This window comes from Brachybacterium sp. NPDC056505 (genome assembly GCF_042794925.1).
GTDB lineage: Bacteria > Actinomycetota > Actinomycetes > Actinomycetales > Dermabacteraceae > Brachybacterium > Brachybacterium kimchii.
The window spans coordinates 1-54,646 of sequence record NZ_JBHTSV010000023.1 but is presented as its reverse complement, the minus strand read 5'-3'; the positions used below and the strand labels follow the sequence as shown (position 1 = coordinate 54,646).

General features: G+C 72.5%; 48 protein-coding genes. 12 read left to right on the top strand and 36 right to left on the bottom strand.

What is annotated here, in order from left to right:
- The first annotated feature begins 314 nt into the window (after positions 1–314).
- Complete coding sequence (locus ACFQ53_RS12085; protein ID WP_377859956.1) at positions 315–1,790, top strand: solute carrier family 23 protein; 1,476 nt, start codon at positions 315–317, stop codon at positions 1,788–1,790.
- 188 nt (positions 1,791–1,978) lie between these two features.
- Here the strand turns inward: ACFQ53_RS12085 and ACFQ53_RS12080 are convergent, their stop codons facing one another.
- Entirely contained in the window at positions 1,979–3,340 is a 1,362-nt protein-coding gene (locus ACFQ53_RS12080; protein WP_377859954.1) for an MFS transporter, read from the bottom strand.
- Between the two features lie 179 nt (positions 3,341–3,519).
- On the opposite strand from ACFQ53_RS12080, the gene ACFQ53_RS12075 reads away from it, so the two are divergent.
- Positions 3,520–4,056 carry a GNAT family N-acetyltransferase gene (locus ACFQ53_RS12075; protein WP_377859952.1) on the top strand — a complete coding sequence of 179 codons (537 nt, stop codon included), beginning with the start codon at positions 3,520–3,522 and terminating at the stop codon, positions 4,054–4,056.
- 46 nt (positions 4,057–4,102) lie between these two features.
- Here the strand turns inward: ACFQ53_RS12075 and ACFQ53_RS12070 are convergent, their stop codons facing one another.
- The 26 genes from ACFQ53_RS12070 to ACFQ53_RS11945 form a co-directional block, all read right to left on the bottom strand.
- On the bottom strand, positions 4,103–5,299 hold the full coding sequence (locus ACFQ53_RS12070) for an acyl-CoA dehydrogenase family protein (protein WP_377859950.1): 1,197 nt from the start codon (positions 5,297–5,299) through the stop codon (positions 4,103–4,105).
- Between the two features lie 29 nt (positions 5,300–5,328).
- Positions 5,329–6,447 (bottom strand): endonuclease/exonuclease/phosphatase family protein, encoded by a 1,119-nt coding sequence (locus ACFQ53_RS12065; protein WP_377859948.1) that lies wholly within the window; start codon positions 6,445–6,447, stop codon positions 5,329–5,331.
- Positions 6,447–10,010 (bottom strand): DNA polymerase III subunit alpha, encoded by a 3,564-nt coding sequence (gene dnaE / locus ACFQ53_RS12060; protein WP_377859946.1) that lies wholly within the window; start codon positions 10,008–10,010, stop codon positions 6,447–6,449. Before dnaE ends, ACFQ53_RS12065 begins: the two co-directional genes overlap by 1 nt.
- A 340-nt stretch (positions 10,011–10,350) precedes the next feature.
- Positions 10,351–11,160, bottom strand: a complete 810-nt coding sequence (locus ACFQ53_RS12055; RefSeq protein WP_377859944.1) for a hypothetical protein — start codon at positions 11,158–11,160, stop codon at positions 10,351–10,353.
- A 118-nt stretch (positions 11,161–11,278) separates the two neighbouring features.
- Positions 11,279–12,208: an RluA family pseudouridine synthase gene (locus tag ACFQ53_RS12050; protein WP_377859942.1), complete on the bottom strand. Its 930-nt coding sequence runs from the start codon at positions 12,206–12,208 to the stop codon at positions 11,279–11,281.
- Positions 12,205–12,768 carry a signal peptidase II gene (gene lspA / locus ACFQ53_RS12045; protein ID WP_377859940.1) on the bottom strand — a complete coding sequence of 188 codons (564 nt, stop codon included), beginning with the start codon at positions 12,766–12,768 and terminating at the stop codon, positions 12,205–12,207. Before lspA ends, ACFQ53_RS12050 begins: the two co-directional genes overlap by 4 nt.
- A gap of 37 nt (positions 12,769–12,805) precedes the next feature.
- Positions 12,806–13,513, bottom strand: coding sequence for a DivIVA domain-containing protein (locus ACFQ53_RS12040; RefSeq protein ID WP_377859938.1), 708 nt, complete (start codon positions 13,511–13,513; stop codon positions 12,806–12,808).
- 172 nt (positions 13,514–13,685) lie between these two features.
- Complete coding sequence (locus tag ACFQ53_RS12035; protein ID WP_200501114.1) at positions 13,686–13,976, bottom strand: YggT family protein; 291 nt, start codon at positions 13,974–13,976, stop codon at positions 13,686–13,688.
- A 7-nt stretch (positions 13,977–13,983) separates the two neighbouring features.
- Entirely contained in the window at positions 13,984–14,472 is a 489-nt protein-coding gene (locus ACFQ53_RS12030) for a cell division protein SepF (protein WP_200501115.1), read from the bottom strand.
- Positions 14,473–14,730: 258 nt separating this feature from the next.
- Positions 14,731–15,519 carry a peptidoglycan editing factor PgeF gene (gene pgeF / locus ACFQ53_RS12025; RefSeq protein WP_377859936.1) on the bottom strand — a complete coding sequence of 263 codons (789 nt, stop codon included), beginning with the start codon at positions 15,517–15,519 and terminating at the stop codon, positions 14,731–14,733.
- Between the two features lie 13 nt (positions 15,520–15,532).
- Positions 15,533–16,915, bottom strand: coding sequence for a cell division protein FtsZ (gene ftsZ / locus ACFQ53_RS12020; RefSeq protein ID WP_377859935.1), 1,383 nt, complete (start codon positions 16,913–16,915; stop codon positions 15,533–15,535).
- 278 nt (positions 16,916–17,193) lie between these two features.
- The gene (locus ACFQ53_RS12015; RefSeq protein ID WP_377859934.1) at positions 17,194–18,321 is read right to left on the bottom strand and encodes an FtsQ-type POTRA domain-containing protein; all 1,128 of its coding nucleotides are present in this window, start codon (positions 18,319–18,321) and stop codon (positions 17,194–17,196) included.
- On the bottom strand, positions 18,321–19,919 hold the full coding sequence (gene murC, locus ACFQ53_RS12010; RefSeq protein WP_377859933.1) for a UDP-N-acetylmuramate--L-alanine ligase: 1,599 nt from the start codon (positions 19,917–19,919) through the stop codon (positions 18,321–18,323). Before murC ends, ACFQ53_RS12015 begins: the two co-directional genes overlap by 1 nt.
- A 154-nt stretch (positions 19,920–20,073) precedes the next feature.
- Entirely contained in the window at positions 20,074–21,165 is a 1,092-nt protein-coding gene (murG, locus tag ACFQ53_RS12005) for an undecaprenyldiphospho-muramoylpentapeptide beta-N-acetylglucosaminyltransferase (RefSeq protein ID WP_377859932.1), read from the bottom strand.
- Positions 21,165–22,760, bottom strand: a complete 1,596-nt coding sequence (ftsW, locus tag ACFQ53_RS12000) for a putative lipid II flippase FtsW (protein WP_377859931.1) — start codon at positions 22,758–22,760, stop codon at positions 21,165–21,167. The genes murG and ftsW overlap by 1 nt, the downstream gene beginning before the upstream one ends.
- Positions 22,757–24,304 carry a UDP-N-acetylmuramoyl-L-alanine--D-glutamate ligase gene (gene murD, locus ACFQ53_RS11995; protein WP_377859929.1) on the bottom strand — a complete coding sequence of 516 codons (1,548 nt, stop codon included), beginning with the start codon at positions 24,302–24,304 and terminating at the stop codon, positions 22,757–22,759. The genes ftsW and murD overlap by 4 nt, the downstream gene beginning before the upstream one ends.
- On the bottom strand, positions 24,301–25,401 hold the full coding sequence (gene mraY / locus ACFQ53_RS11990) for a phospho-N-acetylmuramoyl-pentapeptide-transferase (RefSeq protein WP_200501122.1): 1,101 nt from the start codon (positions 25,399–25,401) through the stop codon (positions 24,301–24,303). The genes murD and mraY overlap by 4 nt, the downstream gene beginning before the upstream one ends.
- Complete coding sequence (gene murF / locus ACFQ53_RS11985) at positions 25,398–27,008, bottom strand: UDP-N-acetylmuramoyl-tripeptide--D-alanyl-D-alanine ligase (protein ID WP_377859927.1); 1,611 nt, start codon at positions 27,006–27,008, stop codon at positions 25,398–25,400. The genes mraY and murF overlap by 4 nt, the downstream gene beginning before the upstream one ends.
- On the bottom strand, positions 27,009–28,631 hold the full coding sequence (locus ACFQ53_RS11980) for a UDP-N-acetylmuramoyl-L-alanyl-D-glutamate--2,6-diaminopimelate ligase (protein WP_377859925.1): 1,623 nt from the start codon (positions 28,629–28,631) through the stop codon (positions 27,009–27,011). It abuts the gene before it with no gap.
- Complete coding sequence (locus ACFQ53_RS11975; protein ID WP_377859923.1) at positions 28,628–30,313, bottom strand: peptidoglycan D,D-transpeptidase FtsI family protein; 1,686 nt, start codon at positions 30,311–30,313, stop codon at positions 28,628–28,630. Before ACFQ53_RS11975 ends, ACFQ53_RS11980 begins: the two co-directional genes overlap by 4 nt.
- Before the next feature lie 168 nt (positions 30,314–30,481).
- Positions 30,482–30,976, bottom strand: a complete 495-nt coding sequence (locus ACFQ53_RS11970; RefSeq protein WP_377859921.1) for a hypothetical protein — start codon at positions 30,974–30,976, stop codon at positions 30,482–30,484.
- A 27-nt stretch (positions 30,977–31,003) separates the two neighbouring features.
- Positions 31,004–31,987 (bottom strand): 16S rRNA (cytosine(1402)-N(4))-methyltransferase RsmH, encoded by a 984-nt coding sequence (gene rsmH, locus ACFQ53_RS11965; protein ID WP_377859919.1) that lies wholly within the window; start codon positions 31,985–31,987, stop codon positions 31,004–31,006.
- Between the two features lie 162 nt (positions 31,988–32,149).
- Positions 32,150–32,581 (bottom strand): division/cell wall cluster transcriptional repressor MraZ, encoded by a 432-nt coding sequence (mraZ, locus tag ACFQ53_RS11960; protein ID WP_109275379.1) that lies wholly within the window; start codon positions 32,579–32,581, stop codon positions 32,150–32,152.
- 604 nt (positions 32,582–33,185) lie between these two features.
- Positions 33,186–33,584 carry a DUF3040 domain-containing protein gene (locus tag ACFQ53_RS11955; RefSeq protein WP_239203381.1) on the bottom strand — a complete coding sequence of 133 codons (399 nt, stop codon included), beginning with the start codon at positions 33,582–33,584 and terminating at the stop codon, positions 33,186–33,188.
- A 146-nt stretch (positions 33,585–33,730) separates the two neighbouring features.
- Complete coding sequence (dinB, locus tag ACFQ53_RS11950) at positions 33,731–34,966, bottom strand: DNA polymerase IV (protein WP_377859916.1); 1,236 nt, start codon at positions 34,964–34,966, stop codon at positions 33,731–33,733.
- Between the two features lie 171 nt (positions 34,967–35,137).
- Positions 35,138–35,569 (bottom strand): SAV_6107 family HEPN domain-containing protein, encoded by a 432-nt coding sequence (locus ACFQ53_RS11945; RefSeq protein WP_249480689.1) that lies wholly within the window; start codon positions 35,567–35,569, stop codon positions 35,138–35,140.
- Between the two features lie 159 nt (positions 35,570–35,728).
- On the opposite strand from ACFQ53_RS11945, the gene ACFQ53_RS11940 reads away from it, so the two are divergent.
- Complete coding sequence (locus tag ACFQ53_RS11940; RefSeq protein WP_377859913.1) at positions 35,729–36,622, top strand: spermidine synthase; 894 nt, start codon at positions 35,729–35,731, stop codon at positions 36,620–36,622.
- 38 nt (positions 36,623–36,660) lie between these two features.
- On the opposite strand, the gene ACFQ53_RS11935 is transcribed toward ACFQ53_RS11940, so the two are convergent.
- Together ACFQ53_RS11935 and ACFQ53_RS11930 are read right to left on the bottom strand one after the other, a co-directional pair.
- The gene (locus ACFQ53_RS11935; RefSeq protein ID WP_200501133.1) at positions 36,661–36,876 is read right to left on the bottom strand and encodes a cold-shock protein; all 216 of its coding nucleotides are present in this window, start codon (positions 36,874–36,876) and stop codon (positions 36,661–36,663) included.
- A 104-nt stretch (positions 36,877–36,980) separates the two neighbouring features.
- Positions 36,981–37,940 carry a PAC2 family protein gene (locus ACFQ53_RS11930; protein ID WP_249480691.1) on the bottom strand — a complete coding sequence of 320 codons (960 nt, stop codon included), beginning with the start codon at positions 37,938–37,940 and terminating at the stop codon, positions 36,981–36,983.
- A 145-nt stretch (positions 37,941–38,085) separates the two neighbouring features.
- Here ACFQ53_RS11930 and ACFQ53_RS11925 point away from each other — a divergent pair, with 145 nt between their 5' ends.
- Positions 38,086–40,419 (top strand): HelD family protein, encoded by a 2,334-nt coding sequence (locus ACFQ53_RS11925; RefSeq protein ID WP_377859910.1) that lies wholly within the window; start codon positions 38,086–38,088, stop codon positions 40,417–40,419.
- A gap of 185 nt (positions 40,420–40,604) precedes the next feature.
- Here the strand turns inward: ACFQ53_RS11925 and nrdR are convergent, their stop codons facing one another.
- Complete coding sequence (nrdR, locus tag ACFQ53_RS11920; RefSeq protein WP_377859908.1) at positions 40,605–41,078, bottom strand: transcriptional regulator NrdR; 474 nt, start codon at positions 41,076–41,078, stop codon at positions 40,605–40,607.
- A gap of 74 nt (positions 41,079–41,152) precedes the next feature.
- On the bottom strand, positions 41,153–41,524 hold the full coding sequence (locus ACFQ53_RS11915) for a LysM peptidoglycan-binding domain-containing protein (protein WP_377859906.1): 372 nt from the start codon (positions 41,522–41,524) through the stop codon (positions 41,153–41,155).
- A 179-nt stretch (positions 41,525–41,703) separates the two neighbouring features.
- Here ACFQ53_RS11915 and lexA point away from each other — a divergent pair, with 179 nt between their 5' ends.
- Positions 41,704–42,384 (top strand): transcriptional repressor LexA, encoded by a 681-nt coding sequence (gene lexA / locus ACFQ53_RS11910; RefSeq protein WP_249480695.1) that lies wholly within the window; start codon positions 41,704–41,706, stop codon positions 42,382–42,384.
- Between the two features lie 64 nt (positions 42,385–42,448).
- On the opposite strand, the gene ACFQ53_RS11905 is transcribed toward lexA, so the two are convergent.
- On the bottom strand, positions 42,449–44,419 hold the full coding sequence (locus tag ACFQ53_RS11905) for an ATP-dependent DNA helicase (RefSeq protein WP_377859958.1): 1,971 nt from the start codon (positions 44,417–44,419) through the stop codon (positions 42,449–42,451).
- A gap of 189 nt (positions 44,420–44,608) precedes the next feature.
- Positions 44,609–46,216, bottom strand: coding sequence for a GTPase HflX (gene hflX / locus ACFQ53_RS11900; protein WP_377859903.1), 1,608 nt, complete (start codon positions 46,214–46,216; stop codon positions 44,609–44,611).
- A 96-nt stretch (positions 46,217–46,312) separates the two neighbouring features.
- Here hflX and ACFQ53_RS11895 point away from each other — a divergent pair, with 96 nt between their 5' ends.
- Positions 46,313–46,930: a class I SAM-dependent methyltransferase gene (locus ACFQ53_RS11895; RefSeq protein ID WP_377859901.1), complete on the top strand. Its 618-nt coding sequence runs from the start codon at positions 46,313–46,315 to the stop codon at positions 46,928–46,930.
- Between the two features lie 137 nt (positions 46,931–47,067).
- On the opposite strand, the gene dapF is transcribed toward ACFQ53_RS11895, so the two are convergent.
- Together dapF and miaA are read right to left on the bottom strand one after the other, a co-directional pair.
- Entirely contained in the window at positions 47,068–47,976 is a 909-nt protein-coding gene (gene dapF / locus ACFQ53_RS11890; RefSeq protein WP_377859899.1) for a diaminopimelate epimerase, read from the bottom strand.
- 10 nt (positions 47,977–47,986) lie between these two features.
- Positions 47,987–48,928: a tRNA (adenosine(37)-N6)-dimethylallyltransferase MiaA gene (gene miaA, locus ACFQ53_RS11885; protein ID WP_377859897.1), complete on the bottom strand. Its 942-nt coding sequence runs from the start codon at positions 48,926–48,928 to the stop codon at positions 47,987–47,989.
- Positions 48,929–49,037: 109 nt separating this feature from the next.
- Between miaA and ACFQ53_RS11880 the strand changes: the two genes are divergently transcribed.
- The 6 genes from ACFQ53_RS11880 to ACFQ53_RS11855 all read left to right on the top strand — a co-directional run bounded on the left by ACFQ53_RS11880 (position 49,038) and on the right by ACFQ53_RS11855 (position 53,936).
- Positions 49,038–49,520 (top strand): YbjN domain-containing protein, encoded by a 483-nt coding sequence (locus ACFQ53_RS11880; RefSeq protein ID WP_249480700.1) that lies wholly within the window; start codon positions 49,038–49,040, stop codon positions 49,518–49,520.
- Between the two features lie 155 nt (positions 49,521–49,675).
- Positions 49,676–50,419, top strand: coding sequence for a glycerophosphodiester phosphodiesterase (locus ACFQ53_RS11875; protein WP_377859895.1), 744 nt, complete (start codon positions 49,676–49,678; stop codon positions 50,417–50,419).
- 171 nt (positions 50,420–50,590) lie between these two features.
- Positions 50,591–51,370 carry an amino acid ABC transporter ATP-binding protein gene (locus tag ACFQ53_RS11870; RefSeq protein ID WP_377859893.1) on the top strand — a complete coding sequence of 260 codons (780 nt, stop codon included), beginning with the start codon at positions 50,591–50,593 and terminating at the stop codon, positions 51,368–51,370.
- Between the two features lie 47 nt (positions 51,371–51,417).
- Entirely contained in the window at positions 51,418–52,398 is a 981-nt protein-coding gene (locus ACFQ53_RS11865) for a glutamate ABC transporter substrate-binding protein (protein WP_377859891.1), read from the top strand.
- Positions 52,399–52,422: 24 nt separating this feature from the next.
- Complete coding sequence (locus ACFQ53_RS11860) at positions 52,423–53,070, top strand: amino acid ABC transporter permease (RefSeq protein WP_377859889.1); 648 nt, start codon at positions 52,423–52,425, stop codon at positions 53,068–53,070.
- Entirely contained in the window at positions 53,067–53,936 is an 870-nt protein-coding gene (locus ACFQ53_RS11855) for an amino acid ABC transporter permease (RefSeq protein WP_377859887.1), read from the top strand. The genes ACFQ53_RS11860 and ACFQ53_RS11855 overlap by 4 nt, the downstream gene beginning before the upstream one ends.
- Positions 53,937–53,958: 22 nt before the next feature.
- Here ACFQ53_RS11855 and ACFQ53_RS11850 read toward each other — a convergent pair whose 3' ends face one another.
- Entirely contained in the window at positions 53,959–54,591 is a 633-nt protein-coding gene (locus ACFQ53_RS11850; RefSeq protein ID WP_377859885.1) for a regulatory protein RecX, read from the bottom strand.
- Positions 54,592–54,646: the final 55 nt, after the last annotated feature.

Here is a 54,646-nt window from a genome sequence, read left to right as displayed (position 1 = left end):
GGGTTTGTTTTATATGAGACAGGTTTCGTACCACTCGCCGTTTCGAGGGGCGCCTCGCACCATGCCGCGCGGCCCAGCGGCCCCGGGGCCCCGTGGCCGCACCTCCCGGCTCCCGACTCCCGACTCCCGGCTCCACGCACCTCACCGCCCGGCGTCTCGCCGGACGCCCCGCCGTGCGCCGCGCGTTCCGCCGCGAGTACCCTGATCCCAGCGCTCACCGTCGCCGCGGTGGGCGCTTCTGCATTCCGGCCGGTCGTCGCGCTGCGCGCCGCATCCGGTCCGTCGACCCCAGCTCCCCCGCGTCAGGACCCTCCGTGCCCGAGACCCCCACCCCACGACATCCCTCGACCGACCCCGAGCGGCCGGCCGCGTCGACCGACCCCGCGCCCACGGGGACGTCGGCCGGCCCCGCGTCCACGGCCCCGTCGGCCGACCCCTCGCTCGCGGCCCCGTCGACCTCGACGGCCGCGCCCCGCACCGCACGCCCCGAGGACGAGCGCCTGCCGCTCCCCCGCAGCCTCGTCTACGGCGCCCAGCACGTGCTCTCGATGTACGGCGGCGTGGTCGCCGTCCCGCTGATCATCGGCGGCGCCGCGGGCCTGCCGGGGGACCAGATCGGGGTGCTCGTGGCCTCGGCCCTGTTCGTCTCGGGCGTGACCACGCTGCTCCAGTCGCTGGGCATCCCCTTCTTCGGGGCGAAGCTGCCGCTCGTCCAGGGCACCACTTTCGGCGCGGTCTCGACGATGCTCGTCATCATCGCGGGCGACGGCGGGCTCCCCTCGGTGTTCGGCTCGGTGATCGTCGCCGGCATCGTCGGCTTCCTGCTCGCACCGGTGGTCTCGCGTCTGCAGCCGCTGTTCCCACCGGTGGTGACGGGCACGATCATCGCCGCGATGGGCATCTCGCTGCTGCCGGTCGCGGCCGGCTGGATCATGGGCACGGAGGGGGCGCCCGGCTACGGCAGCGCCCTGCACCTGGGCCTCGCCGCGCTCACTCTCGTCGCCGTGCTCGTGTTCTCGCGGATCCGGGCGCTCTCGGGCGTCGCGATCCTGCTGGGCATCGCCGTGGGCACCGTGATCGCCGCGATCGTCGGGGCCGCGGACTTCTCCGAGGTCCTCACCGGCAGCGTCGTCGCCCTGCCGCGCCCGTTCGCCTTCGGCGTGCCGACGTTCCATCTCGCGGCGATCGTGCCGATGGTCGTGGTCATCATCGTGACGCTCATGGAGACCACCGCGAACCTGTTCGCGGTCACCAAGGTCGTCGGCACCGATCTGCCCCCGCGGCGCCTGGCCGACGGTCTGCGCGCCGACATGGCCGCGAGCGCACTGGCCCCGCTGGTGAACTCGTTCCCGGCGACCGCGTTCGCGCAGAACATCGGGCTGATCTCCGTCACCCGCGTGCGGTCCCGCTTCACCGTGGCGGCGGGCGGCGTGATCCTCGTGCTGCTGGGGCTCGTGCCGCTCCTGGGCCGCGTGGTCGCGGCCGTCCCCCAGCCGGTGCTGGGCGGCGCGGGCCTCGTGCTGTTCGGCTCGGTCGCCGCCGCAGGCATCCGCACGATCGGCGAGGCCCCGCGCCGCGACGACCGCGACGCCGGCCACGACACGCTCATCGTCGCGGTCTCGCTGTCCCTCGCCGTGCTCCCGGTCGCCGTCCCTGCGCTCTACGACGCCCTGCCGTCGCTCGCGGCGATGGTGCTGGGCTCCGGCGTGAGCGCCGCCGCCTTCAGCGCAGTGCTGCTGAACCTGCTGCTCAAGGGACGCGGGGGCATCCGTCCCCACGACCACCTGTAGACGGGCCTGCCCGCTCGGGCACTCGAGCACTCGCCCCGACTGCCGCCCAGCCGCCGGAGCGCCCAGGAGCCCAGGAGCCCAGGAGCCCAGGCAGAAGAATGAGGCTGGCGAACCAAGAAACCTGTGTCCTTGGTCCGCCAGCCTCATCTCTTCCGTCCTCGGCCGACGGGCCGCGCCGCGGCGCTCACTCAGGCGAGGTAGTCGACGTCCTTGGTCTCCGAGCCGATGAACAGCGACACCAGGGTGACCACGGCGGCCAGCGCGAGGTATCCGCCCACCAGCCAGAGCTGGCCGTCCATCGCCGTCCACAGGGCGATCAGCGCGTAGGGGGCGGGCGCCGCCCCGATCACCGAGGCCATGTTGTAGCTGACGGCGCTGCCGGTGTAGCGGACGTCGGCCTTGAACATCTCGGGCAGGAACGCCGCCATCGGGCCGAAGGTGAGGCCCATGAGCGTGAAGCCGATGATCAGCGCGACCATGACGCCCACGGTGCCGGCACCCACCAGGGGGTGCAGGAGCAGGCCGTAGATGCCGATGAGCACGGTGACGATGAGGAGCATGCGGCGCCGCCCCATGCGGTCGGCGAGCGGGCCGGAGACCACGGTGAAGATGCCGAAGAAGACGACGCCGATGATGAGCATGGTGAGGAACGTCGGACGCGCGTAGCCGAGCCCCGGCACGGCCCCGTCGGCCGGCGTGGTGCCGACGACCATGAGGAACGCGGTCATCATGTAGAAGAGCACGTAGGTCGCGACCATGGCGAGGGTCGCCAGGATCAGAGGCTTCCAGGCGGTCCGGAACACGCGGGCGATCGGCACCGAGGCCACGCGCTGCTCGTCGAGGACCTTCTGGAAGGCGGGGGTCTCCATGAGCTTCAAGCGCACCCAGAGGCCCACGATCACGAGCGCCGCGGAGAACAGGAACGGCAGGCGCCAGCCCCAGGAGGCGAACTGGGCGTCGGTCATGGTGAGGCTCAGGATCACGAACAGGATGTTCGAGAGGATGAAGCCGATGGGCGCGCCGAGCTGAGGGAAGGTGCCGTAGAGGGCACGCTTGCCGGGCGGGGCGTTCTCGGTCGCGAGCAGGGCCGCGCCGGACCATTCGCCGCCCAGTCCCACGCCCTGGCAGAAGCGCAGGAGCACGAGGATCGCGGGCGCGAGGATCGTGAATCCGGGAGCTGATGCCGTGGGCAGCACGCCGATGAGGAAGGTCGCGATGCCCATCACCAGCAGGCTCGCCACGAGCGTGCGCTTGCGGCCGATGCGATCGCCGAAGTGCCCGAAGATGATCGAGCCGATGGGGCGCGCGAAGAACGCGACGCCGAAGATGGCGAAGGAGCTCAGCAGCTGCGTCGTGGGCGTCTCGTTCGGGAAGAAGAGCGCGGGGAAGACCAGCGAGGCCGCGGTCGCGTACGCGTAGAAGTCGAAGAACTCGATGGTCGTGCCGACCATCGAGGCGACGATCACGCGTCCGCGGGTGTTCGCGGGGGCTGCGTCGGGAGCGTTCGGCTCGGAGGGGGCCGACGCCGTCGGGGCGGGATAGTGCGTCACGATCGGCGAATTTACGCTCAAGTCTCGACATGCGGAATTGTGTCCGGAATATGGAACCTGGGCGTCCGTGAGACGGCCACTGCGTTCCGGTGACTCGCCCCACGCACCGGTGACCGACGGCACGCACCTTCGTCCACAGCCGCCCTGCGCCCTGTCGTCTCCCGCTCTAGTCTGTCGCTGTGCCCTCTGCGATCGCGCGTGATCTGACTCCCGAGGAGGCCCGTGCGCGCCTCGAGGAGGTCCTCGAGGTGTACCGCGCCGCATGGGACGCGAGCGCGTCCCTGCTCGATCATCTGCGCGGTCGGATCCGTCATTCGCTCTCGATGGTCCCGGGCACGCGCATCGCCGTCGTGGAGGACGAGCGGACCTCGCAGCTGCACTCCATGCTGTTCGGACACGTCTACCACCGAAGCTCCTGGTGGCCGCGGCAGGTGCAGGGCGCGCTCGAGGCGGCGGGACTCGCGGACTGGACGCTCGACGCCTTCGAGGTGGTCGAGGTCGCGACCACCCCGTGGGCGCGCGGGCGGGGCTTCGCCCGTGCGCTCCTCGAGCACCTGCACGCGACGATGCCCCAGACCACCTCGCTGCTGTCGACGGGCCCCGACAATCCGGCGCGGGCCCTGTACCGTCGCTGCGGCTACGTCGAGCTGCTGCCGGACTTCCGCTACCAGGTCACCGGATCCCCCGCTGTCGTCCTCGGCTACCGGCGGGCCTGAGCGCCGACGGGTCCGAGAGCCAGGGGCCCCGTGGCTCGCCCGGCGCTCACTCCTCCCGATCGGCGCCGATCTCCCCGAGGAGCGCCCGTGCGTAGGAGCCGTGCACGGACTCCTCGTCCGAGGGATGGTAGAGGCCGGCGCGGACGTCCCGCGAGAGGCGCTCGAGCTCCGAGGTGCGCGAGAAGTGCGCGCCGCCGCTCGCGCGGAGCACCTGGTCGACCGCGCCGATCGCCGCCTCGGTCGCGCGGTGCTTCACGCCGGAGAGCTGCAGGAACCAGCGCGGGCCGTGATCCACGGTCCCCGGTGTGCTCGTACCCGTACCCAGGGCGTCGAGATCGGCGACCACCTTCTCGATCTGCAGCACGGACCCGGCCAGCGCGATCGCCGCGCCGGCGAGGCGGCGGCGCACGTCCGGGTCGTCGGCGAGGACGATGCCGCGCGTGGCGCTTCGGCGCCGAGACGCGATCTGCGTGCCCAGCTCGACGGCGCGTTCGGCCAGTCCCGTGTACACCGACGCCAGGAGCAGCTCGAAGGCCCCGAAGATCCCCATCACGAAGGGGTCCGTGTTCGGGCCGACGGGCGTCCGGGTGATGACGTCCTCGGCCGCGAGGCGGGCGCCGTGCAGACGGGTGGTGCGCGACTGGGTGGCCCGCATGCCTTGGGTGTCCCAGTCGTCGAGCGTCTCGACCGCATCGGTGCGCTCGATCGAGCCGAGGACGAGCGGGAGGTCGACGTCGTCCCCGGGGATCCTGCCGTGCACGACCAGCCGGTCCCAGACGGGCGCGAGGGAGGTGAAGATCTTGGTGCCCTCGAGCAGGTATCCGCCCTGGCCGTCGCTGCGGGCGACGGTCTGGGAGTCGAAGAGCATCGCCTCGTTGCCGGGCTCGGAGACGCCGAAGGCGAGCAGGCGGCCCGCGAGGGCGTGCTCGAGGATGGGCTCGCCCCCTTCGGCGCCCAGGCGGCGGGCGTGCAGGGCGGCGCCGGTGATCACGAGGTGCATGTTCATGGCGAGGGCGGTCGCGGGCGCGGCGCCGGCGAGACGGCGCTGGATGCGGCTCGCCTCCAGGAGGGTCGCGCCGATCCCGCCCAGCTCGCGGGGCACGAGCAGGCGCATGTAGCCGAGCTCCCGAAGATCCTCGAGGTCATCACGGGGGAAGGTGTTCTCGCGGTCGTGGACCGCGGCGCGCTCGCGGAAGCTGCGCAGGAGCGGATCGGGCAGGAGGGCGACGGCGTCGACGGTCATGGCCCCACCGTAGGCCAGGGGCGGGCCGCTCAGGCCGGGCCGGTGTCCTCGAGGGTGGCGACGACGGGCCGATGGTCCGACGCCTTCCCCGGCGGCACCTCGACGGCGCGCGCGGTGAGGGGCCCGTGCACCCAGATCCCGTCGATCCTCCGCACCGGGAACACGGCGGGAAACGATCCGCGCACGCCCGCGCCCATCGCGCGGCCCATGCCCGGGAGGCGCGAGGCCGGGAGACGCGAGGCCACGGCGGCGGCCACATTCGCGACGGCGGAGGCCACGGCGGTGGCGGCGGCCGAGAGGGCCGGCGAGCGCAGCGCCGCTCTGAGGCTCCATCCCGCGCGCCCGGCCGCCGATGCGCCACCGGGGGCACGCCTCTCCGAGAGGCCGCCGGCCGGGGCCCGGCCACTGGCCTCGAGGGCCGCGTCGCGCCAGCCCGCGGCGGCGAGCGGCCGCATCTCGGTGGCGCCCTGATCGGCGTTCATGTCCCCGAGCAGCAGCGCGGGAGGAGCGGAGGGCTCGTCGTCACCCGGGCCGTGCAGGTCCAGCGCGCGCCGAGCCTCGATCTCGAGGATCCGTCCGATCTGTGCGCGGCGATGCCCAGGGTGCTCCTTGTCCAGGTGCGTGACGAGGACGGTCAGGTCGGCGCGCATCGGCGCGTCCGCGGGATCGGACCGGTCCCCCGCCGGTGCATCCACTGCGCCGTCCTCGTCCCGTGCCCCGCGCACGCTCGCGCACAGAACCGCCCGCGGTTCGCGCAGCGGCCCGAGGCCGGGACCGGCAGGCAGCAGATGCGTCGCGGACTCGAGGATCCGCCCTCGGACCAGAAGTGCGACCCCGTACTGGCGCCGGGGCCCGTCGGGGTCCGTCCCGGGGCGGTCGATGGCCGGCGCGAAGGCCACGTCCATCCCGAGCATCTCGGCGAGCGCCCGGGCCTGGTCCTCGCCCGCGGAGCGGTCGCCGAAGGCGACGTCGACCTCCTGCAGGCCCACGACGTCCGCGTCCAGGGCGCGGATCTCCGCCGCGGTGCGGGCGAGGTCGAGGTGGTCGTCGGCCGAGGCGCCGTGATGGATGTTGAAGGTCGCCGCGCGCAGCATCCCCGCCCGTCCAGCACGCCCGGCCGGTCCGGTCCGCCCCGCGTGCGCGCTCATCAGTGCAGGCAGCCGGGGCCCAGCAGAGCCTTGAGCGAGGCGTAGAGCGCGGCCGACGGCGAGACCGCGAGCCTGCGGTCGAGCTCCATGAGCGTGGAGCGTCCGGGTTCCTGGAGCTTCAGCCGCACCTCGCTCATGCCGCGGTTGTCCTCGAGCACGCCGCGCAGGTCCTCGGCGATCCGCTGGGTGAAGCGGGCGGCGGGCACGGTGATGATCACGGGACCGTCGGTGCCCATCGAGCTGGAGGTGTCGGGAATCGTCATCTCCATGACGCGCATCTCGGGCATGCCCTTGGAGGTGTCGACGCGGCCCTTCATGGAGACCACGAGGTCCTCGGCGAGCTCGGTCGCGACGGTCTGGTAGGTGGTCGGGAACAGAAGGCAGTCGATCGCACCCTCGAGGTCCTCGACCGTGGCGATCGCCCACATGTCGCCCTTCTTGGTGGTCTTGCGCTGCAGGCCCGTGATGAGGCCGGCGATCGTGACCATCGTGCCGTCCTCGATCGCGCCGTCGTCCGCCAGGGAGCTGATCGTGGTCGTCGAGTTCTGGGCGATGATGTGCTCGAGCCCGTGCAGCGGGTGGTCCGAGACGTACAGGCCGAGCATGTTGCGCTCGAAGGCGAGCTTCTCCTTGCGGTCCCACTCGGGGACCTCGGGGATCGTGATCGTCGCCGAGGAGCCGGAGGCCGCGTCACCCTCCTCGCCTCCGCCGAAGAGGTCGGAGCCGAACAGGTCGTACTGGCCCTGGGCCTCCTTGCGCTTGACGCCGACCACGGAGTCCACGGCGTCCTCGTGGATGAGGACGAGGGAGCGGCGGTTGGCTCCGAGGGAGTCGAAGGCGCCGCCCTTGATGAGGGACTCGATGGTGCGCTTGTTGCACACGGTGAGCGGGACCTTGTCCAGGAAGTCGGTGAAGGACGTGAAGGCGCCCTCCTCCTCGCGGGCCTGCAGGATCGCCTCGACGACGTTCGCACCCACGTTGCGGATCGCGGAGAGTCCGAAGCGGATGTCGTCCCCGACGGCCGAGAAGTACATGTCGGACTCGTTGACGTCCGGAGGCAGCACGGTGATGCCGTGGTGGCGGCAGTCGCCGAGGTAGAAGCCGAGGCGGTCGCGATTCTCCTGGGTGGAGGTGAGCAGGGCCGCCATGTACTCGGTCGGGAAGTGCGCCTTGAGGTAGGCCGTCCAGTAGGAGACCACGCCGTAGGCGGCGGAGTGCGACTTGTTGAACGCGTAGTCGGCGAAGGGCAGCAGCGTGTCCCAGAGGGCCTTGATGGCCGCGGCGGAGTAGCCGCGCTCCTTCATGCCGGCCTCGAAGGAGACGTACTGCTTGTCCAGCTCCGCCTTCTTCTTCTTGCCCATCGCGCGGCGCAGGATGTCGGCCTCGCCGAGCGAGTACCCGGCGACCTTCTGCGCGATCTGCATGACCTGCTCCTGATAGACGATCAGGCCGTAGGTCTCGGAGAGGACCTCCTGCAGGGGCTCCTCGAGCTCGGGGTGGATGGGGGTGATGTCCTGCAGCCCGTTCTTGCGCAGGGCGTAGTTCGTGTGGGAGTTCATGCCCATCGGGCCGGGGCGGTAGAGCGCGCCGAGCGCCGAGATGTCGCCGAACTTGTCGGGCTTCATCTGCCGGCAGAGCTCGCGGTAGCCGGCGGAGTCGAACTGGAACACGCCCGCGGTGTCGCCGCGCTGGAGCAGGGTGTAGGGCGCGGGGTCGTCGAACTCGAGGGTCTCCAGGTCCGGGGCGGTCTTCCCGTTCTTCCCGATGTTGTCGAGGGCGTCGGAGACGATCGTGAGGTTGCGCAGTCCCAGGAAGTCCATCTTCAGCAGCCCGAGCGCCTCGCACTCGGGGTACTCGAACTGGGTGATCACCTGGCCGTCCGAGGGGCGACGCATGATCGGGATGATGTCCGTCAGGGTGTGGCTGGACATGATGATCCCGCAGGCGTGCACGCCCCAGCCGCGGGCCAGGCCCTCGACGCCCTTCGCGATCTCGAGGACGCGCTGCGCGTCGGGGTTCTCGTCGACGACGCGGCGGAACTCGCCGGCCTCGGCGTAGCGCTTGTGCTCGGGGTCGTGGATGCCCGAGAGCGGGATGTCCTTGCCCATGACCGACGGCGGCAGAGCCTTGGAGAGCATGTCGCCCATCGCGTACGGGTAGCCCAGCACGCGCGAGGCGTCCTTCAGCGAGTTCTTCGTCTTCATGACGCCGAAGGTGACCAGCTGGGAGACCTTGTCGTCGCCGTACTTGCGGGTCACGTACTCGATGACCTCGCCGCGGCGGCGATCATCGAAGTCGACGTCGAAGTCGGGCATGGAGACGCGGTCGGGGTTCAGGAAGCGCTCGAACAGCAGACCGTGCTCGAGGGGGTTCAGGTCGGTGATGCGCATGGCGTAGGCGACCATCGAGCCGGCGCCCGAGCCTCGTCCGGGCCCCACGCGGATCCCGTTCTCCTTGGCCCACTTGATGAAGTCGGAGACGACGAGGAAGTAGCCGGGGAAGCCCATCTGGGTGATGATCCCGGTCTCGTACTCGGCCTGCTTCTTCACATCGTCGGGGATCCCCTGGGGGAAGCGGTACTCGAGCCCGCGCTGGACCTCCTTGATGAACCACGAGTGCTCGTCCTCCCCGGGCGGGCAGGGGAAGACGGGCATGAAGTTCGCGCCCTCGGCGGTGGTCGTGAAGGAGACCTCGCACATCTCGGCGATCTTCAGGGTGTTGTCGCAGGCCTCGGGCAGCTCGCGGAAGAGCTCGCGCATCTCGCGGGCGGACTTCAGGTAGTAGCCGGAGCCGCCGAACTTGAAGCGTCCCGGGGTGTCGAAGGTGGAGCCCGAGTTGATGCACAGCAGGGCGTCCTGGATCTTCGCGTCCTCCTCCGTGACGTAGTGGAGGTCGTTGGTCGCCAGCAGCGGCGCGCCGATGTGCTTCGAGAGCTCGATGAGCTCCTTGGTCACACGCTGCTCGAGATCGAGGCCGTGGTCCATGAGCTCGACGAAGTAGTTCTCCTTGCCGAACATGTCCTGGAACTCGCCGGCGGCCTTCACCGCCTCGTCCCACTGGCCCAGCCGGAGGCGGGTCTGCACCTCGCCCGAGGGGCAGCCGGTGGAGGCGATCAGCCCGCTCGAGTACTTCTGCAGGATCTCGCGGTCCATGCGCGGCCACTTGCCCATCTGCCCGTCGAGCGAGGCCTCCGAGGCCAGGCGGAACAGGTTGTGCATGCCCTCGGTCGAGCGCGAGAGCAGGGTGAGGTGCGTGTAGGCGCCGCGAGCGGAGACGTCGTCCCCGGCCTCCTGCTGGGCCTTCGTTCCCCACTGCACGCGGGTGCGGTCGTGGCGGCTGGTCCCCGGGGTCACGTAGGCCTCGACGCCGATGATCGGCTTCACGCCGGCGGCCGTCGCGGTCTTGTAGAACTCGTAGGCGCCGAACACGTATCCGTGGTCGGTGATGGCGATGGCCTTCTGGTCCTGGCGGACCACCTCGTCGATGAGTTTGTCGACCTTCGCGGCCCCGTCCAGCAACGAGTAGTCGGTATGGACGTGGAGGTGAACGAAGTCGTCGGCCATGCGCTCCAGCGTACTGGTGAGGGCCGACGGACGGGCCGTCCAGTCGACTCTCGGAAGGGTCGGGGAGGTCACCCCGGCGGGTCGGGCGCGTCGGGAATGCGGGCGGGGTTCCGGGCGTTCGCGGCGGGACGGCCGGGGCGGCGCGCACGGCGCCCATGGCCCCGACTGCCACCGCCGATCATCAGTCGCCGGTCATGGGTCACCGGTCATGGGTCACCGGTCGCCGGTCCCGCTGTCACCGACCGGCATATATCGGACATCTCTGCCATATACACCAGAGAGTGCGCACCGGCGCCGGTGCGTGACGGTCCCGGCTCATCAGACGGTCCACCCGCCGGGGTCACCCGCCGGACGGCCGCCCAGTGCTTCCGTCCTCCTCGGCCGTCTCGTTCTCCTGGCCCGGCCCGCCCTGCTCGGCCGTCCCGTCCTCCTCGGCCTCCTGCTCGCGGCGCATGCCGGTGAGCAGCTGGTCGAGGTAGTCGTGGACGTCCTCGTAGCTGAGGTGGCGCTCATCGCGGCGGGGCGGGATGCCGCCCACGAAGGCGCCCCCGTGCCAGGCCATCGAGTCGTCCGGCAGGGTGGGGTCGTCGTCGCGCCAGAGATCCAGGGGAATGGAGTGGGCGGCGAGGTCGCGGGCGATCTCGTCGGCCTTCGCGGGGTTGCCCGAGCGCTGCATGACCTGCATCAGCAGGGACTGGGCGGCCCAGGCGGAGGCCTCGTCGCCGCCGGGATCCACGGACTCCTGGACGAGGCCCAGGAAGCTCGCGGCCAGCGCGTCCTCGCGGTTCTCGTAGAGGTCCTTGGCCACGCGCAGGGCGATCCTGGGCACGTGCTCGCGGTGCTCCCAGAGCGCGGCCGCCCCGAGCAGCGCCATGCCCGTGCCCGTGGGGAACTCGGGGTCCATGGCGATCGCCGAGCGCGGCATGCGGCCCGCGCGCCGGTCGTCGTCGGCCTCGAGGAAGGCGCGGCCGGCCTCGGTGATGGCCCGGTGCATGCGCTCCTCGTCGTGGAGGACGACCTCGGCATCCGCCGGATCCAGCCCCAGCAGTCGGGCCACGCGGCCGACGGGGAAGCTGGGCCTCGCGAGCGCGCGCTCATGGGGCGGGATCAGGGATGTGCCCGCGTCGGGGTCGGGTCGCTCCTCGCTCATGCCTCGACCGTACAGGCCCCGCGGGTGCGCACCCGTCATCGATACGCTCCGGCGGAGTCGGTGCTCACAGGCGCCCCGACCGCGGGCTCGACGCGCACCCACCACGGGCGCGAGGCGCTCAGGCGCCCTCGCGCAGGGCGTCCAGCGAGTGCTGGAGGTCGGCGGGATAGTGCGAGGTGTAGGTGACCTGCTCGCGGGTCACGGGGTGCACGAAGGAGAGCTCCATGGCATGCAGCCACTGCCGCTTGAGGCCGATGCGCGCCGCGAGCGTCGGGTCCGAGCCGTACAGGGGGTCCCCCGCCAGCGGGTGGCGCATGGCGGAGAAGTGCACGCGGATCTGGTGGGTGCGCCCGGTCTCGAGGTGCACCTCGCAGAGCGCCGCGCCGGGCAGCTCCTCCATCACGTCGTAGTGCGTGACCGAGGGCTTGCCGTCGCGCAGCACGGCGAACTTGTAGTGGTGGTTCGGCGAGCGCCCGATGGGCGAGTCGATCGTGCCCTGCGGCGGCATCGGCCGCCCCTGGCAGAGCGCGTGGTAGGTCTTGGAGACCTCGCGGGCCCGGAAGGCGTCCTTGAGCACGGTGTACGCGCGCTCGGTGCGGGCGACGACCATGAGGCCGCTCGTGCCCACGTCCAGGCGGGAGACGATCCCGCGGCGCTCCGGATCTCCCGAGGTCACGATGCTCACGCCCGCGCCGGCGAGGTGCCCGAGGACCGTCGGCCCGCTCCAGCCCGCACTGGGGTGGGCGGCCACGCCCACGGGCTTGTCGATCACCACGATGTCGTCGTCCTGATGGACGAGGCCCATGCCCTCGACGATGCTCGGGCGCACCTCGAGGGGCGGAGCCTCCTGCGGGATGCGCACGGTGAGCATCGCGCCGGGCTCCAGTCGGGTCGAGCGCGCGGGCATCGCGCCGTCCACCGCGACCTCGCCGGCCATCACGAGGTCCGCGGCGCGCGTGCGCGAGAGTCCGAACAGCCGGGCGATGCCGACGTCCACGCGCTCCCCCGCGAGACCGTCGGGCACAGGGACGGTGCGCTCCTCGCTCATCGCGGCGGCTCCTGGGAGGTCGGGTCGTCGGGGGCAGTCGGGTCTGAGGTCGCGTCCGGGTCAGCGGCCGACGGGTTCGCGGGTCGGCCGAGCAGGCCCAGAAGCACCACGAGAAGGGCTCCGCCGGTCACCCCCATGTCGGCGACGTTGAAGATCGGCCAGTGCGGCAGCTGCAGGAAGTCGACGACCCATCCGGTGAAGGGACCGGGAGCCCGCAGCAGGCGATCGTGGATGTTCCCGAGCGCCCCTCCGAGCACGAGGCCGAGGGCGATCGCATAGGGGCGCGAGCGCACCGAGCGCAGGGCGAACACCACCACGGCCACGGCGATCACGATCTGCACGATCGTGACCACAGGGGTGATGCCCGATCCCATCCCCCAGGCCGCGCCCGAGTTGTACAGCAGGTTCAGCTGCAGGATCTCGCCGAGCAGCGGCTGCGGGGTGAGCGGTGCGAGGTGCGCCTCCGCCCAGTGCTTGGTGACCTGGTCGAGGATCAGGATGACCACGGCCACCGCCACGACGACGACCAGCGCGGTCGTCCGGGAGATGCCCCGCAGCACGCCGTCCGCCCCGCCGCCGATGCGGTGGAGCTGCGGCTCACAGGCCGAAGTTCGCGTGCTTGTCCTGGGTCTCGCTCGTCTCGAGCTCGCTGAGCTGGTTCTCCAGGTAGTTGCGCAGACGGTTGCGGTAATCGCGCTCGAACGTGCGCAGCTTCTCGATCTTCTTCTCGAGATCGGCCTTCTTGGTCTCGAGGTCGTCGAGCGTGGTGCGGGACTTCTCCTCGGCCTCGCCGACGATGCGCTGGTGCTCATCGTTGGCCTCGGAGATGAGGCGGTCGCGCTCGACCTCGCCGTTGCGCACGTGCTCGTCGTGCAGGCGGTTGGCGAGGGCGATGATGCCTGCGGCCGACTGGTCGGGCGTCTCGGCGACGGCGGCCGCGGCGTCCTGCGTGGACTGCGCATCGGCGAGGGCGGCGGTGTCCGCCTCCGTGGTGCCGGTCTCGGCGGTCGCGGCCTCGGGGGCCGCGGCGCTCTCGCTGACGGCAGCGGTCTCGGAGGTCGCGTCCTCCACCGGCTCGGCCGGAGCGGCGGCGGAGCCGTCCTGCGCGGCGCTCTCGAGCTCGGCGACGCGGTTGTGCGCCTCCTCGAGCTCCTTGGTCAGCCGGGCGTTCTCGTCGATGAGCTCCTGCAGGCGCGGAAGCACCTCGAGGTCGAGGTAATTGTCGACCTCGTCCATGTCGTAGCCTTCGGAGAACCGAACCGGGGTGAACCGCTTGTTCTCCAGGTCCTCGGGCATCAGAGCCATGGGTCACCTTCTCGTACGTCGTGTGGTCAACGCGCCGCTCAGCGTCGCACTGCACAGCGTAGCGGATCGCGCGCAGTGCCACGGCCAGGTCGTGAACCCCGCCGCCGTGGCAGGCGCCACGTCCGCGGGCAGGGTCTCCCGACCCCAGGGCGCGAGGGCGCCCGCGCGGGCCTCAGATCGCGATGCCCCAGAGCACGCGCATCAGCAGGGAGCACACCAGCAGCAGGATCAGCAGGCTGAGGTCGAGGGAGAAGCTGCCCAGCCGCAGGGGCGGGATCACCCGGCGCAGAGCGCGCACAGGGGGATCCGTGAGCGTGAAGACGATCTCGAACAGCAGCAGCACGATGCCGCGGGGCCGAAAGTCGCGCGCGTACGAACGGATCCAGTCGAGCACGAGACGTGCCAGCAGGACCAGCGTGTACAGCAGCAGCGCGAGATAGAGGATCGAGGCGATCAGCTGCACTGCGCGCTCAGCTCTGGTTGTAGAAGCTGCCCTCGTCCGTGGTGGACTCGCCGTCCACCTCGACGAACTCCGGGGAGAGCAGGAACACCTTCCCGGTGATGCGCTCGATGCTGCCGCGCAGCCCGAAGACCAGACCGGCGCAGAAGTCGACCATGCGCTTGGCATCGCCGTCCTGCATGTCGCTCAGGTTCACGATCACCGGCACGCCGTCCCGGAAGGACTCGCCGATCGCCTTGGCGTCGTTGTACGAGCGAGGGTGAATGGTGGTGATGCGCTGCATCGTGTCCTCCGACGGGTGGCTGACGGCCACCACGCTGCTCTGGCGCTGACGGATCGGGGTCACCTGCGCCTCCCGCTCGTGGGCCGGCTCCGGCGCGCGCTCGGTGCGGCGCACGGGCGCCACCTCGTCGCGACGCGGCTGCTCGTCCTCGTAGTAGTCCTCGTCGACCTCGTTGGCGAGGCCGAGAGCGACCATCGCGTTGTGCCAGGCTCCCATGGTGCTCTCCCTGTGCATTCGTTCGTCCGCTGCGGTTGGTGGGACTCCGGGGAAGCACGGGGAGTGCGCGGGAGTCCCGGTCAAGAACCTACCGGAGGGTCGCGACGCTCCGACGGACGTGGACGGCGTGTCGTCGCCCGGCGTGTCGCATCACCCGCGGTCGCGGCGCATGTCACCGGCGCTCGCGACGCGGCGGCCGGGGTCGGGCCGGGGCGGGCGCGGCCGGGGTCGGGCCTGGGCGGGCGCGGCCGAGCCGGGTCACGCGCGGCGGATGACTCCGGCGAACCGGCCCGTGCGCTGCGCGCGGCGGTAGGAGAACAGGGCGTCGGTCTCGAGGGTGCACGGATGGTCGTCGTCGACGGCCGACGGAGCCAGACCCGCCTTCTCGAGGATCGCACGCGCTCCCGCCCGCAGATCGAGGGCCGGGGTGCCCTGACGCGTGGTCGCCCGGACGGCCGGGAGGTCTGCGGCGGCCCGGGCGCGCATCTCCTCGGGCACCTCGTAGCAGGACCCGCAGATGCCCGGGCCGATGGCCGCATGCGTGCGCTCCGGGCGCGCGCCGAGCGCTCGCATCTGCTCGAGCGTGCGCTCGAGCACTCCGCCGAGCAGGCCCGCACGGCCCGCGTGCGCCGCGGCCACGACGCCGGCCTCGGCGTCGCTGAACAGCACCGGGAGACAGTCGGCCACCATGATCGCCAGGGCCACGTCAGCGCGGTCGGTGACCAGCGCATCCGCCGTCACGACCTGCCGCTCCCCCGCGCCCCCTGCATCCCCCGCGTCCCCTGCGGGGGGTTCCGACGCCCGCAGCACGTGCACACGGTCGGAGTGGACCTGCTCGACGAAGACGAGGGGCGCGCCGATGTGCGCGGCGAGCAGCTCGCGGTTCCGCGTCACGGCCTCCGGGGCGTCGCCCACGTGGTGGGCGAGGTTCAGCCCCTCGAACGGGGGCTCGGAGACCCCGCCGAGACGGGTCGTGAACAGGGCTCGGGCCCCGCGAAGCCGCGGGGCCCGAGCACCGGTGACGGCCGTCGGCCGCTGGTCGTTCACTGCTGCCGGTCGCTCACTTGAGGAACGAGGGCAGGTCCAGGTCGTCGTCGTCGGCCGGGGGCTCCTCGACGCGCGGCGGGCGCACCGGGGAGGACTGCGGCTGGACGGGCGCCGGCTGCACGGGCTGCGCCTGCTGGGGCGCCTCCTCCTCGACATCCGCCGGATCGGCCGCGGCGGGCTCTCCGGCCGGCGCCTGCTGGGACGGCGTGAAGCTCTGCTGAGGAGCTCCCCAGCCGCCGCTGGTGGCGGTCGACGCGGAATCGGCCGAGCGCACCGGGCGTGGCTCGGGACGAGCCGGGGCCGACGGCGAGGGACGGCTCGCGCCGAAGGCGCGGGCGGCACCCTCCTGACGGGAGGCGCGGTCCGATCCGCCCGCGGCCAGGCCGCGGTCCCCGCGGTCCGATCCGCCCGAGCGCACGGCGCTCGAGGAGTCGGTGCGCGGGGTGGGCCCGCCGCTCTCGAAGCCGGCGGCGATGACGGTCACGCGGACCTCGTCGCCCAGGGCGTCGTCGATGACGGAGCCGAAGATGATGTTCGCGTCCGGGTGGGCGGCCTCCTGCACCAGGCGGGCGGCTTCCGAGACCTCGTACAGGCCCAGGTCGCTGCCGCCCTGGATCGAGAGCAGCACGCCGTAGGCGCCGTCGATCGAGGCCTCCAGCAGGGGGCTGGAGACGGCGAGCTCGGCGGCCTGCAGGGCGCGATCGTCCCCGCGGGAGGAGCCGATGCCCATGAGGGCGCTGCCGGCTCCCTGCATGACGGACTTCACGTCGGCGAAGTCGAGGTTGATCAGGCCCGGCGTGGTGATGAGGTCCGTGATGCCCTGGACGCCCGAGAGCAGGACCTGGTCCGCGCTCTTGAACGCGTCGAGCATCGAGACCTGCTTGTCGGCGATCGAGAGCAGGCGATCGTTGGGGATGACGATGAGGGTGTCGACCTCGGACTGCAGCGCCTCGATGCCGGACTCGGCCTGGCTCGAGCGGCGGCGGCCCTCGAAGGTGAAGGGACGGGTGACCACGCCGATGGTCAGCGCGCCGAGGCTGCGGGCGATCTTGGCGACCACGGGCGCGCCGCCCGTGCCGGTGCCGCCGCCCTCGCCGGCGGTCACGAAGACCATGTCGGCCCCGCGCAGGACCTCCTCGATCTCCTCGCCGTGGTCCTCGGCGGCCTTGCGGCCCACCTCGGGATCGGCGCCGGCACCGAGGCCGCGGGTGATCTCCTTGCCCACGTCGAGCTTCACGTCGGCATCCGACATGAGCAGCGCCTGGGCGTCGGTGTTGATCGCGATGAACTCGACGCCCTTGAGGCCGGATTCGATCATGCGGTTGACGGCGTTGACACCGCCGCCGCCGATGCCGACGACCTTGATGACAGCGAGATAGTTCTGGGATCCGGCCACGTTCAGGTCCTTGCTCTTGTCGTACTCGTGCTGATGAGAGAGGGGCGAGGTCCGCGAACCATGACCCTCGACCTCGAGTTGAGGTTGGGACTTCTCCGCTCTCATCCCTTGTCTCGACGCTATGGACGAGGTCTGATCGGCGCAACGACCGCCCCGCGCGTGTCGCGGCGTGTTGCGACGAGTTGCGCGGGCTCACCGCCGGCCGGAGCGCCGCTGACCGGCTCGCAGGGCCGCGGGCGGGCTCCTCCCGCCTCAGCAGGCGGGACTCCCTCGCCTCCTCAGCGGGTGACGGGGGCGACGGGGCTGGTGACGTCGATCTCGCTGCCCGGCTGGGAGAGCAGGGTCGTGGCGACCTTCGCCTTCAGCTCGCTGTCCTGGGCGTTGCCCCACACGATGGTCTTCGTCCCGGAATCGGTCTTCACCGTGAGCGTCACGTCGTTCGTGGAGGACGCGGTGATGGCGGTGACGGTGGTGCGCATCGAGTCCGGCAGCGCCGCGAGCACGGAGAGCATGGATCCGGAGATCGCGTCGGTGTCCCCGCCCTTCCCGCCGATCGTGAGCGGGACGAGCTTCTCGTCCTTCCCCGCGGCCTCGGGGAGCTCGACGCCGTCGGCATCGAGGATGTGCGTCGAGCCGTCGGCCTCCTTGAGGGTCGCCAGGGGCGTGCGCTCGGTGACCTCGACGCTCAGCGTGCTGGGCCATTTCTTGGAGACCTGGGCCGACTTCACCCCGGGCACCTTCTCGACCTCCTCCTCCACGGCGCCCGAGCGCACGAGAAGCATGCTGTGGTCCTCCTGCGGGGCCGCGGCGTCGGTGACCGCGGAGGAATCCACGTAGCCGGCGCCGGTCACCGTCACCTCGTGCACCCGCAGCGGCGGGATGGTGATCGCGACGACCAGCAGGACGATCAGGGCGAGGACCGTGCCCGCGGTGCCGAGGATGATCGCGCGGCGGCGGCGCCGCCAGGGACGCGCACGCAGCATCCCGCCGAAGCGGTCGGCGGCCTGGACGACGCGGCCCCGGCCCGTCGTCTCCTCGTGCGACGCGTCGGCGCCCGTGCGCCCCGGCGCAGGGGCCGACGAGGTTCCGGAGCGCGCGGATCGCTGCGCGGAGGCCTGGTCCTCCGCACGGGCAGTCCTCGGCGCGGTCGCCGGGCGCTGTGTGGAGCTCTTCTGCGCCGCGGAGTCCCGGCGCTGCGAAGACCCCTTCTGCGACGCGGTCCCCGGGCGCTGAGCGGCGGTCTTCCTGGTCGTGGGCGCCTCGCGCTGCGCGGGCGACTGGTGGGATGCGGGGGCCCGGCGGGACGCCGGCTGCCTGCGCTGAGGGGCCGCGGGGCGCTCGTCGGCCGACGGACGGGCCTCCGGCGCTCCGGGACGCGGCCGCGGAGGGGTGGGACGGCGCGCCATCAGGACTGCTCACCGCCGAGTGCTAGGAGCACCCCCGGTGTCGCCTCGACGATGTCCCCCGCCCCGAGCATGAGGACGATGTCGCCGTCCTCGGCGGCGGCCGCGAGGGAGGGCGCGACCTCAGCGCGATCGGTCAGCGCGTGCAGCACGGCGCCCGGCTCGGCGCGATCGGTGATGGTGCGCGCGTCGACGGCGGGATCGGGATCCTCCCGGGCCCCGTAGACGGGCATCACCCAGGTCTCGTCGGCCTGGCCGAGGGCACGGGCGAAGTCTCCCGCGAAGGCGCGCGTGCGCGAGTAGAGATGGGGCTGGAACGCGACGAGCACGCGCCCGGTGGGGCCGACGATGCCCCGGGCGGCGGCGATCGTCGCCTCGACCTCCCGCGGGTGGTGCGCGTAGTCGTCGAACACGGGCACGCCGCGGACAACCCCGCGCAGGTCGAAGCGGCGCGAGGCGCCGGTGAACGGGCCGACTCCCGTCGCCAGGGCCCGCGCGATCACCGCGGGGTCCGACGTCGAGGCGGAGACGGCCGCGGAATCGGCGACGTCGGCGGCCTCGTGTCCGTCGGCGAGCAGCAGGGCGAGGCACCCGGCCAGCGCGCCCATGGCGTTCAGCACGTTGTGGTGTCCGGTGACGTGCAGGTCCAGCTCGATCTCGCCGACGGGGCCGGCGAGCCGGGCGTGCGTGCCGGTGGCCTCGGGCGTCTCCTCGAGCAGGCGCCAGTCGGCACCGGAGGCGCGGCCGTAGGTCAGGACGTCGACGCCGCGCGCGGCGGACCGCTCCCCCAGCGCCGCGGCGCCCGCGTCGTCGGCGCAGACCACGAGGGCGCCGCCCGTCGCGAGGCGGTCGACGAGCGCGTCGAAGGCGGCCACGAGGGTCGCCTCGTCGCCATGGAAGTCCAGATGGTCGGCCTCGAGGTTGGTGACCACGAGCGCGGAGGGCGCGAAGGCGAGGAAGGAGCCGTCGGACTCGTCGGCCTCGACCACCGCGAGAGGGCTCCCGGGAACGCCCTCGCCCGTCGGCCGCTCGGAGCCCGCGTCCTCGCGCAGTCCGGCATTGCGGCCCAGGTCCGGGACCGCGGCGCCGAGGGCCCAGGCCGGGTCGCCGCCCGCGCCGCGCAGGGCGAGCACGGCCATCGCCGTCGTCGACGTCTTGCCGTGGGTGCCGGCGACCGCGAGCAGCCGGCGGTCCTGCAGGAGCCCCGCGAGGGCCGCGGCGCGATGGATGACGGGGATGCCGCGTTCGCGGGCGGCGATCACCTCGACGTTGTCGGCGCGCACGGCGGTGGAGACGACGACGAGATCGACGTCATCCGCCAGCAGTGCCGCGTCGAAGCCGATCCCGATGCGAGCGCCCGCCGCGCGCAGCGGGCCGATGAACTGGCCGTCCTGGGAGTCCGAGCCGCTCACGGCGAGGCCCGCCTCGAGGGCGAGCCGCGCGACGGCGGACATCCCCGCGCCGCCGATCCGCACCACGTGGATCGAGCGCACGGGGCCCTGGGGCCATGCGGAGTCGGTGACCACGTCTCCGGGACGGAGCATCGTGCGCACCCCGTCGGGCAGGGCGGGAAGGTCGTAGGAGGCAGCGCGCGCGGTCATGCGCCCACGGTAACCGGCGCTCCTCGGAGGCTCCCGGAGGCTCTCCGCGCGTCGTCGGTCACGTGCCCGGAGAGAGGCGGGCGGGGCCCTGCGGCCGGCGCGCGGAGGGGCCGCCCGCGCTGCGGCAATCGCGATGGGGTCAGCCGCGATGTGGTCAGCCGCGGTGCGCGGCGGCGAGGACGAGACCGGCGAGGCGCTCGGCGGCGTCGGTGATGCCGAAGGCGCGGGAGGCCTCGGACATCGCGCGCAGGCGCGCGGGGTCGCTCAGCAGCGGCAGGATCGTGCCGGTCATGACCTGCTCGTCGAGGTCGGCGTCGGAGATCATGAGGGCGCCGCCGGCGCTCACGACCTCCTGGCCGTTCAGCGCCTGCTCCCCGTTGCCGACCGGCAGGGGCACGAACACCGCGGGCAGGCCGACGGCCGTGAGCTCGCTGACGGTGCCGGCCCCGGAGCGGGTGACGGCGAGGTCGGCGGCGGCGTAGGCGTCCTCCATGGCGCTCACGTACTCGACCAGCTGATAGCCGTCGCGATCCGCGAGGGCGGCCCCCACCTCGGTCTTGCCGCGGCCGGTGACATGGAGGATCTGGCCGCCGTGGGCGAGCACCGTCTCGGCGCTGTGCACGACGACCTCGTTGAGGTGCTGGGCGCCGAGGGACCCTCCGGTGACCAGCAGCACGGGGCGCTCCGGGTCGAGCCCGAAGGAGCGCACGGCGTCCGTGCGGCGGGCCGCGCGGTCGAGGGTCGCGACGCCCTCGCGCATGGGCATGCCGATGCGGCGAGCGCCGGGCAGCGGGGTGTTCTCGAAGGCCGTGAGCACGGCCGCCGCCCCGCGGGCACCGAGGCGGTTGGCGAGGCCGGGCCGACGGTTCGCCTCATGGATGAGGCGCGGGATGCGCGCCGAGGCGGAGGCGAGATAGGCGGGCGGGCACACATAGCCGCCGAAGCCGCAGACGGCGCCGACACCGCGGTCCTTCATGAGTGCGCGCACCTCGCGCAGGCTGCCGCCGAAGCGGGCCGGGAAGCGCAGCGCGGCACCGTTCGGACGGCGCGGGAAGGGCACCTTCTCGACGGTGACGAGCTCGAGGCCCGCGGCGGGGACAAGGTCTGCCTCCAGGCCGTCGGCCGTGCCGAGGGCGAGCACCTCGGCCTCGGGGTCCAGCTCGCGGATCTTCGCGGCGGTGGCGAGCAGCGGCGAGACGTGGCCTGCGGTGCCGCCTCCGGCCAGCAGGACGGTCGGTGCGTTCATCAGCGGGCGTATCCCTCGGTGTCGGGGCGTGCAGTGGGTTCGGCCGATCGGGACGACGAGCGGGCACGGCTGCGTCGCGCGGTGCCCGAGCTCCGAGCTCCGGCGCCGCGAGACCCGGTGGTGCGGGTCCCGGAGCTGCGGCTACCGGCGCCGCGGGAGCGGGAGGAGGGGGCCGCGGTGCGGGCCCGCCCGCCGGAGGCGGCGGCGCGCGTGGTGGATGCCTTCGCCGTTCCCGCCGTCGTCTTCGTCTTCCGCGCGGACGACGTGCCGCGCGCCGACTTCGCCCCGCGGCGGCCGCGGCGGCGACGGCGTGCGCCCTCTCCCCCACGGCCGGCGGGGATCACGGCGAGAGCGCTGCGCACGGTGCTCATGCGGGCGGCGAGGGCCTCCTGGGCGCCGGGCTCGTGGCGGGCGAAGGACAGAAGCATGCCCAGGGCCAGCATAGAGGCGACCAGGGCGGAGCCGCCGGAGGAGATGAAGGGCAGCGGCACACCGAGCACGGGCAGCATGCCGGTGACGACCATCATGTTCACGAAGGCCTGGCCGAGCAGCCAGGCGCCCACGCCGCCGATGGTGATCTGGATGAAGGGGTCCCGGGCGCGGGTGATCATCCGGAAGAGGATGAGCGCGAACACGGAGAACAGCAGCAGCACACCCAGCGTGCCGATCAGGCCGAGCTCCTCGCCGATGATCGCGAAGATGTAGTCGTCCTGAGCGGCGGGCAGGCGCCCCCACTTCTGGCGCGACTGCCCCAGACCGACGCCCCACCATCCGCCCTCGGCGAGACCCATGAGGCCCTGGTCGGACTGCAGGCAGGAGTCACCCTCGCAGGTGCCGTGCAGCCAGTTGCCGATGCGGGCCATGCGGTTGGCGTTGGTGAGGGCGAAGAAGAGGATCGCGGCCACGCCCACGCCGCCGCCGAGCACGAACCAGCGCCGCGGCACGCCGCCGATCCAGAGGGAGCCGGCGACCAGCATCGCCATGATCATCATCGTGCCCAGGTCGTGGCCCAGCAGCACGAGGCCCAGGGCGACCACGATGACCGGCACCACGGGGATCACGAGATGCATCGTGCGGTGCAGCAGAGGCCGCTTGCGGGTGAGGATCGCCCCGAGCCAGACGGCGAGCGCGAGCTTGAGGAGCTCGGACGGCTGGAGGGTCTGGCCGGCGATGCGGATCCAGTTCGTGTTGCCACCGGCGGCGACCCCGATGCCCGGCACGTGCACGAGGCACTGCAAAGCGATGCCGAGCCCGAGCAGCACCCAGGCGAACCTCTCGTAGGTGCGCGGCGGCAGGAACGCGGCGACGAGCAGGCCGACGAGCCCGATCAGCGCGAACTTCCCCTGTGCGAGAAGGCCCGCGAACGGGGAGTCACCCTTGGCGATGCTCACCACGGAGCTGCTGGAGAGGACCATCACCAGGCCGGTGCCGATGAGCAGGGTGCCCACGCAGATCAGGCCGTAGAAGTCCAGGACCGGGGAGCGCCCCCAGTCGCCGAGGCCGTTGCGCACGCGACCGCCGACGTCGCCCAGGGGGCGGTCCTCGTCCGGACGCACCACAGCAGGGGCCCGACGGGGCGTCTGCTGGGGGCTCATGCGCGTCCTTCCGGTCCGTCCGGCTCCTGCGTGTCCTCGGCGTCCTGCTGCATCCCCGTGGTCGCGCGGGCGGCGGCGGCGAAGAGGTCGCCGCGCTCGGCGTAGTCCGCGAACTGGTCGATGGAGGCCGCAGCGGGTGCGAGGAGCACCGCGTCGCCCTCCCGGGCCAGTCCGGCCGCCGCGTCGACGGCCTCCCGCATCAGTCGGGAACGTCCTTCGGGGTCCTCAGTGTCACCCTCGGGCATGCGCACGCTGGGTATTGCGGGCGCGTGTCGCTCGAGCGCCTCGCGGAAGGGCGTGTCGTCGGCGCCGATGAGGACGACGCCGCGGAGGCGCCCGGACACCTCGGCGACCAGCGCGTCGACGTCGGCCCCCTTGGTGTCCCCGCCCGCGATCCAGACCACGTGCTCCATGCCGAGCAGCGAGGCGCGGGCCGCGTCGGGATTAGTGGCCTTGGAGTCGTCGACGTAGGCGATGCCGGCGCCGACCGCGACGATCTCGCTGCGGTGGCTGCCGGCGCGGAAGGCGCGCAGCCCCTCGCGCACGGCCGCCTGCGAGACGCCGTGGGCGCGGGCCAGGGCCGCGGCGGCGAGCGCGTTGAAGACGACGTGGGGCGGAGCGCCGTGAGGGCCCAGGTGGGCGAGGTCGGCCAGGGAGCCGAGCTCGGCCGCCTGCCGGCGGCGGTCCTCGACGAAGGCGCGGTCCACGAGCAGGTCGTCGACGACCCCGAGCTCGGAGGGGCCGGGGGCGCCGAGGGTCACGCCGACGGCGCGGGCGCCCTCGATGACGTCGGCGTCCTCGACGAGCCTCCGGGTGAGGTCGTCAGCCGTGTTGAAGACGCAGGCCACGCGGACACCCTCGAAGATCTTGCCCTTGGCGCGGGCGTAGGCCTCGAGGCCGCCGTGCCAGTCGAGGTGGTCCTCGGTGATGTTGAGGACGGCGGCTGCCTCGCAGTCCACGTGCTGGGTCCAGTGCAGCTGGAAGCTCGAGAGCTCGACGGCCAGGACGTCGAACCCCTCGGGGTCGAGGGCCGCCTCGATGACGGGCAGGCCGACGTTCCCGCAGGCGACGGCGCGCAGCCCGTCGGCGCGCAGGATCGTCTCGAGCATGGTCACGACGGTGGTCTTGCCGTTGGTGCCGGTGACGCCGAGCCAGGCGGGGCCGCCCGGCGCCTGCATGCGCCGGGCGAGCTCGATCTCGCTCCACACCGGGATGCCGGCGGCTGCGGCCTGCGCGAGCAGGGGCTGGTCGGGGCGCCATCCGGGGGACGTGACCACGAGGTCGACGTCCGCGTCCTCGGGGAGTGCGCGAGTGTGCTCGGCGCCCAGGCGCACCTGGACGTCGAAGACCTCGAGGATGCGGGCGCGCTCACGATTGCGCGGAGTGTCCGCCGCGTCCACCACGATCACGCGCGCACCGCGCTGCATGGTCTGGTCGGCGACCGCGTACCCGGAGACGCCGAAGCCGACGACGAGGATCCTGAGCCCGGCGACGTCGAGGCCCGGCCAGGGGCGCGCGTCGGCCGGGGTGCCGTCCGAGCTCACGAGGCGATCCCCGGCAGCGCGTCGAGGTAGAACAGGCCCAGTCCGGCGGCGCCCAGGACACCCGCGATGATCCAGAAGCGGACCACGATCGTGACCTCGTTCCACCCCTTGAGCTCGAAGTGGTGCTGGAGCGGCGCCATCCGGAACACGCGCTTGCGGGTGAGCTTGAAGCTCGTGACCTGGATGATCACCGAGAGCGAGATGATCACGAAGAGGCCGCCGATGATCGCGCCGAGCAGCTCGGTGCGCGAGACGATTGTGAGGCCGGCGAGGGCGCCGCCCAGGGCGAGGGAGCCGGTGTCGCCCATGAAGATCTTCGCGGGCGAGGTGTTGTACCAGAGGAAGCCGATACACGCGCCGCCGATCGCGGCCGCGATGATCGCCGTGTCCAGCGGGTCGCGCGCGCTGTAGCAGTGGGCGGAGTCGAGCAGGAGGTGCCCGCTCGTGCAGGTCTGGCGCCACTGCCAGAAGGAGATCACGAGGTAGACGCCCGCGAAGATGATGGTGGCGCCGGTGGCGAGTCCGTCGAGCCCGTCGGTGAGGTTCACGCCGTTGGACCAGGCCGCGACCAGGAAGTTCGCCCAGATCGCGAAGAGCACGAAGCCGATCGTGGTGCCGGCGAAGGCGAGGTCGAGCCAGGGCAGGTCCCGCACGAAGGAGAGGCGCGTGGACGCGGGCGCATGGCCCGAGTCGTTGCGGAACAGCAGCGCCATGACGGCGAAGGCCGTCGCGATGGCGAACTGGCCGATGAGCTTCTGGTAGGCCCGCAGGCCCAGGCTGCGCTGGCGGGTGATCTTGATGAAGTCGTCGAGGAAGCCGACGACCCCCAGGCCGGTCATCAGGAACAGCACGAGCAGGCCGGAGGCCGAGGGCGGCTGCTGGGTGATGAGGTGGGCGACGGCGTAGCCGATCAGCACCGAGAGGATGATCGCGACGCCGCCCATCGTGGGGGTGCCGCGCTTGGTGGAGTGCGAGGTCGGTCCGTCGTCGCGGATGAACTGCCCGTAATGGCGCTTGACGAGCACCCGGATGTAGAGCGGGGTGCCGATGAGCGCCAGGACGAGCGCGGCGCCGCCGGCGATGATGATCGCGATCATGCGCGTGCGCCTCCTGCGTCTCCTGGCTCGTGGTCGTCGGTCGTGGGTGCGGGCCCGGTCGCTGCCGGGGCCGGCGCCGTGTCCTGCGAGTCTGCCATGTCGGTGGCCGCCCGGGCGTGAGCGCCTGCGGATCCGTCGCTCGGCGCGGCGGCAGGGTCGCCCCCACCGCGCTCGCGTGCGTCGAGGGCCTCGCGCAGGGGCTCGGCGAGCGTGCGCAGCCCGGCGTCGCGCGAGGACTTCAGCAGGACGACGTCCCCGGGCTCCACGATCTCGACGAGGCGCTCGAGGGCGGCGTCGAGGTCGGGGACCTCCTCGGACTCGTCGCCGAAGCTGCCCTCGAGGCAGGCGCCCCGATGGATCAGCCGGGCCCCGGGGCCGACGGCGATCAGCTGGGAGATGTTGAGGCGGACGGCCAGACGGCCCACCTCGTCGTGCAGGCGCAGGGAATCCTCGCCGAGCTCGAGCATCTCGCCGAGCACGGCGATGGTGCGCCGGGTGCGGCCCAGGTGCGCGAGGGTCTTCAGCGCCTGGCGCATGGAATCGGGGTTCGCGTTGTAGGCGTCGTTGAGGATGAGCACGTCCCCGGCAGCGTGCACGGCCTCCATCCGCTGGCCGGAGCTGAGGTGGAGGCGCGGAAGGAGGCGCGCGACGTCCTCGAGGTCCATGCCGAGCACGAGGGCGGCGGTCGCGGCCGCGACCGCGTTGAGGGCCTGGTGCTCGCCGAGCAGGTCGAGGGTGATCTCGCGGGTGTCCGCGGGGATGGCGCTGCCGTCCAGGCGGGTGAGGCCCTCGGGCACGGCGAGGGTGAGACGGGCGCGGGCCTGGTCGTCCAGGCGCAGGTCCTGGATGCGCACGTCGCCGGAGGCCATGCCCCAGGTGGTGACGGGCGCCGAGGTGCGCGAGGCCATGCGTGCGACGCGGGCGTCGTCGGCATTGAGGACGGCCCGGCCGGTGGACGGGAGCGCCTCGACGATCTCGCCCTTGGCCTGGGCGATCGCCTCGACCGAGCCGAACTCGCCGAGGTGGGCGCTGCCGACGTTCAGCACGAGGGAGACGTCGGGCGGGGCGATCGCTGTGAGGTGCGCGATGTGCCCGATGCCGCGGGCGCCCATCTCCAGCACGAGGAAGCGGGTGTCCTCCGTGAGGGACAGCACCGTGAGCGGCAGGCCGAGCTCGTTGTTGGGGCTGCCGGCGGGTGCGACGGTCGGCCCGACCTCCCGCAGCAGCGCCCCCAGCAGGTCCTTGGTGCCGGTCTTGCCGGCGCTGCCGGTGAGAGCGACGACGCGCAGGTCCTCGCGGCGCGCGCGGGCGCTCGCGAGCTGGGCGCGGGCGAGGTCGGACAGGGCGGTCTCGACGTCGGCCACGCGCACGGCGGGGACGTCGACCGGGTCGGTGACCAGGGCGAGGGCCGCGCCGGCGTCGCGGGCGGGACCGACGAAGCGGTGGCCGTCGACGTTCTCGCCGTGGAAGGCGGCGAAGAGGTCGCCCTCGGCCACGGCGCGGGAGTCGATGCGCGCCGCGCCGGTGACCTGCTCGGTGCCCGTGGCGCCGCCGATCAGCTCACCGCCGGTGAGGTCGGCGATCTCCTGGGCTGTGATGGCGAGCATTCAGCGTCCTTCTCGGGGTCGGGTCGGGGCATCGTCCGGATCCTCGGGCGCGGCGTCGGACCCGGGGAGTCGTCGCCGCAGCTGCACGCGATCATCGAACGGAAGGACTGTATCGCCGATCGTCTGACCGGTCTCCGCGCCCTTGCCGGCCAGCAGGATGGTGTCGCCCACGTGGGCCAGCTCGCAGGCGAGGTCGATCGCGCGCTCGCGACCGGCGACGACGTGCACCTCGGCGGTGGTGTCCGTGGGGACGCCGGCGCGCACCTGCTCGCGGATGGAGGCGGGGTCCTCGCTGCGGGGGTTGTCGTCGGTGATGATCACGACATCGGCGAGGTCGGCGGCGACGGCGCCCATGTGGGGCCGCTTGCCGGCGTCGCGATCACCGCCCGCGCCGATCACGGCGAGGATTCGACGGGTGCCCGGCACCGCGCGCAGGGTGGCGAGGGTCTTGGCGAGGGCGTCCTCGGTGTGGGAGAAGTCGACGACGCCGCGCACGGGCTCGTCGGCGACGAGCTCCATCCGCCCGGGCACACGGCCGGAGCGCGAGATCGCCTCGCGCACCTCGGGGCCGCTGCGGCCGACGGCCTCGAGCAGGAGCAGCACGGCCACGGTGTTGGCGACGTACGGCATGCCGGGGATCTGCGAGCGCAGGTCGTGGGTCGAGCCGTCGGCCTCGCGCACGCGCAGGGAGCTGCCGAAGGCACGCGGCTCGACCTGCTCGACCACGACGTCCGCGGAGCGGCCCGGGTCGGTGGTGAAGGTCGTGACCGGGATGAGGGACTCGCGGGCGAGCCGCATGCCCCAGTCGTCGTCCACGCAGACCACGCCGACGCGCGCATGCGCGGGCGCGAACAGGGAGGCCTTGGCGTGGAAGTAGTCCTCCATCGTGGGATGGAAGTCCAGGTGGTCCTGGGAGAGGTTGGTGAAGGCGACCGCGTCGAAGGCGATCTCGTCGGCACGGTGGAGGACCATCGCGTGGCTCGAGACCTCCATGACGCACACCTGCACGCCGCTCTGGAGCATGCGCGCGAGGATGCCCTGGAGGTCCGGGGACTCCGGGGTCGTGCGCACGGTGGTGACCTCGGCGTCCTCTCCCCCGCCGTCGCGGTACTCGGTGCCGTTGGTGCCGATCACGCCGGCCGGGATCCCCAGGGAGAGCAGGGTGCGGTGCAGCATCGTCGCCACGGACGTCTTGCCGTTCGTCCCGGTGACGCCGATCATCGTGAGCCGCTGGGAGGGGTCGCCGTAGACGGCGGCCGCCGCGCGCGCGGTCGCGGCGCGGGGATCGTCCAGGACCAGGGCGACCAGGCCCGCGCGCACGCACTCCTGGGCGCCGGCGGGATCGGTGAGGGCCGCGAGCGCGCCCGAGCCCGCGGCCTGGGAGGCGAAGCGGGCGCCATGGGTGCGGGCCCCGGGCAGGGCGCAGTACAGATCGCCGGGCTCGACGCTGCGGGAGTCCAGGGTCGCGCCGGTCAGCTCGATCGCGTCGTCCCCGGGACCGACCACCTCCGCGCCGAGCAGTCGGGCGAGCTCGCCCGTCGTGATCCGCGGGGCCGCGGGGGCGTCTGCGCCGTCCTCGGCGCGCCGGGGCCGGGGCGGGACCGCGCGGGGATGACCGCTCACCACTCGTCCTCCAGGGTCTTGCCCTTCTTCCCGGTGGGCGCGATGCCCTGGGTCTGGAGGGTGTACTGCATGAGCTCGGAGAACGCGGGGGCGGCCGCCGTGTTGCCCGAGATGAAGGTCTTCAGCCCGTACACGAACACGCCGATGGCGATCTCCGGGTCGTCGATGGGCGCCATCCCGATGAAGGACGCGGTGTAGCCGGCGCCGCTCTCGGCCGTGCCCGTCTTGCCGCCGACCGCGTAGTTCGGGACGGCCGCATTGGACGCGGTGTCGTCGTCGATGTCGTTGTCCATGAGGTTGCGGATGGTCCGGGCGGTCTCGCTCGAGCACGCGCGCACGCCCTTGGCGGTGGTGGCCGCCGTGAGCGAGCCCTTCTCGTCGCGGGTGCCCGCCACGATCGTGGGCTGCATGCGCACGCCGTCGTTGCCGAAGGCGCCGATGGCGGCGGTCATCTGGATGGGGGTCACGGAGTACCCCTGGCCGAAGGCGATCGTGAAGCGCAGGCGGCCGGCCCAGTCGGCGACGGGGTGCAGGATGCCCGAGGACTCCCCGGGCAGGCCGATGCCGGTCTTCTCGCCGATCCCGAAGGCCTTGAGCGTCGCGTAGCGCTGCTTGTCGGAGACGGTCTTGGAGATCTGCACGGTGCCCACGTTCGAGCTGTTCTTCAGCACGCCCGCGAGGGTGAGGTGCTGGGTCTCGTGCGGGTGGGAGTCCTTGATGCGGTTGCCGTCGAAGTCCATCGTGTAGGGCACGGTGTACCGGGAGGACGGCGTGACCTTCTTGTGCTCGAGAGCGCAGGCGACGGTGAGCAGCTTGCCCGTCGAGCCCGGCTCGAACACGTTGGACAGCGACTGGTTGCCCAGGTACTCCGGGTCGGTCTTGCCGGGCTTGTTGGGGTCGAACGTCGGGTAGTCGGCGAGGGCGAGCAGCTCGCCGGTGCGGACGTTGTAGATGACCGCGCTGCCGGCGTCGGCCCCGAACTTCTTCACGGTCTCGGCGAGGACCTGCTGGGACTTCCACTGCAGGTTCTCGTCGATCGTGAGGACGAGGTCGTCGCCGTCGACGGCCTCCTCGGTGGTCTGCTTGCCGGTGGGGATGACCTGGCCGCCGGCGCCGCGCTCGTAGCGCACCTTGCCGTTCCTGCCGCGCAGGTTCTTGTCGTACTTGTACTCGGCGCCGGCGAGCGCCGCGCCGTCGCCGCCCATGAAGCCGATGACGTTGGCGGCGATCTCCCCGGCCGGGTAGATGCGCTCGGAGACGCGGTCGGAGCCGATCCCGGGGATCTCCTGCGAGATGACGGCTTCGCGCACGTCGGGCTCGACGTTCTTGCGCAGGTAGAGGAAGCCGCGCTTGCCCGTGAGGGTCTCCTCGAGATCGTCGACGTCCTCGTCCAGCAGCGGGGAGAGCACCTTGGCGGCGGCCTTCACGCCCGTGCCCAGGTCCTTGTCCTTGGGCTTGAAGTCGCCGACCTGCAGCTGGTTGACCCAGAGGTCGTAGCGCTCGACGCTGCGCGCGAGCACGGCGCCGTTGCGATCGACGATCTCGCCGCGCAGGGCGGTGATGGTGCGATCGGTGGTGCGCTGGTCGACGGCCTCCGCGGCGCGAGCGCTCGCGTCCAGACCCTGCACCCACACCAGCCGACCCCCGAGCGTGACGGCGCCCGCGCCCATGAGGGTGAGCATGAGACGGCGGCGCATCATCGGCTCGCCCACGCGCGGCGCCGGGATCACCGGATGCGCGGGGCGGGTCTGCCGACGTCGGGGCGACGCCGAGCCGCGCGCCGATCCGGACGACGCGCGCGAGGACGAGGAGCCCGAACGTCCTCGGTCACGGGAGTTCGAGGCCATCGATCAGTCCCCCTCGTTGCCCATTCCGTGGTACGTCTCCGCGTCCTCGTAGATCGAGGCCGCGGGGATCGAGGACGATTCTGCCCCTGAGGCGCCCTGGACCGTCTGCGCCTCGCCGACGACCTTGCCACTTCCCAGATCGATGTAGCCCGGGTCCCCGGCCTGGACCATGCCCAGATCCTTGGCGCGCTTGCCGAGCTCCTGGGGAGTGCTCAGCTCGTCCTCCTGCTCCTGCAGCCCCTGGGACTGCTCGGTGAGCTTCTGGGAGGTGGATTGGAGACGAGTGATCTCGTAGCTCGTGTCGGACATCTGGATGTTCAGGAACAGCACCGCGGCGAGGGTGACCACGGCGATCAGGGTGCACAGGATCGCGAACGGGAGCGGGCTGCGTCGCGTCGACGGCGCGGCGACCACCGCGAGGCGGGGCCTGGCGGAGGTGCGAGCGGCGGGTCGCGAGGCGCGGCGGGGTGCGACGCGGGGTGCAGTGCTGATGGCCATGATGCGTTCCGATTCGTCGGTCGTTCGTCAGTGTGCGGGTCGGAGGCGCTCGGCGGCGCGCAGGCGCACCGAGGCGGAGCGGGCATTGGACTCGCGCTCGGCCTCGTCGGCCTGGAGCGCGCCGCGGGTGAGCGCGGCGAAGGTGGGCTTGTGCTCCTCGAGCTCGAAGGGCAGGTCCGGCGGCGCCGAGGAGCGTGTGCGACGGGTCAGGGCCGACTTCACGAGCCGGTCCTCGCCCGAGTGGTAGGACTCGACGACCACGCGGCCGCCGACGCCGACGGAGTCCAGCGCCCCGTCGATCGCACGGGCGAGGATCGCGAGCTCGTCGTTCACGGCGATCCGCAGGGCCTGGAAGGAGCGCTTGGCGGGGTGGCCGCCGTGGGCGCGGGAGGCCGCGGGGATCGCACGGTCCAGGAGGTCGACGAGCTCTCCGCTGCGCTCCAGCGGGTGCTCGGCGCGCTCGGCGACGATGCGGCGCGCGATGCGCGGGGCGAAGCGCTCGTCGCCGTACTCCCGCAGGATGCGGGCGAGCTCCTTCTCGTCGAGATCGCGCAGCAGGTCGGCCGCGGTGGGGCCTCCCGAGGCGGGGTCCATGCGCATGTCCAGGGGCGCATCGGCCGCATAGGAGAAGCCGCGCTCGGAGGTGTCGATCTGGAAGCTCGAGAGCCCCAGGTCCATCATCACGGCCGACGCGGTCAGCCCACGCTCGGCGAGGACCTCGGGGATCGCGTCGTACGTGGCGTGCACGAGGTCGATGCGGTCGGCGAACCCCTCCTGCGCGAGGCGCTCGCGGGCGAGCTCGAGGGCGGCGGTGTCACGGTCGATGCCGATCAGGCGGGAGTGCGGGCAGGCGGCGAGCACGGCGCTCGCGTGGCCGCCCATCCCGAGCGTCGCGTCCACGTAGACGGAGCCCGGCTCGACGAGGGCCGGGGCGAGGAGATCGACGCACACCTGGAGCATGACGGGAGCGTGGCGGTCCTGGGCTCGGACCGGATGCTGGTTCTCGTCCATGCCACCGCCTCTCCTGCGTGATGCGTGCTTCTCGATCGTCGTGGTGCGGCATCGCGTGCTGCTCGTGGTGCCGTCCGGCGGGATTCCTCGTCGCTCCCGACCCGCCACCGGGGAAGTTGCGTCGGGGCGGGAGCGACGAGAGGTCTCGCGGGACGGAGTCCCTCAGAACAGGCCCGGGACCACCGACTCGGCGGTCTGGGCGAAGCCCTCCTCCTTCTGCTCGAGGTAGGTCTCCCACGCGGGGAGCGACCAGACCTCGAGACGGTCCAGAGCGCCGATCACGGCGCATTCCCGGTCCAGGCCCGCATAGGTGCGCAGCTGGCCGGGGATCGTGATGCGGCCCTGCTTGTCCGGGATGACGTCCTCCGCCCCGGAGAGCAGCACACGCAGGTAGTCGCGCGTGCGCTGATCCGTGGTCGGAGCCCGCCTGGCCTCCTCGAGCTTCTGGCGGAACTCGGCCAGGGGGTACACCGCGATGCAGTGCTCCTGTCCCCGAGTCATCACCAGGCCCGAGGCGAGCTCGTCCCGGAACTTCGCGGGAAAGATCAGGCGGCCCTTGTCGTCGAGCTTGGGCGTGAAGGTTCCGAGGAACATCCGCGCCCCCTTTCTCGACGAGGGATCACCATCTCCCTCCTGCACGCCCCACTTTACCCCACAACTCACCACATCCCGCTACCCATTCACCGAATCCACCGGAGATCCGCAGTATCAGAGCAGGTCAGAAGGGTGGAGCGGGGTGGAGTGGAATCGTGCGGCCGAGCCGCTCCGGGGCGTGTCTGTGCCTGGCGAGGCCATCGGACCCTGGGAGTGCGTTCAGCAAGCGCGCAGGTCACTGCCCCGCTGCGGCCTGCGGTCGGAGGCCGGGGCGCCCTCGGGACCGTGGGTGGGGCGAAGTGGAGGGGCCCCGGGGAGCGGAGTGGAGGAGCCCGCGGGGAGCGCAGTGGAGGCGCGCGGCGAAGGGGGCGGTCACGCGCAGCGACGGGACGCGATCACGCGCGGCGGAGGGGCGCGGTCGCACGTGGCGGAGGGCGGTGGCGGAGCGCCGAGGAGGAGCCCGCGGGGCGAGCACGGACGCTCACCGAGGGGCCCGTGCCCCAGTGCCCAGTGCGCAGGGCCCGGACAGACGACGACCCCGGGCCGAGGGCTCGGGGTCGCGGGTTGGTGAAGCGGTGGTGCGGCGTGGAGGAGAGCGGAGCGCTCAGCCCCGGGGGTCGTCCCCCGAGCGCTTCTCCCAGCGCTCCTCCATGCGGCGCATGAAATCGCTGCCGCCGTTCTCGGGCTGCCGGGGCTGCTCGCCCCCGTCGCCCTGATCGGCAGCCGGGCCTCCCGGGCGGCTGCGCGGCGAGGTCACGGCGTAGACGGCTCCGGCGAGCATCAGCAGGAACGCCAGCACGCCCAACCAGATGAAGTTCAGGGAGACCCCGAGGACGAGGACGCCGAGTCCGACGACGACTCCGGCGAGGCCGAGGACGATGCGCCGGCGGTCGCGACGGTCCTGGGCGCCGGAACGGAAGGCGCGGGCGAGCCGGGGATCGTCGGCGAAGAGCTGACGCTCCATCTCATCGAGCATCTTCTGCTCGTGCTCCGAAAGCGGCATCGTTCCGGCTCCTTGTCCCGTGCCGTGTTCCCTGCGGCTGAACGCGATCGACGTGGGCGGCTCGAGCCCCATCGTCGATCCCCTAAGGATACTGCCGCCCGCTGGGGAATGGGAACTCGTCGACCCAACGCCTGACACTCTCCCTCTCACGTCCCGGACGCGTCGTCCCGGGCTCCGCCCTGCTGCGCTCCGTCCGACGGGGTTCCGTCCGGCGCACGAAGGGTCGATCCGCGGGAGAGGCTTCCCGAGCCGAAGCGGTCGCGGGCGCGGTCCATCGCGCTCTCCAGGCCCTGCCAGCCGGTTCCGCGGCCGGAGAGCTCGGCCGCGGCGGGCTGGGCGCTGGTCTCCTGCAGGCGCTCCGCCCGCACCCCCGCCAGACGCACCGCCGGCATCCGCGGCACCTCCCTCTCCCAGAGGGCGACCACGTGCTCGCGAAGCCGCTCCCCGCTCGCCGTCGGCTGGTCCATCGTGGCCGAGCGCGTGATGGTGGTGCCGTCCGGTGAACGGAGCTTGACGGAGACGGCGCGCGCGGCGAGATGGCTGCGGCGCAGGCTGTGGGAGACCTCGTCGGCCATGAGGGTGAGGCGGCGACGCACCTCGGCGGGGTCCACGAGGTCCTCCTCGTAGGTGCGTTCGGTGCCGACGCTGCGATCGCGCACCCGTGTGCCCAGCCCCGTGCGGTCCTCCCCCGCCGCGAGCCGCGCGACCATGGGCGCCTGGGGGCCGACGGCCCGACGCAGCGCCCCCGCGGGGATGTCGCGCAGCTGGCCGACGGTGCGCACCCCGAGCCGTTCGAGGGCCTGCTGCGCCTTGGGACCGACGCCCGAGATGACGCCCACGGGCAACGGCGAGAGGAAGGCGGCGGTCTGCTCGGACGGGACGATCAGCATGCCGTCGGGCTTGGCCCGGGCGGACGCGATCTTCGCTACCGCCCGGGACACGGACCCTCCGACGCTGCTGGGCAGGTCGAGCTCCTCGCGGATGCGGGTGCGCAGGCGCTGGGCGATCTGCTCGGGCGACCCGAACAGGCGGCGGGCGCCGGAGATGTCGAGGAAGGCCTCGTCGACGCTGATCTGCTCGATCGCGGGTGTCACCTCCCGGAGAAGGTCCATGACCTGCGCGGAGACCTCGCGGTATCGGTCGATGCGCGGCGGGACGATGACCAGGTCCCGTGCGAGGCGTCGGGCGGTGACCATCGGCATGGCGGAGCGGATGCCGCGCTCTCGCGCCGGATAGCTCGCCGCGGCGACGACACCGCGCGATCCCGCTCCCCCGACGACGACGGGCAGACCCCGCAGGGCGGGGTCGTCGCGGATCTCGATGGAGGCGAAGAAGGCATCCATGTCCAGGTGCAGGATCGTGCAGTCCTCCGTGCCCGACATCCGCGCTCCCTCCGCTGCTCCTCCCCCGGGCCGCACGCGCGGGCCGGAGCGCACCATGCTAGTCGGGTCCCGGAGGAGCCGTCGGACCGGGCTCCCCGATCGACGCGAGCGGGCGCGGGCACCGTGGCCGCCGACGGCGCGGACCGCACCGGCCGTGCCGGATCGCCGACCTCACCCGGCGAGGGCGACCGCTTCCGTGGGAGCGAGGGAGGCCAGGAGCTCCTCGCGGACCTGGGCGATGCGTGCGCGGGTCCCCTCGCGGTGCAGCGCCAGCAGGACGGGATCCGGGGTCGCGCGCTGGTCGCGGTCCAGGCGGTCGCGCTCGACCACGAAGCGCGAGGCGTCCTCCGCCCAGCGCCGGCGCTCCCCGCCCATGCGGTCCAGCGCTGTCCACACGTTCAGCGGCAGCTTGCGCCGCCGGGCACGGTTGGCCCGGGTGACGAGGACGCCCGCGGTGCGCAGGGCCGCACGATGCACGAGCTCGTAGGAGGCGCGCGGGTCGGTCCCGGCGAGCTCCTGGGCGCGGGCGAGCATCGCCTCGGCCCTCTCGAGGGCGGCGAGATCCTGATCCAGATGGACGAGCTCCGCTGTGTGCGTGGTCATGGTGGGAACGCTAGGCGGATGCACCGACATCCGACGCGGCAGGGTCGGCGCTGTGGACGGAGGGCGTCTGGGGAGGGCCGACGGGCGGCTCGCGCAGTCCGCTCCGGATCTGCGCGCACGGAGGCCGATGCGCGGGGCTCCCGGCTCTAGAGTGTCCGGGTGACCCCACCACCCCGCGGCCGTCGCCGCAGCTCCTCCGAGGCGCCGTTCCCCGGTCTCGGGCCCGTCGGCGAGGCCGTTCCCATCTCGACGGGCAGCGCCGAGCTCGTCGTCGAATCCGACGGATCGGTGCTGCTCCTGGTCAACGGTGTGCCCTCCTCGCACCTGGATCCCGATCCGGACCATCTGGTGTTCGAGTACATGCGGTGGATGCGCACGGCGATGCGCTGCTGGATCCTGGAGAGGCGCGCCGGGGACGGGGCGGACGGCGCCGGCTCCTCGCGGCGCGGGCCCGAACTCGCCGTCGCCCATCTGGGAGGCGCCGGGTGCGCGCTGCCGCGCACGCTCGCCCACGACTGGCCGCGCGCCCGTCAGATCGTCGTGGAGCTCGACGCGCTCCTCGCCGAGCACGTGCGGACCTGGTTCTCCCTCCCCCGCTCCCCGCAGCTGAGGATCCGCGTCGACGACGCCGCCCATGCGCTCGAGGAGTGGCGCGAGGACCGCTTCGACGTGCTCACCCGCGACGTCTTCGCGGGAGATCGCACGCCGTCCTCGCTCACCTCGGTCGAGGCCGCCCGCCACGCTCGCCGCGTGCTCGCCGACGACGGCCTCTACCTGGCCAACTGCGCCTCCCGCCCGGGATCGCGTCTGCTCGCCGACGAGCTGACCACGCTCTCGAGCGTGTTCGCGCACGTCGGTGCGATCGCCGAGCCGGCCCACCTCAAGGGCAGACGGCGCGGGAACTGCGTGCTGCTCGCCTCCGACGCGCCGCTGCCGGCCTCGCTCGACCGGGCGCTGCGCTCGGACCCGGTGGCGGTGCGGCTGGCCGCCGGGGAGGACGCGGCGCGGATCGCCGCCCCCGGAACGGTGCTCGAGGGCGCTGCGCAGGGCTGATGCGCGACGGGCCGCCCCGGGGGGGGGAGGACCGGATCTCAGAGCGGGCGGACCTGCTCGGCCTGCGGCCCCTTCTCGCCGGGCACCACGTCGACCTCGACCCTCTGGCCCTCCGCGAGGGTGCGGTAGCCGTCCATGTCGATGCGGCTGTGGTGCACGAAGACGTCGGCCCCGGGCCCGTCGACCTCGATGAAGCCGTAGCCCTTCTCGCCGTTGAACCACTTCACGGTGCCCTGCACGGTGCTCTCTGCCATGGAAAGCGTCACTCCCTGTGTCCTGCGATGATGCGCTGCTGCGTGCGCCGAGGGCGCGCGATGACCGATGGACGGCGGGTCGCCGGTGCGGCGGAGGTCCGTCCTCAGGAGACCTCGGGGCCGGAGCCTGGCCCCCGCCCCGATCCCCCGCCGGGGCCGTCGTCCTCCTCGCCGGCGAGGAAGCGCTCGAAGCGATCCGCCAGCTCCTCGCCGGTGGGCAGGTCCATCGTGGTGCTGAAGACGCCGTCGCTCTCGGTGGACTGCGCGTCGTACTGCTCCTCGAGGGCCGCGACCATGCTGAGGACCTCCTCGTTGTCGGTGAGGGTGCTCTCGAGCGCCGCGCCCGCGGCCTCCGTGAGATCTCCGAGGTCCACGAGCGGGATGTCCAGGCCCGCGCCCTCGCTGACCCGACGCAGCAGCGCGAGCGCGCCCGCCGGGAAGTCGGTGCGCGTGAGGTAGTGCGGGATCTGCGCGGCATAGCCGATGGCTGGGTGTCCGGCCTTGCCGAGCTCGTGCTCGAGCAGCGCGCCGAACGAGGCCGGCACCACGATCTCCCCGCCCTGCTCGGGCTCGTGCGCGGGGATCAGGTCGGGATCGTTGGCATGGGTGATCATGGCGATCGGCCGCGTGTGCGGCATGGCCATCGGGATCGCGCTCATGCCCACGACCTTCTCGACGTCGAAGAACTCGATGAGGTCGATCACGGCCTGGCTGAGGCGGCGCCACTGCAGGTCCGGCTCGGGGCCGTCGAGGTAGAGGAACGGGCGGTCGCCCTCGTCGTACATGAGGTACAGGGACATCTCGGGAACGGTCACCTCGGTGTAGACCGCGCCGTCGAACACCGCCTGCGGGCGGGAGCCCCGGTAGTCCACGAGCTCGTCGACGTCGAACGTCACGATCCGCACGTGGCGCAGGGAATCCTTGAGGTAGGTCGAGGCGATCCGGCAGGAGTTGCCGGCGTCCACGAGGCCCGGGAGGGCGTGCACGAGGGTCAGGCGTCCGCGGGGAACCGCCGCGATCACATCTGCGGACTCGTAGGCGTAGAGGTCACGGGGGTCACGCATCGATGCACCTCGCTCCTCGCAGTCGCCGTCGAGCAGGGCTTTTCCCCGCGTTCGACGCGTTCCACCATAATGGATCGCCATGTCATCGCGCGCACAGGATCAGGGCGGCACCCCCTCGTGCGCGCGGCCACCGGAAGGACGCCCCGTGGAGCCAGCAGAACCCCGGCCGGATGCCCCAGCGAGCGAGGAGGCGCACGTCGCCCGTGAGATCGCCCTCGAGCAGGACTACGCGAACCGCTTGTACGCGCGCGTGGACGAGCTCATGGCGCAGATCCAGACCAGCCTGGACGAGGTCCAGGGGTCGCAGGACGCGGCGACCCATCAGAACCGCTCCGAGCGGGACGCGTTCATGGCGCTGTACGAGGACCGGCTCGCGCTGCTGCGCACGGTGAGCTCGAGCGTCGTGTTCGGCCGGCTCGACACGGACGAGGGCGAGCGCCACTACATCGGCCGCATCGGCCTGTTCACCCCGGAGCGCGAGCAGCTCCTCGTGGACTGGCGCGCTCCGGCCGCGGCCGCCTACTACCAGGCGACCAGCCTCGAGCGGCTGGACGTGCGCCTGCGCCGCCACCTCATCTCCCAGGGGCGCACCGTCGTGGGGCTCGAGGACGACGTGCTCGACCAGTCCATGCTCGCGCAGGGCGCGGAGGGCGCGGAGGGCGCGGAGGGCGAGGAGGTCGTGCTGCAGGGCGAGGGCGCACTCCTGGCCGCAGTCTCCTCGCAGCGCACCGGGCGCATGGGCGACATCGTCGCCACCATCCAGGCGGAGCAGGACCGCATCATCCGCTCCTCGAACCGTGGGGTGCTGGTCGTCCAGGGCGGGCCCGGCACGGGCAAGACCGCCGTCGCCCTGCACCGCGCCGCCTACCTGCTCTACACACATCGCCGCCGCCTCGAGCACTCGGGCGTGCTGATCGTCGCCCCCACGCGCGGCTTCCTGCGCTACATCGAGCGCGTGCTGCCGAGCCTCGGAGAGTCCGGCGTGGTGATGTCGACCCCGGGCGGGCTCTTCCCGGGCGTGGAGACGACGCTGCACGATGCGCCCGAGGTCGCGCGCCTCAAGGGCGCCCCCGCGATGGCCGAGCTCCTCTCGCGCGCGGTGAAGCAGCGTCAGCTGGTGCCGGACAGGGACCTCGAGCTGGCCATCGACGGCACGCCCCTCAGGATCACCCGGAAGATCCTGGGGGACGCCCGGCGCGAGGCGCGCTCGACCCACAAGCCCCACAACGCCGCGCGCGCCGTGTTCGTGCGCGCCGCCCTGGACCGGCTGGTCCAGCAGTACGAGGCGGAGCTCTCCCGCCGCGGGACCACCGTGATCCCCGAGGACCGCGCGGGGTATCTCGACGACCTGCGCCGCGATCCCGAGGTGCGCCGCGCGCTGAACCTGGCGTGGCTGCCGTACACCCCGGAGTCGTTCCTGCGGGTCCTGCTCGCGCATCCCGAGCGGCTGCGCGCGGCCGCGCCGCGCTCCCTCGCCGGCGCGGATCTCGACGTCCTCGTGCGCGCCAAGGACGCCCCGTGGACGATCGAGGACGTGCCCCTGCTCGACGAGGTCGCGGAGCTGCTGGGCGAGGACGACCAGGCCCAGCAGGCGGATGCCGAGCGCTCCCGACGACGCCGCGAGGCAGATCTCAGCTATGCGCGCGAGGTCATCGAGAACATCGACACCTCGGGGATCGTGCGCGACGAGGATCTCGCAGACCGCATGGACCGCACGTCCGACGGCCGCACGCTCGCCGAACGGGCCGCGGAGGACCGCAGCTGGACCTACGGGCACGTGGTCGTGGACGAGGCGCAGGAGCTATCGGCGATGATGTGGCGCACGCTCATGCGCCGGTGCCCCTCGAAGTCGTTCACCATCGTCGGCGACGTCGCGCAGACCTCGTCGTCGGCAGGGACCTCCTCGTGGGAGCGAGCGCTCGCCCCGTACGTCGAGGACCGTCTCGAGGTCGAGCCGCTGAGCGTCAACTACCGCACGCCGCGTCGCATCATGGACGTGGCGCAGGCCGTGGCCGAGTCCCGCGACCTCCCGATCACCGAGGTCACCTCGGTGCGCGAGGGCGACTGGCCCGTGCTCCTGCACTCCGGGGACGAGGCGGGGCTGCCGGAGGCGGTGGCCGACGCCGTCGCCGCGCAGCAGTCCGAGGCGATCGGGCGCCTCGTCGTCCTCACCCCCGGACGGCTGCTCGAGGACGTGGTGCGCGCGCTACGGGCACGGGACGCCCTGGGCCGCATCGGCACCGGGAGCCGCGGCATCGACGACCCGATCGCGGTGATGACCCCGCAGGACGCCAAGGGGCTCGAGTTCGACGGGGTGGTCCTCGTGGAGCCCGCGGAGATCCTCGCCGATTCCGAGGGAGGCGCCGGAGACCTCTATGTCGCGATGACCCGTGCGACCCAGCGACTGGACGTGGTGCACGCGCGGGAGCTCCCCGCGGGCCTCACCGGCACCGAGGCCGAGTCCTCACCCCGGACATGAGAAGACCGGCGGCCGTGGCTTCCCCTCCACGACCGCCGGTCGGCGGCGCGCCCGCTGGGCGCGCCCTGAACATCTTAAGGGCATGACGCCCGTGCTTCGGACCGTTTCCCACCGATCGACACGGATCCGCCACGAATCCAGCGGCTAGCGTGCCTCGGATCCGAGGCCGACGGCCGCTGCGCGGCTCAGGACGGGGCGCCGCCGCTGCCCGCGGAGGCGTCCTGACGCAGCTCGGAGATCGCGGACTCGAAGTCGTCGAGGGAGTCGAAGTCCTGGTAGACGCTCGCGAAGCGGAGGTACGCGACCACGTCGAGCTCGCGCAGGGGCTGGAGGATCGCGAGGCCCACGGCGTGGGCGTCGACCTCAGCCTGGCCGCTCTGGCGGATGGTCTCCTCGACCCGCTGGGCGAGAACGGCCAGCTGGTCGTCGCTCACCGGGCGGCCCTGGCAGGCCTTGCGCACTCCGGAGATCACCTTGGAGCGGCTGAACGCCTCGCTGACTCCCGAGCGCTTGAGGACCGCGAGCGATGCCGTCTCGATCGTGGAGAAGCGGCGAGAGCAGTTCGGGCACTGGCGACGACGCCGGATCGAGGCGCCGTCGTCGGCAGTGCGCGAGTCGACGACGCGCGAATCGGGGTGGCGGCAGAACGGGCAGTGCACGTCCTCCAGCCTACCGGGCGCACCGGAGGGCCGAGGGAGGGCCCGCGGCGCTCCCGCCGCAGCGCCCCGGCGGATCAGGCGGCGTCTACGCTTTCCTCGGGGAGCTCGAGCGACTGCCCCTCGGTGATGCGGGGGCTCGAGAGGCCGTTCAGCGAACGCATCTCGCGCACGAAGTCCTGGGAGTCCTCACCGGCGGGGGCGTACTGCTCGGCGTAGTCGCTGAGCGTGTCGCCCGCCTGCACGGTCACGGTGACCGGCTCCTGCGGATCGCCCGCGAAGGCGGAGGGGACACCGAGGACCAGGACGCCCAGCAGGGCGACGAGGATGCCCGCGAGGAAAGCGATGCCGGCCAGCAGGATGCGGCCGCGACGGGTGAGCTGCAGTCGAACACCCTTGCGAGCAGAGCCCTGCCCGGCGTGGGCCGAAGAGGTGGGGAGGGGAAGCATGGTGGCCATTGTCCGAACTCCTGTTCGATCGAATACGTGTACGACTGTAGGCCCGCCGTGCGCGACACGCAAGGCCTTCCTCGAACACATGTTTGGAATCAGGTCGCCCGACGCCTAGGCTGAGCGACGAGTCCCACTGAATCGCAGGGGTGGGACAGACGAAGCGAGGAGCCGCGCAGATGACCCCGACGACCTCTGGTCCCGACCTGACCGACGACGGCCTCACCGCGCGCCAGCGACGGATCCTCGAGACCATCACCGCCGCCATCGAGCGCCACGGCTACCCGCCGACCATGCGCGAGATCGGCGATGCCGTCGGCCTCACCTCCCCCTCCTCCGTCTCGCACCAGCTCCAGGCGCTCGAGCGCAAGGGATTCCTGCGCCGCGATCCGAAGCGCCCGCGCGCGCTCGAGGTCGTGCTGCCCGACGACGCCGGCGAGCCGACCCTCGCGCCCGTCGAGTCGATCGGCGCCGCCGCGGCCTCCGCGTCGGTGAGCGTGCCGCTCGTCGGCCGGATCGCCGCCGGCATCCCGATCACCGCGGAGGAGCAGGTGGAGGACGTCTTCACCCTGCCCCAGCAGCTCGTGGGCGACGGCGAGCTGTTCCTGCTGCAGGTCGTCGGGGACTCGATGGTCGATGCCGCGATCTGCGACGGAGACTGGGTCGTCGTGCGCTCGCAGCCGGTCGCGCAGAAGGGCGAGATCGTGGCGGCCATGATCGACGGCGAGGCGACGGTCAAGACCTTCGCCCAGAGCGACGGCCATGTCTGGCTGATGCCGCACAACCCCGCGTTCGCTCCGATCCTGGGCGACCACGCCGAGATCCTCGGCAAGGTCGTGGCGGTGCTGCGCGCCGTCTGACGCGCTCCTCCCACCCCCAACTCGCGCGCCTGCGATCCCCTGCGCGCGCTCGGCTCCTGCGGGCTCAGTCCCCCGCGCGGGCCAGTCGTCCGAGGGCGGCGAGCGCGACCTCGGGATCCTGCGTCGGCCACAGCGGCGGCATCGCCTCGCGCAGCACGGCCCCGTAGCGCTTGGTGCGCAGACGCGGGTCGAGCACCGCGACCATGCCGCGGTCCTCGTGCGAGCGGATCAGGCGACCGGCGCCCTGCGCGAGCAGCAGCGAGGCATGGCGCACCGAGACCTGCATGAATCCGCTGCTGCCCTCCGCGTCGGCCCGCTCCGAGCGTGCGGAGGTCAGCGGATCGTCGGGGCGCGGGAACGGCAGGCGGTCGATGGTCACCAGTCGGCACGTGCGTCCCTGCACATCCACGCCCTGCCACAGCCCGATGGTCCCGAACAGGCTCGCGGTGTCGTCGCCGCGGAACTGCTCGACGAGCCGGGGCAGGGAGTCCTCCCCCTGCAGGCCGACGGGCAGGTCGAGACGCGCGCGCACGTGCTCGGCGGCGACCTCCGCTCCCCGCCTCGACGAGAACAGGCAGAGCGCCCCGCCGCGCGAGGCCTCGACGAGCGCGGTGAGGTGATCAAGCATCGCGAGCGACGGGCCCTCGCGGCCCGGCGCGGGCAGGTGGGAGGCGACGTAGAGGATGCCCTGGCGGCGATAGTCGAAGGGACTGCCCACATCGATCCCGGCCCACGCGCTGCGGTCCTCGAGCGGGGGGACGTCCTCGGCGTCCATGCGTCGGCGCGAGCCCAGGCCGATGGCGCGGGCGGGCGGCTCGAAGCGCCCGCCGAGGGCGAGCGTCGCGGACGTCAGCACCGCGGTGGTGTCCTCGAGGATGCGTCCGCGCATGGCGCCGGCGACATCGAGCGGGGCGACCTGGAGGCTCGAGCGCCCGGTGCGCTCGGAGTGGGAGACCGAGACGACGTCGTCCTCGTCGGGCGCGGTGAGGCGCTCGCAGACGTCGACGATCTCCTGCAGGTTCGCGCGCACGGCCTTGCGGGCGCCGGCCGCCGTCGGGGCATCGCCGCCGGCGTCCTTGGCGTCGGCGTGGGCACCGCGGGCCTCCGTGCGCAGGTGGACGAGGGCATCGGCGGCGGCGCTGGGCAGGGCGCCCATGACCCTCCCGTCGGGCAGCTCGGGAAGGACCGTGTTCAGCTCCTCGCCGGCGTCGTCGAGGGCGGTCGCGGCGACGCCGAGCCCGCGCAGCTCGCGGACGGCCCCGCGCACCATGCCCACGGTCAACTGGTCGGTGACGGCGCTCGTCACGCGGGACGTGAGCTCGTGCGCCTCGTCGAAGACCACCGCATCGTGGTCGGGGATGATGCCGTGGTTGTCGAAGGAGTCGATCGCGAGCAGCGCGTGATTCGTGACCACGAGATCGACCTCGCGGGCGACGGCGCGGTTGCGCTCGGCGAAGCACTGGTCCACGAGCGGGCAGTGCCCGCCCAGGCACTGCGAGCCGGTCACCGAGACCTGGTGCCAGGCGCGGTCGGAGACGGGCATGTCCAGGTCGTCGCGGTCGCCCGTGTCGGTGAGCGCCGACCACTCGCGCAGCCGCTTCACCTGCTCCCCGAGGCGTTCGGAGGAGCCGCTCGCGGGATCGGCGGCGGTCTGGGAGAAGAGCGCCCCGGGGTCGATGTCGCTCGGGTAGCCGCCGTCGATCTTGTGCAGGCACAGGTAGTTCCCGCGCCCCTTGAGCAGGGAGAACGTGGGTGTGCGCGGGAGGTGTGGGGCGAGCGCCTCGACGATGCGCGGGAGGTCCTTGCGCACGATCTGCGACTGCAGGGCGATGGTCGCCGTGGAGACCACGACCGGCCGTCCCGTCACGACCGCGTGGCGCAGAGCGGGCACGAGGTACGCGAGCGACTTGCCGGTGCCGGTGCCGGCCTGGACCAGCAGATGGCGCTGCCCCTCGAGGGCCGTGTCGACCGCGCTCGCCATCCGGGTCTGTCCCTCGCGGCGCGTCCCCTCCAGTCCCTCCACGGCGGCTTCCATGAGCACGTCGAGATCGGCGATGGACGACGCGGAGGCTTCACGGGCGGCAGGCACCGGCCCACCCTAGCCGCGGGCCGTGCGCGCATCGCCGAGGCGCGTCGGGGCCCGCGGAGGGGACTCGTCACGTCCGCCAGGGAGGAGCCGACGCCCTCGGGCGCGGCCCTCTGGCACAGTCCCTCGGTCGCGGCCTCAGGCGCCGACGAGCGACTGGATCTCCGCGGCGAGCGCGGAGTCGACCCGCGCGTGCAGGCGCGTGCCCTCGGGCAGGTGCTCCTCGTCGAGGATCTCCCCGGTCGAGTGCGCGCGCGAGACGAGGTCGCCGCGCGTGTACGGCACGACGGTGTCGATCTCGACGGCGGGCCGCGGGAGGCGGTCGGCGATGAGGTCGCGCAGCGCGTCGACGCCCTCGCCGGTGCGCGCGGAGACCACGGCGGACTCCCCCGCCAGGCTGCGCAGGCGCGCGATCGTCTCGGGGGACGCGATATCGGCCTTGTTCAGCACGATGATCTCGGGGACGTCGAAGCCGTCGATGTCGGCGAGCACGCCGCGCACGGCCCGGATCTGGCCCTCGGGGTCGGGATGGGAGGCATCGACCACGTGGAGCAGCAGGTCGGCGTCGCCGACCTCCTCGAGCGTCGAGCGGAAGGCCTCGACGAGCTCCGTGGGCAGATGGCGCACGAAGCCCACCGTGTCGGCGTAGGTGAACTCGCGGCCGTCGGGCGTCTGGGCCCGCCGCACCGTCGGATCCAGCGTCGCGAACAGGGCGTTCTCCACGAGGACGCCGGCGCTCGTGAGCCGGTTCAGCAGCGAGGACTTCCCGGCGTTGGTGTAGCCGGCGATCGCGACGGCCGGGACCTCGCGGCGATGGCGGTCGGCGCGCTTGGCCTCGCGGCTCGGAGCCATCTCCCTGATCTCGCGGCGCAGCTTGGACATGCGCGTGCGGATGCGGCGACGGTCCAGCTCGATCTTCGTCTCGCCGGGTCCGCGGGAGCCCATGCCCGCGCCGCCCGCGGCGACGCGCCCGCCGGCCTGGCGGGACATGGACTCGCCCCAGCCGCGCAGGCGCGGCAGCAGGTACTCGAGCTGTGCGAGCTCGACCTGCGCCTTGCCCTCGCGGGACTTGGCGTGCTGGGCGAAGATGTCGAGGATCAGCGCCGTGCGGTCGACGACCTTGACCTTGGCGATGTCCTCGAGGGCGCGGCGCTGGCTGGGCGCGAGCTCCCCGTCGGCCACGACCGTGTCCGCACCGGTCTCGGTGACGATCTCGGCGAGCTCGGCCGCCTTGCCCTTGCCCAGGAAGGTCGCGGGGTCGGGGTGCTGGCGGCGCTGCATGACGCCGTCGAGCACCTCGGAGCCGGCGGTCTCGGCGAGCGCGGCGAGCTCCCGCAGGCTGTTCTCGGCGTCCTCGGAGTTGCCGGACGTGTAGATGCCGGCGAGGACGACGCGCTCGAGGCGCAGCTGGCGGTACTCGACCTCGGTGACGTCCTCGATGTCCGTGCGGATGCCCGCGACACGGCGCAGCGCGCGGCGGTCGGCGAGGTCGAGCTGCTCGCCGTCGGTGTCCGAGGCGTAGGTGACGGCGGAGACGGAGGCGTCGCCGCGCGCGAGGATCCGACGGGTCAGGGGGTCGCTGCTCGTGCGCTCATCCGCTCCGGCGGCCTCCTCGCCGCCGTGCTCCTGCGCGGGGACGTTCTCGGAGTCCGGGTGAAAAGCGATCGGCACGGTGGCGGCCTTCTTCCTGTGGGGTGCGTCGGACGGGGTGCTGCGAGGATCTGCCGTGAGGCGGATCGTGAGCATCAAGAATCCCACGCCCCGGCGCGCGGGGCGAGAGATTTATGCCCAGGGCGCACCGACGGACGCCGTCCGGGTGGGCCCGATGCGTACGCTGTGTCCGTGTCCGAGCACTACTTCTCCCCCACCAGCGCGACCGACGCCTCCCGCCTGCCGCTGACCGTGCGGCTCGCCGGCGCCGAGCGGGACCTGGTCACCTCCCGCGCGGTGTTCTCCGCACGCGGACTGGACAAGGCGACCGCGGTGCTCCTGGACCGCCTGGACACGCTCGCCCCGGTGCCGGCAGGGGCACGGATCCTCGACCTGGGCTGCGGCTGGGGGCCGATCGCGCTCAGCGCCGCACTGCTCCACCCCGATGCGGAGGTCTGGGCGGTCGACGTCTCCGAGCGCGCCCGCGAGGTCACCGCGGAGAACGCCGAGCGACTGGGCCTGCAGGTGCATGTCGCTGCGCCCGACGACGTCCCCTCCGAGCTGCTGTTCGACACCATCCGGTCGAACCCGCCGATCCGGATCGGCAAGCAGGAGCTGCACGATCTCCTGCTGCGCTGGTGCGGGCGCCTCTCCGCGCAGGGGACGGCCGGCCTCGTGGTCGGCAGGAACCTCGGCGCGGATCCCCTGGCCGCATGGCTGGACGACCAACTGCCCGGACGCACGGTGCAGAAGGTCGCGAGCGCCAAGGGCTTCCGGATCCTCGAGGTCGGTCCGCGCGAAGAGGGCTGAGCGCGCCTCCACGGGTGCACGCGACCGCGGACGCGAGAGCCCGAGCAGCCGGGCGGAAGCCGATCGCTCGTGTGGGAGCCGATCATGCGGGGGCGATCGTGCGGGGCCCATCGGCCGATCGGCCGACACCGAGGCGGTCAGGCGTGCGGGAGCGACGTCTCCCCGTCGGCCACGAGCTGCGCGGGGCCGGCGAGGGTGACCTGGCCGTCCTCGGCGCGGGCGACCTCGAGGGTCCCGCCGGGCACGTCCACCCTCCAGGGGCCGCTGCCGTCGTCCCCGGCCCACAGGGCCGAGACCACACCGACGGCCGTCGCGCCCGTCCCGCAGGACTGGGTCTCGCCGACGCCCCGCTCGAAGACGCGCATCGCCACGTGCGCGGGGCCGCGGCGGACGACGAACTCGATGTTCGCCCCGTGCTCGGGCTCGGGGTCGAGGCCCGGGCGGACGGTCAGGTCGAGGTCCTCGAGCACCAGGTCCTCGGGCAGCTCGACCACGGCGTGGGGATTGCCCATGTCCGCGTCCCAGGCGGGGAGCTCGTGCCCGGCGATGCGCACCGTGCGGGCGGGCCCGTCGGACACGCCGGCGGGGCCCATGCCCACGCGCACCTGCCAGGGGTCGCCGGGGGCCGGCGGATCCGCGAGGACCTCGAGGCGGCGCACGCCGGCGCGGGTCCAGATGTCCAGGGGCGCGTCGCCCCCGGGCAGCCGCCCCGCGCGCGAGAGGAAGGCCGCGAACACGCGCACGCCGTTCCCGCACATCTCGGCGATCGAGCCGTCGGCGTTGCGGTAGTCCATGAACCATTCGGGGGCGTCGGCGGGGGCCTCGATGCCGGCGGCGCGGGTGCGCACCACGCGGATCACGCCATCGCCGCCGATGCCGCCGCGGCGGTCCGCGAGCGCTGTGACCACGGACGCGTCGAGCGCGAGGGCGCCCTCCGGGTCGTCGAGGACCACGAAGTCGTTGCGGGTGCCGTGCCCCTTGGTGAAGCGCAGCGCGAGGGGCGCGGCGGCGGTGGCCGCGGAGGACTCGTCACGGTGTGTCGGCATGCCGGGAAGCCTACGCGCGCACCTCCGCGCGATGCGCGGCGACGAGGTCCAGCGCACGTGCGAGGAGGTCGTCGCAGGACGCCGGCAGCCAGGCCACGCGCTCGTCGCGCCGGAACCAGGTGTCCTGCTTGCGCACCAGGCGCCGGGTCCCCGCGACCGTCGCGTCGATCGCCTCGCGGCACGTCATGGCGCTGTCGAGGACGGCGAGCGCCTGCTCGTACCCGATCGCGCGGCGCGCGGTCGCGCCCTCGTCGAGCCCCTGCGCGCGCAGGGCGCGGACCTCGTCGAGCAGGCCCTGCTCGACCATCCGGTCCACGCGCACGGCGACCCGCTCACGCAGCTCCTCGCGCTCGCGGCGCAGACCGATCTGCAGCGTCGCGGGGTCCAGGTACTCACGCCGCGGGAGGAAGGCGCGGAAGGAGCCCCCGGTGATCTCGCCGACCTCGAGAGCGCGCACGATGCGCCGCACGTCCTGCGCGCCGATCGCCGCGGCGGCCTCGGGATCGGTGCGCTCGAGCTCGGCGCGCAGGGAGCCGACGCCCTCGCTCTCCGCGCGGCGCTCCAGACGGTCGCGGACGTCGGGATCCGTGGGCGGGAAGCGGATGTCGTCGAGCAGGGCGCGCACGTACAGCCCGGACCCACCGACGACGACGGGCACGTGCCCGCGGGCGCGGATCGCCGCGATCGCCGCGCGGGCCTCGCGCTGGTAGGCGGAGACGCTGGCCTCCTGGGTCACGTCGAGCACGTCCAGCAGATGGTGCGGGACGTGCTCGCGCTCGGCGGCACCGACCTTCGCGGTGCCGATGTCCATCCCGCGGTAGAGCTGCAGCGCGTCCGCGTTGACGATCTCGCCGTCCAGGCTCTCGGCGAGGTCGAGCGCCAGATCGGACTTGCCCGTGGCGGTCGCGCCGACGATCGCCAGGATCGGAGGGTGCGGGGCGGGCGCGGGCATGCTGCGCACTGTACCCGGAGTGCCGTGGACGACCCCGGCGGTGCCCTCGCGCGCGCAAGGGGCTAGTGTGGGGCGCGTCCCGATCGCCCCTACGTCCACGAGGTTCCAGGTGACACAGCAGCAGGCCTCCTCCGCCACCGCGTCGATGGAGGGTCTGGATCCGATCAGCACCGACCGCGTCGAGGCGGCGCTGTCCGGCCACGGCTATGCCTTCGTGGAGGACACCGATCATCCCGAGGTGCTGCGCGCACGGTTCGACGACTACCGCTTCCAGTTCATGCTCACCGGCGAGGCCGGGAGCGTGCTGCAGATCCGCGGCCGCTGGAACCGCTCCGTCTCGCGCGCCCACAAGCCCGAGATGCTCAAGCTCTGCAACGAGTGGAACATGAGCCGCGTCTGGCCGAAGGTGTACGTGCGACGCGAGTCCGAGGGCCTGCTGGGGCTGTACGGCGAGGTCACCTCCGACTTCAGCTCGGGCGCCTCCGATCAGCAGATCGACCGTGCGATCGAGTGCGGGCTGCGTACCGTCATCGCGTTCTTCCACGAGCTCGAGGAGCGACTGGGCGCAGAGGTCGACGAGCTCGACGCCTGAGCCCGCCCCGCCCCGACGACCCGTCGCGAGCGCCCCGGCATCGGGTTCCGACCGCTCTGATGTCCGTGCCGGAACACCGGGCTCGTGCCGATCGCCGAGGCCGTCCAGAAGATCCTCGACGAGAACCATGACGACCTGCAGGAGGTGATCGGCTGATGCAGCCGAAGATCGTAGGACACCGCGGCGCCGCGAGGCTCGCACCCGAGAACACGCTGCGCGCCTTCCGCGCCGGCGTCGACGCGGGCGCGGACCTGCTCGAGTGCGATGTGCACCTGAGCGCCGACGGCCAGCTCGTGATCATGCACGACACCACGATCGACCGCACCGCCGCCGAGGACTCGCCGCTGCGCAGCGGGCCCCTCGCGGAGCTGACCCGCGCCGAGCTCGACACCGTGCTGCTGCCGGACGGCGAGCGCGTCCCCTCCCTCGAGGCCGTGCTCGACATCGCCCAGGGTGCGGGCGTCCCGATCTACGTCGAGGTCAAGGCCGTCGCGGCGGCCGAGCAGACCGCGCAGCTGCTCGTCGACCGTGACCTGGACCAGAGCATCGACGGGGTGGCCCCCGCCTGGATCATCTCCTTCAAGCCCGAGGCGCTGCGCGCCGCCCGCGCCGTGGCGCCGCAGATCCCGCTCTCGGCGGTCACGCACGTCGCCGACGAGGACTTCTGGGCGCTCGCCGCGGAGCTCCGGACCGAGGCGGTCAGCCTGCAGATGTCGAAGCTGCCGGACGCCGACGTCGCCCGCGCCCATCAGGCCGGGCACCTCGTGAACGCCTGGACCATCAACGACGAGGAGCCCCTGCACCGCGCGGTGGACCTCGGCGTCGACACGGTCACGAGCGACGATCCGGCATGGGCCCGCCGCGCCCTGGCAGATCGCGGGGGTGTCGGGGCGCGCTGACCCGTGTGAGCGCGAGCGGCGGAGGCGGCGTCGGCGTTCTCCGGGGCGAGCGCGGAAGTCGTGATGCGACCAGGATGCGGCCCGTCCACGAGGGCTCCGCGAAGGTCACCATGGGGTAACGGAGCGGCTCGAGCGAGGATGCGCGCGGCCCGGAGAGCGTACGGTCGCGCCATGACCCAGACCACATCTGCGTCCCGGAGAGAGTCCGGGACGGCCCCTCCTCTCGTGACGATGCGAGAGGTGCAGAAGCATTTCGGGGACCTCCACGTGCTCCGGGACATCGATCTCGAGGTCGACGCGGGCGAGGTGGTCGTGGTGCTGGGCCCCTCGGGGTCGGGGAAGTCGACGCTGTGCCGCACGATCAACCGCCTGGAGACCGTCGACTCCGGCGACATCACGATCGACGGCAGTCCGCTCCCCACCTCCGGGCCCGGTCTCGCGCGACTGCGGGCGGAGGTCGGCATGGTCTTCCAGTCCTTCAATCTCTTCGCGCACAAGAGCGTGCTGGGCAACGTCACCGTCGCCCCCATCAAGGTCAAGAGGCTGCCGCGCCGCGAGGCCGAGGAGCTCGGCATGAGCCTGCTCGAGAGGGTGGGCGTGGCCGACCAGGCGCAGAAGCTGCCCGCACAGCTCTCGGGCGGTCAGCAGCAGCGGGTCGCGATCGCCCGCTCCCTGGCGATGCAGCCCAAGCTCATGCTGTTCGACGAACCCACGTCGGCCCTCGACCCCGAGATGATCAACGAGGTCATCGAGGTGATGACCGACCTCGCGCGCGAGGGGATGACCATGATCGTGGTCACCCACGAGATGGGCTTCGCACGTCGCACGGCCGACAGGGTCGTGTTCATGGACGCGGGGCGGATCCTCGAGGTCGCCCCGCCCGACCGCTTCTTCACCGCGCCCGAGTCCGAGCGCGCGAAGGATTTCCTGTCCAAGATCCTCCACCACTGACCGCCGCGCAGAGCCGCCCGGCACCCGAGGCACCGAAGGAGCCCGCCATGTCACGCCAGCGTCCCGATCACATCCCCACCGAGCACCGGTCCTCCCCCACCGACCCCGCCGATCGCATCGGTCTCACCGGTCTCTCCCTGCGCCCAGGCGCCCTCAGCCGGCGCGTCTTCCTCACCGGCACGGTCGGCGCCGCCGCGGCGCTCACCCTCGCCGCGTGCGGAGGAGGCGACGACGCCTCCGACGACGTCGCCGATGTCGACTCCTCGAGCTTCGAGGAGGGCTCGACGATGGCGAAGCTCGCCGACGCCGGGAAGATCACCGTCGGCACCAAGTTCGACCAGCCGCTGTTCGGCCAGGCGGGGCCGGATGGCAAGCCCACCGGCTTCGACGTCGAGATCGCGAAGATGATCGCCGCGGCCCTGGGCATCAAGGCCGACAAGATCGAGTGGACCGAGACCGTCTCGGCGAACCGCGAACCGTTCATCCAGAACGGCCAGGTCGACATCGTGGTCGCGACCTACACGATCAACGACGAGCGCAAGAAGGTCGTCGACTTCGCGGGCCCGTACTACACCGCCGGCCAGGCGCTCATGGTGAAGAAGGGCGACGACGCGATCACGGGACCGGACGATCTCAAGGACAAGAACGTCTGCTCGGTCGAGGGCTCGACCCCCGCGCAGAACATCGACGAGAACTACCCCGACGCCAAGCTCGTCACCTTCGACACCTACTCCAAGTGCGTCACCGCCCTGGACAACGGTCAGGCCGACACGGTCACCACCGACAACGTGATCCTGGCCGGCTTCGTCGCCGCGGACAAGGACAAGCTGCAGATGGTCGACGACGGCAAGACCTTTACGAAGGAGCCCTACGGGATCGGTCTGAAGAAGGGCGACGACGATTTCCGCGAGTTCATCAACGACACCCTCCAGAAGGCCTACGACGACGGCAGCTGGGCGGAGGCCTGGAAGTCCACGGCCGGGCAGGTCCTGCCCACCCCGGACCCGCCCAAGATCGACCGCTACTGAGCGCCCGCCGCCGAGCCGCCGCCCATGGGAAGCCTCCTCGCCTCGCGCGCCGCTGTCTGGGACGCGTTCACCACCACCCTCTTCCTCGCCGTCACCGCCGGAGTGCTCGCACTGCTGGTGGGGACGCTGCTCGCCGCCATGCGGGTCTCCCCCTACGCGCCGCTGCGCACCGTGGCGACGGTGTACACCGAGTTCCTGCGCAACACCCCGCTCACGATCGTGTTCTTCTTCTTCGTGTTCGTGACTCCCTCGATGGGGTTCACCTTCGCCTACAAGGTGGCGGCGGTGATCGCGCTGACGTGCTACACCTCGGCGTTCGTCGCGGAGGCGGTGCGCTCCGGCATCAACTCGGTGGCGGTGGGCCAGGCGGAGGCGGCGCGCTCGCTGGGCATGTCGTTCGGCCAGAACCTCGCGATCGTGGTGCTCCCCCAGGCCTTCCGCACGGCGATCCCGCCGCTGATCAGCGTGCTCATCGCCCTCGTGAAGAACACGTCGGTCGCAGGTGCGTTCAGCGTGCTCGAGCTGTTCGCGCTGTCGAAGCGGCTGACGAACGCGCACTCCTCGGACGTCATCGCGATCCTCGTGGGCATCGCGCTGTGCTACCTGATCATCTGCATCCCGCTCGGTCGTCTCGCGGCGGCCCTCGAACGGAAGGCGGCGTTCGCACGATGAGCAGCGGTCCTGTCCTGTACGACGTCCCCGGGCCCGACGAGAAGCGGCGCGAACGCCGCGTGAGCTGGGTGGTCGGCGCGGCCGTGATCATCGTCCTGGCGGTGCTGGGGTGGCGTCTCGCCTCCAACGGCGTGTTCGACGACCGCTGGAGGATCCTCTTCGAGGCGCCCCCGAACTTCGCCGGCTACCAGGTGCAGGACATCTGGTCGGCCGTCTTCCGAGGACTCCTCAACACACTGCTGGCCGCAGTGATCTCCCTGCCGCTCGCGATGATCCTCGCGATCCTCCTGATCTCGCTCCGCTCGGCGCCGTGGCGCGGTCTGCGGTGGCTCGCCTCGGCAGTGATCGAGGTCTTCCGCGCGCTGCCCGTCGTGCTCGTCATGCTGTTCGGGATCCTGGTGCTTCCCGGTGCTTCGCCCCTGGTCGCCGTGGTCTTCGGCCTCGTCGTCTACAACGCGGCGGTCTTCGCGGAGATCCTGCGCGCGGGCATCAGCGCGCTGCCGGCCGGCCAGACCGAGGCCGCGTACTCGCTGGGGATGCGCAGCGGCCTGATCTACCGCACGATCCAGCTGCCGCAGTCGGTGCGCATGATGCTCCCCTCGCTCATCGCCCAGGGCGTCGTCCTCATCAAGGACTCCTCGCTCGGGTACATCGTGGGCTACGCGGAGCTGCTGCGGCAGATCAGCCGGGTCGCCGACGCCCTCACCAATGCCGACTACCTGCTCCCGCTGCTGGCCGTGGGCGCCGCCGTGTTCGTGACGCTCAACGTGCTGCTCTCGCGCCTGGCAGTGTGGGTCCAGCGCCATGGCCGTCTGCAGCGGAGGGGCGCCCGCGTGGCGCGCACGACGACGCTCGTGGAGGAGTGACGCCCCGCCGCAGCTCCCTCCGTCAGCGTCCGGTGGCGGCGAGCAGCTCGCTCGAGACCACCCGCCGGATGAGCGCACCGTCATAGCCGCGGCGGCGCAGGTATCCCTCGAGACGGCGGGCCATACGGGCCCGCTGGGCCCGGTCCTCCATGTCGGTGCGGCGGCTCTCCGGTGCGATCCGGCCGCGCACGAGCTCGCGGCACCGCTCCTCCTCCTCGAGCTCCGCATGCTGCGGCGTGCCAGCCTGCGCCACCAGTGCCGCGTCGATGTCGGCGTCCGCGACGCCCTTCGCCTCGAGCTCGCGCCGCAGGGCCTCGTCCGCGAGGCCGCGGAGCTCCCGGCGCTGGGCCACCCAGTCGCGGGCGAAGGCCGCGTCGTCGATGAGGCCCGCGCGGGCGATCCGCTGCATGACCTCGTGGGCCACATCGGCCGGGACCTCGCGCTCGCGCAGTCGCGCGGACATCTCCCCGACGCTGCGGCGTCTCGTGGCGAGAAGGCGCATGAGGTAACGGCACTGGGAGACGATCTGCTTCTCGCGCTCGCGCTCGGCCTCCGTGGGCTCGGCGGGTGCGCGGGAGAGGATCTCGTCGGTGCGCGCGGCGAGATCGCGATGCACGGGCGCGCGGCGCGGGGCTGAGGAGTGCGTCGGTGTCATGGCTCAGGAGTCCTGGGGACGAGAGCGCGCGGCGGCATGGGGTGCATGCCGCCGC

Coding starts and splice junctions, on each gene's coding strand:
- murC (WP_377859933.1), bottom strand. CDS start 19,919: ATGACCGCGCGCGCTGCCTCCTACGACCTTCCCGCCCTGCCCGACGGG.
- ACFQ53_RS11975 (WP_377859923.1), bottom strand. CDS start 30,313: ATGCTCACCCTCATGGGCGCGGGCGCCGTCACGCTCGGGGGTCGGCTG.
- mraY (WP_200501122.1), bottom strand. CDS start 25,401: ATGATCGCGATCATCATCGCCGGCGGCGCCGCGCTCGTCCTGGCGCTC.
- murF (WP_377859927.1), bottom strand. CDS start 27,008: ATGCTCGCCATCACAGCCCAGGAGATCGCCGACCTCACCGGCGGTGAG.
- dinB (WP_377859916.1), bottom strand. CDS start 34,966: ATGTCGGGCACGGAGGACTGCACGATCCTGCACCTGGACATGGATGCC.
- ACFQ53_RS11915 (WP_377859906.1), bottom strand. CDS start 41,524: ATGCTTCCCCTCCCCACCTCTTCGGCCCACGCCGGGCAGGGCTCTGCT.
- ACFQ53_RS12050 (WP_377859942.1), bottom strand. CDS start 12,208: ATGAGCGAGGAGCGCACCGTCCCTGTGCCCGACGGTCTCGCGGGGGAG.
- mraZ (WP_109275379.1), bottom strand. CDS start 32,581: ATGTTCCTCGGAACCTTCACGCCCAAGCTCGACGACAAGGGCCGCCTG.
- ftsW (WP_377859931.1), bottom strand. CDS start 22,760: ATGAGCCCCCAGCAGACGCCCCGTCGGGCCCCTGCTGTGGTGCGTCCG.
- hflX (WP_377859903.1), bottom strand. CDS start 46,216: ATGCTCACGATCCGCCTCACGGCAGATCCTCGCAGCACCCCGTCCGAC.
- ACFQ53_RS12070 (WP_377859950.1), bottom strand. CDS start 5,299: ATGACCGTCGACGCCGTCGCCCTCCTGCCCGATCCGCTCCTGCGCAGC.
- ACFQ53_RS11850 (WP_377859885.1), bottom strand. CDS start 54,591: ATGACACCGACGCACTCCTCAGCCCCGCGCCGCGCGCCCGTGCATCGC.
- ACFQ53_RS11970 (WP_377859921.1), bottom strand. CDS start 30,976: ATGGCCATCAGCACTGCACCCCGCGTCGCACCCCGCCGCGCCTCGCGA.
- ACFQ53_RS11945 (WP_249480689.1), bottom strand. CDS start 35,569: ATGACCACGCACACAGCGGAGCTCGTCCATCTGGATCAGGATCTCGCC.
- ACFQ53_RS11865 (WP_377859891.1), top strand. CDS start 51,418: ATGTCACGCCAGCGTCCCGATCACATCCCCACCGAGCACCGGTCCTCC.
- ACFQ53_RS11855 (WP_377859887.1), top strand. CDS start 53,067: ATGAGCAGCGGTCCTGTCCTGTACGACGTCCCCGGGCCCGACGAGAAG.
- ACFQ53_RS11930 (WP_249480691.1), bottom strand. CDS start 37,940: ATGCGTGACCCCCGTGACCTCTACGCCTACGAGTCCGCAGATGTGATC.
- ACFQ53_RS12040 (WP_377859938.1), bottom strand. CDS start 13,513: ATGGCTCTGATGCCCGAGGACCTGGAGAACAAGCGGTTCACCCCGGTT.
- rsmH (WP_377859919.1), bottom strand. CDS start 31,987: ATGGACGAGAACCAGCATCCGGTCCGAGCCCAGGACCGCCACGCTCCC.
- miaA (WP_377859897.1), bottom strand. CDS start 48,928: ATGCCCGCGCCCGCCCCGCACCCTCCGATCCTGGCGATCGTCGGCGCG.
- murG (WP_377859932.1), bottom strand. CDS start 21,165: ATGAACGCACCGACCGTCCTGCTGGCCGGAGGCGGCACCGCAGGCCAC.
- lexA (WP_249480695.1), top strand. CDS start 41,704: ATGACCCCGACGACCTCTGGTCCCGACCTGACCGACGACGGCCTCACC.
- dnaE (WP_377859946.1), bottom strand. CDS start 10,010: ATGGCCGACGACTTCGTTCACCTCCACGTCCATACCGACTACTCGTTG.
- ACFQ53_RS11870 (WP_377859893.1), top strand. CDS start 50,591: ATGACCCAGACCACATCTGCGTCCCGGAGAGAGTCCGGGACGGCCCCT.
- ACFQ53_RS12030 (WP_200501115.1), bottom strand. CDS start 14,472: ATGGGAGCCTGGCACAACGCGATGGTCGCTCTCGGCCTCGCCAACGAG.
- ACFQ53_RS11905 (WP_377859958.1), bottom strand. CDS start 44,419: ATGGAAGCCGCCGTGGAGGGACTGGAGGGGACGCGCCGCGAGGGACAG.
- ACFQ53_RS12055 (WP_377859944.1), bottom strand. CDS start 11,160: ATGAGCGAGGAGCGACCCGACCCCGACGCGGGCACATCCCTGATCCCG.
- ACFQ53_RS11860 (WP_377859889.1), top strand. CDS start 52,423: ATGGGAAGCCTCCTCGCCTCGCGCGCCGCTGTCTGGGACGCGTTCACC.
- ACFQ53_RS11875 (WP_377859895.1), top strand. CDS start 49,676: ATGCAGCCGAAGATCGTAGGACACCGCGGCGCCGCGAGGCTCGCACCC.
- ACFQ53_RS11935 (WP_200501133.1), bottom strand. CDS start 36,876: ATGGCAGAGAGCACCGTGCAGGGCACCGTGAAGTGGTTCAACGGCGAG.
- ACFQ53_RS11955 (WP_239203381.1), bottom strand. CDS start 33,584: ATGCCGCTTTCGGAGCACGAGCAGAAGATGCTCGATGAGATGGAGCGT.
- dapF (WP_377859899.1), bottom strand. CDS start 47,976: ATGCCGACACACCGTGACGAGTCCTCCGCGGCCACCGCCGCCGCGCCC.
- ACFQ53_RS12065 (WP_377859948.1), bottom strand. CDS start 6,447: ATGAGCGCGCACGCGGGGCGGACCGGACCGGCCGGGCGTGCTGGACGG.
- ACFQ53_RS12015 (WP_377859934.1), bottom strand. CDS start 18,321: ATGGCGCGCCGTCCCACCCCTCCGCGGCCGCGTCCCGGAGCGCCGGAG.